The following is a 53,591-nucleotide window of genomic DNA, read 5'->3' as shown; positions in this document are numbered from 1 at the left end:
GTGACGGGGACAGTTCGAATGAGGCGGATCAGCGAGGACGCGTCCGACGGGGAGGAGGTCGCCAGCGGGGTGTACCTCGCGGACCTCGCGTCGGGCGAGCGTGCGGCGATGAAACACTGGCGAGTCGACCCGGGAGCACGGCTCCCCGTCCACCGGCACGACAACGAGCAGATCGGCTACATGATTCGGGGGACTCTCACGGCGATCACCGACGACGGGGAGGTCACGCTCCGACCGGGCGACTCGTACCTGTTCACCAGCGACGAACTCCACGGCGCCGAGAACCGCGGCGACGAACCCGCCGTCGGCATCGGCGTCCTCTCGCCGCCTCGTTCGGAACCCGACTGGAAGCAGTCCTGAACCGGCCGCGACCTCTGCCGTATCACTTCGGTCGTCACGGCCGATCCGGACGGCGTCACGGCGACCGTCGGGGAAAACCTATATCGGCACTCCGTCGTCAGTAGTGCCATGGACGCCGTCGACCACATCAACATCGACGTGGACGACCTCGACGCCGCACACGAGTTCTACAGGGACGTCCTCGGCCTCAACCTGTTGCGCCCGCCGGAGGACTTCCAGGGCGCACACGTGATGTTCGAGACGGGGGCGGGAACCGTCGTCACGCTCATGGAGACGGGACGCGCCGAGAAGTGGGACGAACGGGGGCTCGACCACCCGCTCGACAAGGCCCACGTCGCCTTCGAGACGGATCGCGAGACCTACGAGTCGCTGATGGACGCCCTCGACGACCAGTTCCCGAAGCAGGGACCGTACGACTGGGGCGAGTTCGAGGGGTTCTACTTCGTCGATCCGTCCGGCAACCTGCTGGAGGTCGTCACCTACGACCCCGCACCCGCGGACCGGGAGCGGCGACTGCTGGACCACGACGACGTGGAGTGAGTGGAAGCGAACGCCGTCGGACGACGCGGAGCGTCAGTCGTCCTCGATTCGCGCCTCGACGCCCGCCATGTCCTCGACGACCTGCATCACGCCGGAGTTGTCGTCCTTCCCCCGTCCCGTGGCGACCATGGACTTGTACATCTCGTGGACGAGTTCCGTCTGGGGCATCGGCGCCTCGTACGCCTCGCCGGCGTCGGTCGCGATGCGCAGGTCCTTGTACTGGTAGTCGGCGAAGAAGCCGGGTTCGAAGTCGCCCCGGATCATGCTGGGGGCGCGGTTGTCGAGCGTCCAACAGCCGGCGGCACCGCCGCTGATGGCGTCGACGACGGCCTCCAAGTCCGCGTCGGCCTTGTAGGCGAACACCAGCGCCTCGCTGACGGCCTCCATCGTCCCGGCGACGACGATCTGGTTGCAGGCCTTGGTGACCTGCCCGGCGCCGTTGTCGCCGCAGTACGTGATCGTCTCGCCCATCGCCTCGAGGATCGGCCGACACCGCTCGAGAACGTCCTCGTCGCCGCCGACCATGATCGACAGCGTCCCCGCGATGGCACCCTCCTCGCCGCCGCTGATCGGCGCGTCGAGCATCTGGGCGCCGCGCTCGCGGACCTCCTCGGCGAGGTCCTCGGTCACCATCGGCGAGATGGTGGAGTTGTCGATCACCACGTCCCCCTCGCTCAGACCGGCGAGGACGCCGTCCTCGCTGCGCATGATCTCGCTGACCACGTCCGAGTTGGGCAGACACATGATGGTCACGTCGGCCCGTTCGGCCGCCTCCTTCGGCGTCTCGGCGGACTCGCCGCCGGCCTCGACGTGTTCGTCCACCGGCTCCTGTGACCGGTTGTGGCCGATCACGGTGTAGCCCGCGTCCAGCAGGTTCTTCGCCATCGGTCCACCCATGATTCCGAGTCCGACGAACGCGATTGTCTCGTCTGCCATGTCACGTTCACTCACCTCGTCCGACATAAAGGAGAGGGATGCGGATACCGCGTCCGCCACCCGTTTGATAGGCGTCGGCGTGCAACGGGGCCGTATGACCGACGCCGTCGCACCGACCGAGGGCGAACCCGCCGAAGACGCCGCCGAACGCCGCCTCGGTCGCCGCCTCCGTGACCGGGACGAGACCGTCGCCGTCGCCGAATCCCTCACCGGCGGCCTCGTCGGCTCCCGCCTGACCGACGTGCCCGGATCGAGCGACTACTTCGACCGCGGCGTGGTCGCGTACTCCAACGACGCCAAACTCGACGCGCTGGGCGTCTCCCGGGAGTCCCTCGACGCCCACGGCGCCGTCTCCGCGCCCGTCGCCCGCGAGATGGCACGGGGCGTCCGCGACATCGCCGGGACGGACTGGGGCGTCTCCACCACCGGCATCGCCGGCCCCGCCGGCGGCACCGAGGAGAAGCCGGTCGGGCTCGTCTTCGTCGGCGTCGCCCACGCCGCCCCCTGGGGGAGCGGCGACTCCTTCGTCCGAGCCGAACGCCACGTCTTCGACGGCGACCGCTGGGCCGTGAAACGGGAGAGCACGCGGGCCGCGCTGGACGCACTCCTCGACGCGCTGGATTAGTTCGTCGTCACGAGTTCGACCACGTCGCGGTCGTCGAGTTCGTGGCCACCGCCGATCTGTCTCGACGACCGGCAATCGATGCCGTGGAGCAACCCGTCGCCCAGATCCGAGTGGATGTGGGAGGCGAAGTCGGCCGTCGTCGACCCGTCGGGCAGGAGGAAACAGTCGCGGAAGACCCCCTGATCGCTCGTCGACCCGTCGTCGCTCCCCGGGAACACCGCGATGAGGTCGAGGGCGTCGAATAGCGCCGCCTCCAGCGACGCCTGGACGCCCGTCCCGCCGTACTCCGCCAGCAGACCCCCGATCCGCTCCAATCCGGCCGCCTGCTCCTCGCTCGGGTCGCCGACGACGTCGAAGTCGTCGTCACCCGGGCGGTAATCGACCGTCCCCGCCTCGTCGGCGACCTTCAGCGCCTTCTCCGCGTGGGCGCTCACGGGCACGAAGGTCAGGTGGTCGTACTCCGGATCGGCCGAAATCTCCGCGAAGTTCGCCGCCGCCGCGGGGTCGTCGATCTTGTTCGCCGCGATCACCATCGGCTTCGTGCGCTTGCGAATCTCCCGGGCCAGCGACTCGCGATCCGCGTCGTCCCACGCCGCCGGATCGAAACCGAGACCCAGCGAGAGGATCACCTGCGTGATCTCGTCTTCGGTGATCCGGAAGGCGCTCATCTGCTCGGCCAGGTCGGCCTCGATGGCCGCGTCCGCGCCGTGGTACTTGCTCTCGAAGCGCTCGATGCCCTTCTCCAGAACTCCCAGATACCACATGTCGAGTTCGTCCTCGAGGAAGTCGATGTCGTCGCGGGGGTCGTGGCCCTCGGTCGCCTCGCCCTCGCTGTCGGTCTTGCCCGAGAAATCGACGACGTGGATCAGCACGTCCGTCTCGTTGAGGTCGCTCAGGAACTGGTTTCCGAGGCCCTTCCCCTCGTGTGCCCCGGGGATGAGGCCCGCGACGTCGACGAGCTGGACGGGGACGAAACGTGCGCCGTCGTCACAGTAGCCCACGCTCGGGGTGCAAGTCTCCCCGAACTCCGGGGCCGCACACTCGACGCGGACGTACGCCTCCCCGACGCTGGGATCGATGGTCGTGAACGGATAGGCGCCCTCCGGCACGTCGTTCATCGTCGCGGCGTTGAAGAACGTCGACTTGCCCACCGAGGGCTTGCCGACGAGTCCGACGGCGTAGCTCATGACGGCAGTCCGCGTCGGCGGCTGAAAAGCGCCGCCATCGCGGCGTCGTCTGGCTGTCAGTCACTCTCACATCGACCGGCTTATGCCTCCGGCGGGCCGAACGCGCCCATGAGCGACGACCCCGACGCACCCCCCGCGGACACCTTCGGCGTCAGCATCGGCGTCGACGACGACGCCCTCCGGTTCCTCGTCCACGTCCCCTCGACCCTCACGGCGTCGTGGGACGACCGGGACGCCTTCCAGCGACTCGTCGAACGGGCCGTCTGGGACCGTCTCGACCGCGAGCGCACCCTCCGGGCGGTCGACCGGGTCGCCGACGCCGGCGAACGCGTCGAACTCGGCACGGTGACGCTGGCGCCCGACGGCACCGTCGTCGGCCACGCCCTCTCCCCGCCGGACGAATGAGCCTCGACGACGTCCGGGCGGCCGCCATCGACCGCGCCCTGGTCGGCGACGACCCCGAAACAGCACTCGCCCTCGCGGGCGTCGTCGACGTCGCGGGCACCGCCGGCGCCGAGTCGGTCGACGAGTCGTTCGCCGCCACGCTGCTGGCCGTCCGCGCACTCGCCACCGGTCCCGACCGAGCACTCGACGAGGATGCCTGGGAGCCGGGCACCGATCCCGAACCGTTCGTCGTCGCCGGCGCCGCGGCGGCGGTCCGGTCGCGGGACCTCCCCCTCGATCGGGCCGCCGACCTCGCGAACTGCTCGGCGACGACGCTCGACGCCGCCCTCGACCGGCGAAAGAAGGAGTGAGCGCGTCAGCTATCGGCCGTTGCCGTTGCCGCCCGCGTTGCCGTTGCCGCCACTGTTACCGCCCGCGTTGCCGTTTCCGCCCGCGTTGCCGTTTCCGCCGTCGTCCGAGTCGCTGGAGTCGTCCGAGTCGCTGGAGTCGTCCGAGTCGCTGGAGTCGTCCGAGTCGCTGGAGTCGTCCGAGTCGTCGCTATCGTCCGAGCCGTCGCTATCGTCCGACTCCGCCTCGTCGGACTGGTCGTCCTCACCGGACTGCCCCGGCGCCGACCCCGAGTTGCCCGGCGCGTCCGAGTCGTCCGAATCGTCATCGCTCTCGTCGGACTGGCCCGGCGCCGACCCCGAGCTGCCCGGGCCGTCGTCATCGTCGCCGGACTGCCCCGGCGCCGACCCCGAGTTGCCCGGCGCGTCCGAGTCGTCCGACTCGTCATCGCTCTCGTCGGACTGGCCCGGCGCCGATCCCGAGTTGCCCGGGTTCTCGACCGGTGGGCCGGCCGGAACGACCCGGGACCCGTTGCCGTCCGCCTCGGTTTCGTTTCCGTCGTCGTCGGGCGCGTGCTCCGGCGGTCCGCGCTCGCTAGCGTTGGCGTTCGACGGGTTGTTGTTCGTCACGAACTCCGACACCTGCTGACCGAGCGGGCCGCTGAAGCCCGACCCCTTCAGCGCGTCGACGAACCCCGAGACGATCCGGCCGAACGGTCCGACCGGGTCCGGCGCCGTCAGTTCCGTCGTGGTCGTCGCCATCTCGTCGTCGTCCGTCGCCGTCACGGTCACCGTGACGTTCTCCGACGGTGCGGGGAGCACGACCGTTCCGCCCTCACTCGTTTCGTACTCGCCCGATCCCGCGTAGCTCTCGTTCCCGTCGGCCGTCACCTCGACCGTCGCGTTCGCCACGGGTTCGCCGAGACGACCGACCGAGACCGTCACCGTGCCGTCGTCAGCCTGTTCGACGCCCACCGCGAGCGTCTGGACGTGCTGAACGATCACCGAGGTGGTCGCCTCGTCACCGTCGTCGGCGGTCGTGATGGTCAGTTCGGCCGTCTCGTCGGGGTTGGCAAGCGTGACCGTTCCGTTCTCGTCGGTCTCGTACTCGCCCTCGTCGGCGTAGGTCGTGTTCGCCGTCACGGTCACCGTCGCGTTCTCCACGGTCGCGTTCCCACGCGTCACCGTCACGACGACCGATCCGTCGTCGGCACCCTCGACGGCGACGTCGAGGCCCGGATCGAGATCGGCTGTCGTCGTCACCGAGTCACCCTCGTACGTGGCCTCGACCGTCACCGTCACCGACTCGTTCGGCACCGGCAGCGACACCGTCCCGTTCGCGTCGGTCACGTACTCGCCCGTTCCCGTGTACGTCTCGTTCTCACCGACGGTCACGGTCACCGTCGCGTTCTCCACGGTCGCGTTCCCACGCGTCACCGTCACCGTCGCCGACCCGTCGTCGGCCTCCGCGAGGGTCGCGCCGAGCGCCGGATCGAGAGTGGCCGTCGTCGACGCGTTCGCGCCATCGTACGTCGCCTCGACGGTCACCGTCACCGACTCGTTCGGTTCCGGCAGCGACACGACGCCGTTGGCATCGGTTTCGTACGTGCCCGTCCCCGCGTACGTCTCGTTCTCGCCGACGGTCACGGCCACCGTCGCGTTCTCCACCGCCGTCCCGTTGCTCGCGACGGAAACCGTCGCGATGCCCGTCTCGTCGGCCTGTGTGAGATCGACCGACAGCGATTCCGTCTGCGCTGCCACCATCGCTGGCGCCACCGCCGACACCAGCAACACGACCGCCATCAGTACCGCACCGGTTCGTTTCGTGTTCATTCCGTTCGGTCCCCGGACGCTCACCCCATTAAATCGGGACAGCGCTGAACCCGGGTTCGGCCGGGTTTACGCCGATTAAACCGGGTTTAATTCGACAGACTGCGCCGGGTCGATCCGACTGATCCGCTGACCGCGTTCCGACCGACGAACGCGGTCGCTGACTGGTGCGGTCGCTGTCGGAGTCGAACGGCGGCGACGGGGAGCCCCGTCGCTCGTGGGTACGAAAACTGCAGTATGAGTGGTGAGGCGGCGAACCGAGACTCCCAGAGGGTCGCCCACTCCAGTACTGCTCGATACGCAGGCGGGCTTAACGTCCGTGTTCGGGATGGGTACGGGTGTGTCCCCGCCGCTCTGGCCGCCTTCATGCCGACCGACGGAATCGAACCGTCGTCACACCAGGGTCGGTCCGTCCGAAACCGTATATACGTGCGATCCAGTTAGCGCCTGGACCCGACAGTCAAATCGGATCACAGTGCGAATTCCAATGAATGTGGCTCGAACTGTTAGTGCTCGCGGGCTGAACGTCTCGTTGCCTCGACGCGTACACCCCGAGTCTATCTAACTCGTCTTCTACGAGTGTCCTCGGTGGTACCTCTTTTCCAGGTGGGTTTCGAGCTTAGATGCGTTCAGCTCTTACCCCGTGGTGCGTGGCTGCCCGGCAACTGCCCTTTCGGACAACCGGTACACCAGTGGCACCCAGGCGGAGTTCCTCTCGTACTATACGCCTGTTCCCGTCAGGTACCGTCACACCCCCAATAGATAGCAGCCGACCTGTCTCACGACGGTCTAAACCCAGCTCACGACCTCCTTTAATAGGCGAACAACCTCACCCTTGCCCGCTTCTGCACGGGCAGGATGGAGGGAACCGACATCGAGGTAGCAAGCCACTCGGTCGATATGTGCTCTTGCGAGTGACGACTCTGTTATCCCTAAGGTAGCTTTTCTGTCATCCACGGGCCCCATGAATGAGCCTCGTGGGTTCGCTAGACCACGCTTTCGCGTCAGCGTTCCTCGTTGGGAAGAACACTGTCAGGCCTCCTTGTGCTCTTGCGCTCTCTTCCGGGTTTCCGACCCGGATGAGGAGACCATCGGGCGCGCTCGATATCTTTTCGAGCGCGTACCGCCCCAGTCAAACTGCCCGGCTACCGGTGTCCTCCGCCAGGAGTGAGAGTCGCAGTCACTACCGGGTAGTATTTCAATGCTGGCTCGGTGGCCCGCTAGCGCGGGTACCTGTGTACCGCCTCCTACCTATGCTGCACAGTAGCGACCACGTCTCAGCGACAGCCTGCAGTAAAGCTCTATAGGGTCTTCGCTTCCCCTTGGGGGTCTCCAGACTCCGCACTGGAACGTACAGTTCACCGGGCCCAGCGTTGGGACAGTGGCGCTCTCGTTGATCCATTCATGCAAGCCGCTACTGAAGCGGCAAGGTACTACGCTACCTTAAGAGGGTCATAGTTACCCCCGCCGTTGACGGGTCCTTCGTCCTCTTGTACGAGGTGTTCAGATACCCGCACTGGGCAGGATTCAGTGACCGTACGAGTCCTTGCGGATTTGCGGTCACCTATGTTGTTACTAGACAGTCGGAGCGCCCGAGTCACTGCGACCTGCTCTTGCACAGAGCAGGCATCCCTTATTGCGAACGTACGGGACTAACTTGCCGAATTCCCTAACGCCGGTTGCTCCCGACGGGCCTTGCCTTTCGCCGGCAGAGCACCTGTGTCGGATCTCGGTACGATCACCACACTCGTCTTTTCACGGGCTCTAGGTACGACCGACTTACGCTATCTCAGGGTTCGGCCGCTTCCTGCCGTTACGGCTTCCACGGCGGTACCTGATTCGACCGGGCGAGAACCCGGCTCGGTTGTCCCCAAAGCGTCGACTTTCAGCGTGTGGTGGCACTGGAATGTTAACCAGTTTCCCCGTTGTCCCGGTCGAGTTACGGCGGGACTTAGGATCGGCTAACCCTCGGCTGATTAGCAGTGCCGAGGAACCCTTGCTCGTAAGGCCGTCGGGTGTCACACCCGACTATCGCTGCTACTGTGACCAGGATTATCGTCACCACTCGGTCCACACGAACTCTCGCCCGCGCTTCCGTCCGAGCGGCGTGCCAGCCTACGCGATGTCCCTGTGATAGGACCGGATAGGTCTCGGTGGTGGATTTGAGCCCCGATCATTTTGGGCGCCCCGAACCTCGGCCGGTAAGCTGTTACGCTTTTCTTAGAGGGTAGCTGCTTCTAAGCTCACCTCCCGGCTGTCTAGGGCTCGGGACCACCTTCGATCGCACTTAATCCACACTTGGGGACCTTAACCTACCGCTGGGTTGTCTCCCTTACGGTGCACAGGCTTACCCCGCACACCGGACTCCCACCGTCTGCGGCGTCCGCAAGTTCGGAGTTCGACAGGATGGCCGACTCCTCTCGGAGGCGGGTCATCCAATCGGTGGCTCTACCTCGCGGACTACCTCAGGTGAGGTCATGCTTCGACATGTTTCGGCTGGAACCAGCTGTTGCCGGGTTCGATGGGCCTTTCACCCCTACGCATAGGTCACGGGAGGGTATTGTAGGACACCACCCCTAACGGGCCTCCACGTGCCTTTCGGCACGCTTCACCCTGCCCACGCGTAGATCACCCGGTTTCGGGTCGCACCCGCTCGACTCCCCGCGCTTGAACACGGTGAGCCTGGCAATGCTGCGCTCGTATCGGTTTCCCTGCGCCTTCCCCGATGGTCGGGTTAGGCTCGCCGAGCAAGTGCACTCCCTGGTTCGTTTTTCAAAACGCACGACGGAACACCGGCTTCCCTCGAGTCCTACTGAGAGGTCGCCCTCCGGTCGTTCGTCGAGGGACCTTTCGTGCCCCGTCGCTCGATCGCCAGCTGAGTTCAGGCTCTATTTCAGTTCCCTTCTCGGGATACTTTTCAGCGTTCGCTCACGCTACTTGTTCGCTATCGGTCTCGAGGAGTATTTAGCCTTCCCAGTTGATGCCTGGGACCTTCACGAGGAATATCCAATCCCCGCTACTCGTGGACTGACGCACGTCGTACTGCATCCCGATACGGGGCTGTCACCCTGTATCGCGCTCCGTTTCAGGAGACTTCTCGGGACGGGTCGGACGCTGAGAGTCAGCCGACACCACATGTCTCGTGAGAGATTCGGTTTGGGCTGGCCCGCGTTCACTCGCGGTTACTGACGGGATCGCGGTTTGCGTTCTCTTCCGGCTCCTACTGAGATGTTTCAATTCGGAGCGTTCCCCATTGCGCGAGGCAATTGCGAGGGGATTCCCATTCGGAGATCCTCAGTTCTTCCCTTCCATGCAGGTCCCTGAGGCTTATCGCAGCTTGGCACGTCCGTCGTCGGCTCTCGAGCCGAGCCATTCACCAGCTGGCACAGTAGCCAGATTGATGGTTGTCACACTAGTGACCCGGTTTGACTGTCGGGTCCAGTGGACGCCTGGATCGCACGTACATACGGTTTCATCACGCTCCCGTGGACGCGAGAGCGTTCGACCCTTCCCATCCGCGTTCGCACGGGATGGTGCATCGGTCTTGCGTAGCCCAACCGAGCGCCGTCACGCACTTAAGGCGTGCGATCCGGCGCGGCGGGCTGGCATGGACCCGCTGGGATTCGAACCCAGGGCGTCCTCCTTGCAAAGGAGGTGCTCTACCGCTGAGCTACGGGCCCGGTCCCCGAGAGGGGGGACACGGTGGTGTGGGTGAAGTGTGAGCCGTGGTGGTTCTAAGGTGCCCGGTCGATGCGGTGGTCGATCCGTGGACCGTGTGGTCGTGTGGTGGGCCTCCCGTGTGGGAGGTCCCGGTCAGTAGGAGGTGATCCAGCCGCAGATTCCCCTACGGCTACCTTGTTACGACTTAAGCCCCCTTGCGGAGCCCAGATTCGACCGTCGTGCGACGGCCTCATCCGGACCCCACTCGGGTGCTTTGACGGGCGGTGTGTGCAAGGAGCAGGGACGTATTCACCGCGCGCTGCTGACACGCGATTACTACCGAATCCAGCTTCATGAGGGCGGGTTTCAGCCCTCAATCCGAACTACGACCGAGTTTAGGAGATTACCGTCCTCTTTCGAGGTGGGAACCCATTGTCTCGGCCATTGTAGCCCGCGTGTAGCCCAGCACATTCGGGGCATACTGACCTACCGTTGCCCGTTCCTTCCTCCGTGTTGGCCACGGCAGTCCTCCTAATGTACCCACCCGGGCGAACCCGGTGCTGGCAATTAGGAGTGCGGGTCTCGCTCGTTGCCTGACTTAACAGGACGCCTCACGGTACGAGCTGACGGCGGCCATGCACCTCCTCTCAACGGCTCTGGAAAGGTCATCAACCTGACCGTCATTACCGTTGTCGATGCTGGTGAGATGTCCGGCGTTGAGTCCAATTAAACCGCAGGCTCCTCCGGTTGTAGTGCTCCCCCGCCAATTCCTTTAAGTTTCATCCTTGCGGACGTACTTCCCAGGCGGTCTGCTTAGCGGCTTCCCTGCGGCACAACACCCACTCGTAGTGGGAGTCACACCTAGCAGACATCGTTTACGGCCAGGACTACCCGGGTATCTAATCCGGTTCGAGACCCTGGCTTTCGTCCCTCACCGTCGGATCCGTCTTCCCGAAGTGCTTTCGCCATCGGCGGTCCGTCCAGGATTACGGGATTTCACTCCTACCCAAGACGTACCCTTCGGGTCTTCCGGTCCCAAGCCGGGCAGTTTCCACCGGACGCCCGCCAGTTGGGCTGGCGGATTTCCCGATGGACTTGCTCGGCCGGCTACGAACGCTTTAGGCCCAATAAGATCGGCCATCACTCGAGCTGCCGGTATTACCGCGGCGGCTGGCACCGGTCTTGCCCAGCTCTTATTCCAGTACCTCCCTACGGTACTGAAAAGCGAGGACTGTATGCCCTCGCACTCGGGGTCCCCTTATCGCACTTGCGTGCAGTGTAAAGGTTTCGCGCCTGCTGCGCCCCGTAGGGCCCGGAATCTTGTCTCAGATTCCGTCTCCGGGCTCTTGCTCTCACAACCCGTACCGATTATCGGCACGGTGGGCCGTTACCCCACCGTCTACCTAATCGGCCGCAGCCACGTCCTACAGCGCGTGAGCGTTTGCGCGTCTCGGTATTCCAACGTGAGACGGGTATGACCTATTAGCCTCAGTTTCCCGAGGTTATCGGCCTCTGTAGGGTGGTTTGGCCACGTGTTACGGAGCTATTTGCTACGAGTGTGAACTCGTACAACTAGCATGGCTAAATCGGACCCCGATAGCAATGGCCTCCGGCAGGATCAACCGGAATGGGCTCACTCTTGCGAGTGAGGGGTGGCGGGGAGACTCGTAGAGAGTCTCCGCGTCGTATAGACCACTGAGGTCCGTGGTTCGAGTCACCGCGTCGACCGGGTGACACCGAACCACCAAGGCTCACATCAGATTCCGGCTTACGGCGGACCGCAGGGGTGGAATCCTCATGTTTCGTCCGGACCTGAACCGACGAGGGCGATCCACATAAGCCCGTTGATCGGGCGCGGGATCGCCTCGGTCGATCTGACCGGTCCGGGTGAGGCCGAGGGCACCGTCGCCCTCGCCCTTCGCATTACACTCGGATGGGAGGTGAACACTTAACCGCTCCGATCTGGGACGAAATCGGCAGCCGTACTGATATTTGCGTGGTGACCTCTCTCGTGGGAGCGGCCCACACGAGCGGAGCCGGCGATCCGGCGGATCGCCGTGGTGGTTTATAAGGATGGGGATACCAATGACGCGCATACGATGAGTGACCCGGCAGATTCGATAGAGATTCAGAACGTGGTGGCGTCGACGGGTATCGGACAGGAACTCGACCTCGAAGCGCTGGCCGAGGACCTCCCCGGTGCCGACTTCAACCCGGACAACTTCCCGGGGCTGGTCTATCGGACACAGGAGCCGAAGGCGGCGGCCCTCATCTTCCGCTCCGGCAAGATCGTGTGTACGGGCGCGAAGAGCATCGACGACGTACACGAGGCACTCGGAATCATCTTCGGGAAACTCCGCGACCTCAGGATTCCGGTGGAGGAGGACCCGGAGATCACGGTCCAGAACATCGTCTCCAGCGCCGACCTCGGCCACACGCTCAACCTCAACGCCCTCGCCATCGGGCTGGGACTGGAGGACGTCGAGTACGAACCCGAGCAGTTCCCGGGACTGGTCTACCGGATGGACGATCCCGACGTGGTCATCCTGCTTTTCGGCAGCGGAAAGATCGTCATCACGGGCGGGAAGCGAACCGCCGACGCGGCCGAGGCGGTCGACGTGATCGTCGATCGGATCGACGACCTCGGCCTCCTGGGATAGCGCTCCGTCGGCGCCGCCCGGACGGCGAGGGGGGAACACCGACGGGTCACAACGCGTTTCTCCGTCGGGACCGTACGGCGGCCGATGACCGACGAACCGAGGGACGGTGACGACGGAGCCGTCACGCTGGAGTCGTTTCTCGACGCGCTACAGGACGAGGGGCGACCCGTCGCCACCGCCCAGCAGGTCGCACGCCGACTCGACTGTTCGCAGGCGACCGCGAGCGAGGCTCTCGACCGACTGGTCGCCGCCGGCGACGTCGAGCGCCTCGACGTGGAGTCCGACCCCGTGGTCTGGTACCCCTCGGAGTGGGGACGTCTCGCGGACCGCGAGCGCGTGATCCTCTTTCCGGAGCGCCGCGAACTCGTCGTCGACGAGCCGACGCAGTACACCCGCGCGCAGCTCTCCCGGTTCGCCCACCTGATCGACACCTCGGGGGCCAAAGGCTACCTCTACCGCGTGCGCCAGGAGGACGTGTGGGCCGCCCCGTTCGACGACCTCGACGACCTCCTGGGAACCGTCCGGTCGGTCCTCCCCCGCCGCTCCCCCCATCTGGAGGAGTGGATCGAGCGCCAGTGGACCCGCGCCAGACAGTTCACCCTCACCACCCACGAGGACGGCTACACGGTACTCGAGGCGGCGAGCGAGAGCCTGATGGGCAACGTCGCCAGACAGAAGCTCGACGAGGAGCACCTCCACGCGCCCATCTCCGACACGGAGAGCTGGGTGGTCGAGGGGAGCGAGGCGGCGATCAAGCGGATCCTCTACGAGGCGGGCTACCCCGTCGTCGACGAGCGCGACCTGGAGACGGGCGAGCCGCTCGACGTAGAACTCCGGACGAGCCTGCGTGACTACCAGCGCGACTGGGTGGATCGCTTCCTGGACCAGCGCGCGGGCGTGTTCGTCGGCCCCTCGGGGAGCGGGAAGACCGTCGCCGCCATCGGCGCGCTCGTCGCCGTCGGCGGCGAGACGCTGATCCTCGTCCCCAGCCGAGAGCTCGCCGGCCAGTGGCGGTCGGAACTCCTCGAACACACGACGCTCGGCCCGGAGCAGATTGGGGAGTACCACGGCGGCGAGAAGGACATCAGCCCCGTCACCGTCGCCACCTATCAGGTCGCGGGCATGGACCGGCACCGCGCGCTGTTCGACCGCCGCGAGTGGGGGCTGATCGTCTACGACGAGGTCCACCACATCCCGAGCGAAGTGTATCGTCGCAGCGCGGACCTCCAGAGCAAACACCGCCTCGGCCTCTCGGCGACCCCGGTTCGGGAGGACGACCGCGAGACGGAGATCTACACGCTCGTCGGGCCGCCCATCGGCACCGACTGGGACGCGCTGTTCGACGCCGGCTACGTGCAGGAACCCGAAGTCGAGATCCGGTACCTCCCGTGGGCGAACGACGAGGAACGGAACGCGTACGCGAGCGCGGAGCCGCGCGCGAAACACCGGATCGCCGCGGAGAACCCGGCGAAGGTCGACGAGGTGCGCCACCTCCTCGCGGAGCATCCGGCCGCGAAGGCGCTCGTGTTCGTCGACTGGCTGGATCACGGGCGGGAGATCGCGGCGGCCATCGACGCTCCGTTCGTGAGCGGCGAGACGCCACACCACGAACGGGATCGCCTGTTCGAGGAGTTCCGCGAGGGCGAGCGCCGGACGCTCGTGGTCTCCCGCGTCGGCGACGAAGGCATCGACCTGCCGAACGCGGAACTCGCCGTCGTCGCCTCGGGACTCGGCGGGTCGCGCCGTCAGGGCGCACAGCGTGCCGGGCGGACGATGCGGCCCGCGGGGAGCGCGACGGTGTACGTGCTGGCGACCCGCGGCACGAGCGAGGAGGAGTTCGCCCAGCGACGGATGCGCCACCTCGCGGAGAAGGGGATTCGGGTGACCGAGCGGGGCGTGGACTAGAGTGCGGTGCCGAGGGCGTCCATCGTCCGCGCCACCCGCTCGACGTCGGCGTTGTATCCCATGTGACCGACCCGGAGCACGTCGTTCGCGAGGCCGCCGAGCCCGGTCGAGAGGGTGACGTCGTGGTCGCTTTGCAGGCGCTCCTGCAACTCGGTCGCCCGGCCCGGCACCGAGAAGGCCGTGACCGTCGGCGAACTGCGCTCGGAATCCGGGTACGGCTCCAGACCGAGTTCGCGGCCCCGCTCCCGACAGACTCGGGCGGCCTCGCGGTGGCGGTCGTAGACGGCGTCGAGGCCCTCCTCCAGCAACAGGTCGAGCGCCGCATCCAGCGCGACCACCAGCGTCGACAGGTGGGTGTAGGGGTAGGGCTGCTCGGCGTCGTGCCACGGGAGCAGGTTGGTGTACAGCGAGTCGGGGTCGCGGGCCTCGATCCGCTCCCACGCGGCGTCGCTCACGGCACAGACTGCGAGGCCGGGCGGCGCGCTGAAACACTTCTGTGACGCGCCGAGTGCGACGTCGATTCGGTCGGTGGGGACGGGCACGCCGCCGAGCGACGAGACGGCGTCGACGACGGTGAGGACGTCGTGGGCATCGAACAGGTCGAGCGCGGCGTCGAGGTCGTTGAGCGTGCCCGTCGGCGTCTCGCAGTGGACCATCGTCGCGAGGTCGAACGACTCCTCGGCGAGCGTCGCCTCCAGGTCGTCGACGGGTAGCGGGCCGTCGTAGTCGGCGTCGACGAGGGTCGCCTCGCCGCCGTAGCTCTCGACGAAGTCCGCGAACCCGTCGCCGTACGGCCCGTTCGAGAGACAGAGGACGCGGTCACCGGGGGCGACGGTGGAGGCGATGGCCGCCTCCAGTCCGAGGATGCCCTCGCCGCCGAGGACGACCACCTCGTCGTCGGTGCCGAAGACCGTCGACAGCTTCCGTTCGAGCGCGTCGTACCGGTCCGCGAAGGCCGGATCGACGTCGGGGTTGAGCAGTTCCTCGCCGGCCGCCTCCCTGACCGACGGCGGGAGGGCCGTCGGACCGGGCGTCATGAGCATACGCCACCTAGCCCGCCGGGGGGCTTGTAGGGTGCGGTGTGGGGCCGATCCGTGACGATCCGACGGGTGCCGACGGGAAGGCACATGAGCGGGGCGGACCTATCGCGGCGCATGACCGGCAAACTCGATCCGGCGGTCCTGTCGGACCTCGTCCTCTCCCGGACGGGTGCCCCCAACCCGAACCTGCTCGCGGGGCCGGCGTTCGGTGAGGACGCCGCGGCGATCAGGGTCGAGGAGGGGACGCTGGTCGCCAGCACCGATCCCATCTCGCTGGCGGCCGAGCGTATCGGCCACCTGGCGGTGGCCGTCGCCTCGAACGACGTGGCGGCCGCCGGCGGACGGCCCGAGTATCTCCTGAACACCGTCCTGCTTCCCGACGCCGACCCCGAACTGCTGGATACCATCACCGGCCAACTCGACGCGGAGTCGGAGCGCCTCGGCCTGACCGTCGCCGGGGGGCACACCGAAGTCGTCGCCGGCCTCGACCGGCCGCTCTGCTCGCTCACCTGTCTCGGGATGGCCGACCGTTTCGTCCCGACCGGCGGCGCCGAACCGGGGAACCGGATCCTCCTCACCAAGGGCGCGGGCATCGAGGCGACGGGGGTGCTCGCGACGGACTTCCGCGACCGACTCGACCTCCCGGCGGACCTGCTCGACCGCGCGACGGCCGCGTTCGACGACCTCAGCGTGATGCCCGAGGCGGCCGTCCTCGCCCCCGTGGCGACGGCCATGCACGACCCCACCGAGGGCGGCGTCCTCGAGGGCCTGATCGAGATGGCGCTGACCGGCCAGGTCACCCTCCACGTCGACCGCGACGCCGTCCACGTCCGCGAGGAGACCCGCGCCGCCTGCGACGCAGTCGGCGTCGACCCGCTTCGCGTCCTCGGCTCCGGCGCGTTGCTGGCGACGGTCGACGCCGACGAGGCGGACGACGCCCTGGCGGCACTGGGCGAGGAGGGCATCGACGCCGTCGACGTCGGGCGGGTCGAACCCGGGGAACCGTCGGTCAGAATCGACGGGGAGCGGTACGCGGAGACGATCCGCGACGACATGTACGACCTCTGGGACTAGAAGTCCGGCTCGGTCCACCGATCGCCCGGATCGACCGCGGAGAGGGCGTGTTCGATCTGTTCGTCGGTGTAGTCGTACTCGTCGAGGGTCAGAAAGAGCCGCTTCCACCGGGCGCTCACGTCCGTCTCGCCCTCGGGACCGACGCGCGCGCCGTGGACCCGAAAGAAGGGGGAACTGCGCCCCAGTCGCTTCCCCTCGCCGGTGTGGCCGTCGAGGGCCACGTCGTACTCGCCGTCCGCCGACAGGTCGTCGGCCGTGACCGGGAACGTGTGGGTCGGCTCCTCGCCCCTGTCGTGGGCGTCGGCCCGCTCCGCCGCGACGGCGTGGAAGCCGTTCACCGCGTTGGCCCCCTCGCGGGCCGCCCGGGCACGCGCGACGACGAGCGCGGCCTGGACCGCCGCCATCTGCCCGCGCCGGGAGTCCATGTCCCACCGCTCGGCCAGGTCCTCGTACCGACCGACGAGCAGGGGGGCCTGCGTGTCGGCCTTCAGGTCCTCGACGACGAAGGTGTTGAGTCGGTCCCAGAGGTTCCACCCGAAGCCCGAGCGGGCGAGTTCCCAAGCACACCACGCCGCCACCTCCTCGTCGCCGCGTCGGATCGCCTTCTGGAGCAGGCTGACGACGGCGTAGCGGTTGAAGCCGCCGTCCGTCTCGTCGGCGCCCGTCTCCTCCCCGAAGTCGTTCGTCCCCGTCGCCTCCGGCGCCTCGGTCTCCAGTTCGCCGTCCGGCCCGAAGGTGGCCTGTCGCTCCTCGTCCATGCCGCGTGGATGGCGACCGGCCGACGAAAGGGTTCGGATCCGGCCGCCGGGCAAATGGGAATCCTTAAGTCCAGTCTGGCGATTACGTGTAGGTGCCCGCCCTTAGCTCAGACTGGTAGAGCAGCCGACTGTAGATCGGCTTGCCCCCCGTTCAAATCGGGGAGGGCGGATTCGCTGAGCAAATTCAACCGAGCCGATTTGAGCTCGGTAGTCGCAGCCCGCGCAGCGTAGCGAGCAGGAACGTCCCGACTCGTTCAACTCGGAGAGGGCGGATACGAAATTAGAACGCCGTCGTGCGCCCGTCGATCCGGACCCGAGAGGCCACCACGGGCAGTCGGCGGGTCACAACTCCTCGGAGACGTCTTGTAGGGCGTTCCGCAGGAGGATGATGTCCTCGTAGCGATCGGCCTTCTCCTTGGCCAGCGCCGTCAGGAGGACGTCGTCGAGGGCGGGCGGGACGTCCGCCACCTCGCTCGGCGGCGTCGGCCGAGCGGTTTTGATCTGCTCGATCACGGAGAACGGCTGCCCGTCGAAGGGCGGCTGGCCGGTGAACAGTTCGTAAAACACCGCCCCGAGCTGGTAGACGTCGGTGAGGTCGTCGGTCGCCGCTCCCCCGTCCTCGAACTGCTCCGGCGCGGCGTAGTGGACCGACAGCCCGTCGACGCTCTCGGAGTGGTCGAGCAGGTGCTTCGAGAGCCCCCAGTCGGCCACCTTGGGGACGTCCCACGCGCCGTCGACCGTACGGAACAGCACGTTCTCGGGCTTGAGGTCGAGATGCGCGACGCCGCGCCGGTGAGCGTGTCGGACCCCCTTCGTGACTGCGATCGCGGTCCAGAGCGCCTGCGGGAGCGGCATCTCGCCGCTTCGCGCACCGAGATGGCCGCCGTCCATGTACTCCATCGCGATCCAGGGAAGCGGCTGGTCCCCGTAATCGACGACGCCGACGATGTGGTCGTGGTCGTCCAGCCGGTCCCACGTTTCGGCCTCGTCGAGTATGCGGGCGACGGCGTCGGTGTGGAGGGTCCCGGCCATCCGCGGCCGTTTGATAGCCAGCGTAACGTTCCCGGTCGGCGTCGGGAGCGTCGCCTTGCTCACGTCGGCGTTGCCGCCGCCGCCGATGGGTTCTTCGTCGGTCAGCGCCCCGTAGTCGACGGACACGTCGGGTGCGCGTGGAATCTCGTCGGGGACGGATGACGACTCCAGTCGGGCGGTGACGTGCTGCAGGCGGTCCGCTCGCCGTCGTTCGAGGGACTCGATCTCCTCGTGGAGACCGCCGAAGCCACGTTCGGCGGCCCGCTCCTCGGCCGACGCGAGGCGTGATTCGAGGGCCACGAGTCGCTGGCGGGCGTCCTCCAGGTCACCCTCGTCGGCGAGCGTCCCGGCACGGTCGAGGTCGGCGCGGAGCGACGCCACGTCGTCCCGGAGGCGTCGGCGGTGGCTTCCGGGGTCCTCGTCGTCCGGGGTCCCGGCGTTCGGGGCCTCGGCGTTCGGGGTCCCGGCGTTCGGGGCCTCGGCGTTCGGCGTCGACGGGGACGCATCGGAGCCAGTCGGTGCCCGCCCCTGCGGATCGGCAGCGGCCGACCTTTCTCCGTCGGCAGCGGCCGACCTCTCTCCGTCGGCAGCGGCCGACCCCCCTCCGCCGGCGGTGGAGGGCGGCGCCGATCGCTCACTACTCGCCGGTGAAGCGTCACTGCTGGTGCGACGCGGCAGCCAGGAGCGGTCGCCGACTCCCGTGAGAGACAGTCCGAGACCCATCAGCCCCGCGTAAATCACGATCCGAGTCGGACTGAGCGGAACGCTCGGGAGCAGTTCGACTAGCACGAACAGCAGCAAATTGGCGGCCAGGAACGCTCGAACGGCGCGAACCGCGGTCCCAGACGGTCGAACGTAGAGTAACGTCCCCGTCCCCACGTACGCCAGCGCGTAGGTGACCGCCTGAACGTCGTTGAAGACACAAGACGTGGTTACGTTGGTGCAGAAGAACCGCCACAGGTCGACGCCCGCGAATTCGCTCAGCAGTATGGCGGGCGTGACGATCACGGGGGAGGCGACGAACGGAGTGCCGATGTCGGAGGTCAGAACCACCTCCGGCGCGACGATCTTACTCGACTGCAGAACGCCGAGGACGATCAGGAACGCTGCGAGATACGTGTTCCCGCTCCGGTCGCCGGCTTCGTGAAATCGTGCGTCCATTATCTAGTTCTCGATTGGTAGCTCGGGGATCGTCGGTCGGAACCGCCGCCGAGTTGCCCGCGATAGCGTTAGTTATCGTGAGCTATTGCAGGGACTAAAAGAATTGTGTCGAGGACGCCCTCTCACGGGTCCGGAGGGGTCGGGAGAGGTGGCCCGTCGGGGGAGTGGTCACGGCGGACGCCACCGGCAAGGGATTTTTCCGTCGGAAGCGACGCGCCCCATCCGTCATGTCTCGACCGGAGCCAGTACAGTGTCCGGACTGTGGATGGACGGGACGGGTTTCGGAGCCGGGGACGGACGTCTCGTGTCCCGTCTGTGATCGAGATCTCGACGTCGCGGAGTAGCGACGCCACGGAACGGATGAAGGTCACGTGTCAGGAGTGCGACCGGGAGGTGTCGTATCGTGAAATCGACGCGGACACCCGGTTGAAAGACGAGGAGTTCGTCACCCACTACCGGTGTCCGTACTGCGAGGCCGAACTGGACGGCATCGAGGTGGACTGACGGCCGCCGCGGGACGACAGGCGGGGAGTCGGCCCGGGCCGACCGTCTCGGGCACAAAAAACGGGGAGGGGTTTCGGCCGAGCGAGGCTCGGATTGTCAGAGGCACCCTTTCCCCGGAGGAGAGGTCGAGCTAGAAATATAAAAATGGGGAGATTAACCGAAGACGCAACGACAGTCGTGTGGCGTTCGAGGTGAAGAGGAGGGGAACGGTACTCCCACGGCCGGTGACCGCGAACGGTCCGTCGGGGGCCGGACCGCGCGCTATTCGACGTAGGGCAGTTCGCGTTCCGGGTTGGTCGGGAGGGTGCTGAAGATCTCCGCCATCTCGCCGTCCTCGAGGACGATCTCGTCGAGGTCGCCGTCGCTCTGGTGGAGCGAGTAGACGAAGTTGATCATCGTCGCCTGGAAGTGCGGACTCGGCTGGTCGCTCTCGCGGATGTGCTTGATGACCTTCGCCGCGGTCTCGTCGTCGAGGATGTCGCTCATGGGGGAGGGAGGACGGGGACGGCAATCAGGGTGTCGGATGCCGGTCGGGGGGCCGACGGTCAGTCGCCGCCGACCGCGAACGCCGTCGCGTCCTCGTCGACCGCCTGCGAGGAGACGAGTGAGACGCCGACGGTGAGGGCACCCCCGAGCAGCATGAAGGCGAGGGCGACGTCCCACCCGGCGTAGGATCGCGCGAGGAGCGCCACCGTCGTCCCGCCCACCTCGACGGGCGTGGACGGGACGAGGACGTGCGCGAGATAGAGCGCCTGCGGGACGCCGACGCCGACGAGCATCCCGTCGCGGGTGGTCGCCTCCCAGTAGAGCGCGACGATGACCGGCGGGGCGAGCAGGGCGAACCCGGAGAAGGCGGTGTCCCCTACCTGGATGAGCGTGCCGGGCCGAGAGAGGCTGGCGACGAAGGCGAGCGTGGCGAAGATGGCGACGCCGACCCGGGCGATCCACGCCTCGCGGCGGTCGCTCGCCTCGGGGCTGACGAAGGGGCGATAGAGGTCGCGGGTGAAGTACGACGACCCCGAGAGGAGCATCGAGTCCGAAGAGGACATCATCGCCGCCATCGCGCCGGCGACGACGAGTGCGGCGAACCAGCCCGGCGTGTACTCCGCCAGCAGCACCGACAGCACGTTCGCCCCCTCGGGCACCTCGATGGGGAGGCCGGCGGCCCACGCCCCGAGCATGAACGCGGGGACGAACAGGAGGAGGACGAGCACGGGCCACAGCGCGAACGAGCGTTTCAGCACCGTCGCCGACTTCGCGACGAAGAAGCGCTGGTTGATCTGTGGGAACATGGTGACGCCGAAGGCGATGGTGACCGCCGAGGAGATGATGAACTGCGGCGAGTAGAGGCCGCCGCCGAGGGCGGCGAAGTCGGGATTGGCCGCGACCATCCCCCGGGTGGCCGCGCCGACGCCGCCGAGGTCGCCGACGATCCAGACCACCGCGATCCAGAGGACCGAGAGCATGAACAGGCCCTGGAGCGTGTCGGTCCAGGCGACGCCGCGCAGGCCGGCGAGCATCACGTAGACGATCATGAAGACGGTGATGAGCGCGGCGCCACCCCAGTAGGGCACGGCGCCGGCGGTCAGGCCCCTGATGGCCTCGCCGGCCCCCATCTGCTGGAGCATGACGTACGGGAACAGCCACAGGAGGCTGACCCCGGCGACCAGGCCGCGGAGCGCCGGCGAGGCGAAGCGGTCGCCGAGCATCTCGCCCAGCGTGACGTACTCGCGTGCGCGACCGATGAGCCACTGGCGGTAGCCGATGACGTACCAGAGGAGGGCAAAGAGCACGCCGTCCATCACGCCCATGACGAGGATCCACTCGGGACCGGCCGCGTACGCGAGGTTCGGCCCCCCGAAGAAGGTGAACGCGGACAGCAGGGTCGCGAAGGTGGTAAAGAGGAGGACGAGCGTGCCCAGCGTCCGACTCGCGAGGTAGAAGTCCTCGGCGTCGTTCCCTCCGACGCGGTAGGCCAGCAGGCCGACGCCGAGCGCGAGCAGGAGGTACGCGAGGACGATGCCGAGCGGGCCGAGGCTCACGGCTCACCACCCCGCGTCCCCCCGGCGCCGAGGCCGGCCTCGCCCTCGACGCCCATCAGTCGATCCCACCCGTACCGGGTGAACAGCGCGAAGGTGACCGCCGCGAGGCCCATCCACCCGAGGTGCCACCAGAGCCAGACCGGCAGTCCGGCGACCACCGTCGAGGTCCCCCAGAGGAACCAGGGGATCGAGAACGTGACGAGTATGACGAACGCCGCTATCCATAGCCAATCGCGTATCGAACGCATGGTTGGACCATGCTCATATCTCCAACTACGTAAATGATGCCAAAACATCCTCCACTCCGAGCTTCGAAGAAAAATTGTCTTCGGAAAGACGTAGAATCGGCGTTCGTCTTTCGGATAGCGTCGACACCGGTAAGCCGCGGCACCCCGAGCGACGTCGTGTGTCCGCGACAGACGATGGAGTCGTCGCCCCGCCGCTCGTCGCCCTCGGCGTCGCGGTGCTCGCGATCAGCACGAGCGCGATACTGGTCCGCTGGAGCGACGCTCCGAACGTGGTCAAGGCGCTGTATCGGGTGACGTTCACCGTCGTGGCGCTCGCCCCCCTCGTCGACGGCGGCGACAGGGCGTCGTTGCGTCGGGTCGGGCGGCGGGACGGACTGGTCGCCGTCGCCGCTGGCGTCGCCCTCGCGGTCCACTTCGTGGTCTGGTTCGAGAGCCTCGATCACACGACGGTCGCCGCGAGCGTCACCATCGTCCAGGCCCAGCCGGTGTTCGTCGCCGCCGGGGCGTGGGTCCTCCTCGGGGAGCGAGTGAGTCGGCGAGGGGCCGTCGGCATCGGCATCGCCCTCCTCGGAATGGTCGCGCTGTCGTTCGGCCCGACCCTCCTCGCGGCGGTCGATCCGACCGCCACGCCGGACGCCCCCGTGGCTGGGGCGCAGTACGGCAACGCGCTCGCACTCCTCGGCGCGGTGGCGGTGGCGGCCTACTACCTCGCCGGCCGGTCGTTACGGCGACGGCTCGGGGTGTTGCCGTACGTGACGGTCGTGTACACGGCCTGTGCGCTGGTCCTGCTCGCCGTCGCCGTCGCCCGGGGGCACGAACTGCTGTCGTACCCGCCCCACGAGTGGGCGCTGTTCGCCGCGATGGCCCTCGGGCCGGGCGTCCTCGGCCACACCGTCGTGAACTGGGCGCTCGGCCACCTCGAATCCCACGTCGTCAGCGTCTCGCTGCTCGGCGAACCCGTGGGGAGTACGCTGCTCGCGGTCGTCCTCCTGTCCGAGGTGCCGACGGCCGGGACGCTCCTCGGCGGTACGGTCGTCCTCGCCGGCATCTACGTCACCGCCTCGGCACGGCCTCAGTGAAGTTTGAGTTCGATCCGGCGGCCGTCGGGGTCGCGGACGTACGCCGCCCAGTCGCGGCCGTACGCGCCGTAGCGTTCGTGGGGCTCCCCCGCCTCCACCTCGACGCCCGCCGCCCGGAGGTCGTCGAGGAGGGCGTCGAGTTCCGCCCGGGTACCCGTCCCCTCCGAACGGACGAGCAGACAGACGTGTTCGCCGTCCACGTCGAACGCCCCGTCGGTGGGCACGAGGTGGAGGTGCCGGCCGCCGGCGACGACGGCCACGTACGGCACCTCGCCGTCCTCGAACCGCTCGCGGTCGCGGATCTCCATCCCCAGCAGGTCGTGGTAGAACTCCAGCGCCCGGTCGAGGTCGCTCACGCGGATGGCGACGTGGTCCATGTCGACGACGTCCATACCCGGTGGTTGGACCGCCGCCCTCAAAACCGTACGGTCACTCGAGGAGCGCGCGCGTCCGCCGGTGACGGTACCGGAACATGGGTTCGAACCCGACGCGGGCGAGCGGCGCGACGGCCTCGCCGAGGGGACCGAAGGGGAGGGCGTACTCCACCCGGTCGTCGACGACCGTCTTCGCCCCGTCGGCGAAGAAACGGTGGGTGTGTTCCCACCGGCGGAACGGGCCGTCGACCATCTCGTCTCTGAAGTACGCGCTGGCACCGTCGCGCACCCGGTCGGTGATGACGGAGGTCCAGCGCTGTCGCGGGCCGACGCCGAACGGCCGGATCGAGGCGTCGATCCGCGACCCCGTCTCCAGAATCCCGGGGTCGGGTTCGCCGTCCGGTCCCCGGACCGCCTCGATCCGGAGGTTCAGCCAGTCGGGGGTCAGCGCCTCCAGGCCGCTCACCCGGGAGTGGAAGTCCCACACCGAATCCAGCGGCGCGTCGACGCGCGTCCGGCGTCGGTAGGTCGCCATACCGAGGGCTAGGGTCGAGACGCGGATAAGCGCGCGGGCGACGGCGCGGAAGCGAGGGGTTAATTCGCGTCACTCCCGTCGGACTACCCATGTCGTTGCCACTGGATCCGGACGACTCGGTGGTCGTCCTCGCCCACGAACAGTTCCCCGACCGGGCGAAGACGGCCGTCGGCGTCCTCCGATACGCGGAGTACGACGTGACGGCGGTGCTCGACCGGGACCGCGCCGGCGAGTCGGTCGGCGACCACGTCCCCGACGTGCCCGACGCCCCGATCGTCGAGAGCATGGACGCCGCCCTCGGCGTCGCGGACCCCGACGCGCTGGTGATCGGCATCGCTCCCATCGGCGGCGGGTTCGACGAGTCCTGGCGCCCGGACGTGCGGGCCGCCATCGAGGCCGGCTGTGACGTGATCGCCGGGCTGCACTACTTCCTCGAAGACGACGCGGAGTTCGCGGCGCTGGCCGCCGATCACGGCGTGGATCTGATCGACGTGCGCCGCCCGCCGGACGACCTCACCGTGAGCGAGGGCCGCGCCCGCGAGGCCGACGCCGACGTGGTGTTGACCGTGGGTACCGACTGCTCGACGGGGAAGATGACGACGACGCTCGAACTCGTCGCCGCGGCGAGGGCGCGGGGCGTCGACGCCGGGTTCGTCCCCACGGGCCAGACGGGCATCATGATCGCCGGCTGGGGGGTCCCGATCGACCGGACGATTTCCGACTTCGCCGCCGGCGCCGTCGAGCGGATGATCCTCGACGCCGCCCCCGATCACGACGTGCTGTTCGTCGAGGGCCAGGGATCGATCCTCCACCCCGCCTACTCCGGGGTCACCTGTAGCCTGCTCCACGGCGCCATGCCCGACGCGCTGGTCGTGACCCACAGCGCCGGCCGGGAGGCCATCCACGGCTACGAGTCGTTCCCGATCCCGCCGGTCGAGACCCACGCCGACCTCTACACCGACCTCGCGGAACCGGTCGCGCCGACGACGGTGGCCGCCGGCGCGCTCGACACCCGGACGTTCGAGGACGACGCGGCGGCACGCGAGGCGGTCGACGCCTACGCCGACGCGCTCGACGCCCCGGCGACCGACCCCGTCCGCTTCGACGCGGACGAACTGCTCGACGCCCTGCTATGAACGCGGAGTACGAGCGACTGACCCTGCCGGTCGACGGCGAGTTCACCATCTCGCGGGGGGTACAGACCGACGTGGAGGCGGTCGTCGTCCGCGTGCACGACGACGAGGGGCGAACCGGCGTCGGCGCCGCCGCCCCCTCCGCCCACTACGGCGAGACGGCCGACACCGTGGCCGCGGTCCTCCCCGCCCTCCTCGACGCCGTCGAGGGGGTCGACGATCCGCTCGCACTGGACCGGATCGAGCGCCGCCTCCGGGGGACGGTCCGGGACAACCCCGCCGCCCGAGCCGCCGTGAGCGTCGCCTGTCACGACCTGGCGACGCGGCGACTCGACGTCCCGCTCTACCGGTTCCTGGGCCTGGACGCCGGCCGAGCGCCGCCCACCTCCTACACCGTCGCCATCGACGACCCCGACGCGATGGGCGAGACGGCCGCAGCGGCCGCCGACGAGGGCTACGCCATCCTCAAGGTGAAACTGGGCACCGACCGGGACCGCGAGCGCGTCGAGGCGGTGTGCGCGGCGGCGCCCGAGGCGACGGTTCGCGTCGACGCCAACGAGGCGTGGACGCCCCACGAGGCGATCACGAAAAGCGAGTGGCTGGCCGACCTCGGCGTCGAGTTCGTCGAACAGCCCGTGCCGGCCGAGAACCCCGAGGGTCTGCGCCGCGTCCACGAGCGAAGCGCCCTCCCCGTCGCCGCCGACGAGTCCTGTCGAACGCTCCCCGACGTGGCCGCGGTGGCCGACCGCGCCGCCATCGTCAACCTGAAGCTGATGAAATGCGGGGGCGTCCGCGAGGCGGTCAGGATGGTTCACGCCGCCCGCGCGCACGGTCTGGAGGTGATGCTCGGCTGCATGGTCGAGTCGACGGCCTCCATCGCCGCCGCCTGTCACCTCGCCCCCCTCGTCGACTACGTCGACTTGGACGGCGCGCTCCTCCTCGCGGCCGACGACTTCGAGGGGCCGACCTACGAGGGCGGGACGGTCTCCTTCCCGGACCGGGCCGGGACGGGCGTGCGACCGATCTGATCACCAGTCGACGAAGGCCGTCTCCCCGCCCGCTCGCTCGACGTACGCGCGCTGCATCTCCGAGATGGCCTCGGACAGGGTCGCGCCGTCGGCCACGGACTCCCGGACGCGCGCTTTCTTCCACGCGCTGGGGACGGTCCCGTCCCGCCGGCGCTCCACCGGGTCGAGGTAGCCGTCGATGGCGTCGGCCGCGAGGCCGGCGTCCCGGAGGCCGCGGCGGGCGTACTCGAACACCTCGTCGTAGACGACGTCGGGGTCGTCGGTCCGGTCGCCGGCCGCCGTCACCCAGACCAGGTCGGCGTCCGGCCCCGCGTCGACGGCGTCGTAGAAGCAGTCGCGCGCCGCCTCCCACGGCAGGTCGGTCAGGGGGTGGTCCGCGGCGACCAACCCCCGGAGCAGGCCGACGACGAGCACCTGCAGCGCGACGGTGTCCCGCACCGTCGGCTGGGTGGGGAGCGGGCGGTACTCGATGCGGAGCGACGCGCCGTCGCGCTCGCTCCCCACCGGTTGCCCGCCGACGACCCCCCGAACCCACCGCCAGTGGACGCCGCGCTTGTGGTCGTACTCCGGGAGCGTCGCGCGGTAGGGGCTGGCGTCCGGGTCGGCCTCGCCGTCCGCGAGCACCGGCGCGTACGTCTCGTCGGCGACGACGCGGTCGACCACATCGGTCGCCCGCTGCAGGTCCGCCGGGAACCGGACCTTCCCCTCGCCACGCGGCGCGCCGGCGTTGATGCTCCGCTCGAAGACCGGGACGCGGAGTTCGTGGGGCGTGGCCTCGACCACGCCGGGGTCGTCGTCGTAACAGTCCGCGGGGAGGAACGGGGAGTTGCTCGACAGCGACAACACCGGCCCCATCGTCCGCAGGGCGGCGTTGAAGTAGCGGGGAAAGGAGTCGGCGTCGGGGACCTGGAGGTGCGGTTGGATGGACGTGGCGAGCGACTCCATCAGGATCGTCCGGTGTTCGAGGGTGGCGCCGGGCACGTCGAGGGTGATCGTCCCGCCGCTTCGCTCCAGAATCTCGTTGTCGAGGGCGACGTATCGGGGGTGGTGGCGCATGTTCGCCGCGACGACGACGCCGTTTCGCTCCTCGACCGTCCCGAGATAGGCGTCGGTCCCCTCGGCCGGCGGCACCGTCCACATGGCGTCGAGGACGGGCGCGAGGTCGGCCGCCCGGAGCGCCTCGGTCGCCGCGTCGACGCTCTCCCGGATCCGGTCGGCCTGTTCGGCGACCCCGGCGGCGTCGAAGGGCGTCGCCGCCGAGTTCACCTCGAAGTCGTGGACGCCGAGTTCCTTCCCACAGCCCGCACGGTCGAAGACGGCCTCGGGGATGCGGGCGAGGCGACACGCGTCGTCGACGGCGTAGGCCTCCAGTTCCAGCCCCACGGCGAACTCGCCGGTGTCGAGCCGTCCGGATCGGATGTCCGCGCGGATGCGCTCGGCCTGGTCGCGCACCCGCCGGTCGAACGCCGCCCGCACCTCGGGGTCGGTCGACCGCTGCACGGCGGCGACGAGGTCGGCGTCCGCGTCCATCAGGCCGACTCCTCGGTGTCCTCGTCGTTCTCGCTCTCGCGCAGTTCGTCGAGTTCGGCCTCGACGTCGGCGTCGACGTCGACCTCGCCCTCGCCCCCACTCCGGTCGCTCGACCCCTCCGACGTCCCCAGTTCGCTCTTGAGCGTCTCCAGTTCCGCCTCCACCTCGCTCTCGGTCCGCCCGGCCTCGAGTTGACGGTCGATTTCGTCCTCGTCGGAGAGGGCGTCCTCGAAGGCGCCGGATTCCTGGAGTTCGTCCATCGCGGCCGCGCGGGCCTCCATCTCGTCGGTCCGCTCCTCGGCGCGCTCCAGCGCCCGCCCCACGTCGCTCATCTCGTCGCCGACGCCGCTCATCGCCTCCGAGACGCGGGTCGAGGCCTCCGCCGCCTCGTATCGCGCCTTCATCGTCTCCTTTTTCGTGCGGAACTCCTCGATCCGGCTCTGCAACTCGTTTTTCTTCTCGACCAGATCGTCCTGCGTCGACTGGAGGTCCGCGATCTGTCCCTCCAGGTCCTCGATCTGGTTCATCTTCTCCTTTTTCTTCTCCAGCGCCCGCCGTGCCAGGTCGTCGCGGTCCTGCCGCACCGCCTCTCGCGCCTGCTCGTTGTGTTTCTCGACGTTCTCCTCCAGCCGTCGTTTCTGTATCTCCAGGCGCTTCTTCTGGGTCGTCAGGTCCGCGATGCCCTGTTTGACCTCCTGTAACTCGTCGCGCATCCGCTCGTAGGAGTAATCGAGCGTCTCCGTCGGGTCCTCGGCCCGATTCAGGAGGGCGTTGAGCTTCGACCGGACGACGTACGAGGCCCGCGAGAGTATTCCCATACCCCCCGTTCGGGACGCGAACCTTAAAATCTCACCCGCCGACCCGGAGTATTGAGGAGCCAGCAGCCCGAACGCTCCCCCGTGCCAACCGAACGCGTCCACCTCCCGTGCGGTCGCGACGTGCGAGCGAGCCTCGACACCGACGCCGACGCCGACGCCCTCGTCGTCGCCTGCCCGCCCCACCCCCAGCACGACGGCCACCGCCACGACGCCCGCCTCGGCGCCGTGAGCGACGCCCTCCCCGACCGGATCGACTGCCTGCGCTTCGACTACGGCCCCTGGGACGGGGGCCGCGGCGAACGGGCCGACGCCCGAACCGCCCGGGAGTGGGCCGCCGACCGCTACGGCGCGGTCGGCCTGTTCGGCTACAGTTTCGGCGGCGGCGTCGCCCTCCTGACCGCCGCCGAGGTGGCGACGCCGGTCGCCGCCCTCTCGCCCGTGGCCCGCCTCGACGACGGATCGGACGTCGCGGCCGCCGTCCCGCGGATCGACGCCCCGCTGTGGGTGGGGTACGGCACCCGCGACGACACGGTCGACTCGGCCGGCGTCGCCGACGCCGCCCGCGACTGCGGGGGGACGGTGGAGACGTTCCCGGCCGATCACTTCTTCGTCGGACAGGAGCGGAGAGTGGGCGAACGGGTGGCGGCGTTCTTCGACGCCGCGCTGTGAACGCGGGTCGGCCGTCGGACCCGTGTGTGAGCGCGTGCCACGCTACCGGCGCCGACGATCCGTCGGGCGGGACCGGCCCCGACCTCGGCCTCCGCGAGGCGAACGCCGTCGCCCGGGCCGGCGGGAGTCCGCCCACGGTCCGAGTCCACGCGGTCGAGACAGGTCAGTAGATCGACCACCCGCCGTCGACGTAGACGATCTCGCCGGTCATGTAGTCGGCCGCGTCGCTCGCGACGTAGAGGGCGGTGGGGGCGATGTCCTCGGGGTAGGCCGGCCCCCCGAGTGGGATCGGCTTCACCAGGTCACCGGACTCAGCCATCTCCTCGGCTTCCCGGGTGGTGTCGCTGAGCCCCGTAATCGTGCGGCCCGGAGCGATACCGTTCACTCGGATGTCGTGGTCCGCGAGTTCGAGCGCGGTGCTTCGGGTCACCATCCGGACACCGCCCTTGGTCGCGTTGTACATGATCTGGTTGTCGAGCGCGACGCGCGCCCGGACGGAGACGGTGTTGACGATACACCCCTCGGTGCCGCGTTCGATCATGTCCTCGGCGGCCTTCTGGGTCCCGAAGATCACCCCGCCGAGGTTCACGCCCGAGACCGAATCGAAGTCGTCGGGCGTGACCTCCAGGACCGACTTCCGGATGTTGGCGCCGGCGTTGTTGACCATCACGTCGACGCCCCCGTACTCGCCGGCGCGGTCGATCAGGTCGTCGAGAGCCTCGGGGTCCGAGACGTCGGTATCGACGTATTCGCCGGTGCCCCCCGCCTCCTCGATCGCGTCGTGGGTCGCGGTCTCGACGTGGTCGGGACGGGCCTCGATGTCGGCGTTCAGCACCGTCGCTCCGGCCTCGGCGAACATGAGTGCGATCTCCCGACCGATGCCGCTCGACGCGCCAGTGACGACGACCGTGTCGCCGTCGAAATCGTAGTCGACGTTCTCCATGGTACCTTGACGCCTCCGGCGACATTGCATAAAGCTATGTGGGAAAGAGGGCCGTGTTTGGGGGACTCGTTCCACGACGCCGCTGGGGCGACCCCGCCCACGAGCCCGATCCACGAATCGGTAGTAGCATCGGCTGGAACGCCCGATTCCCCGCGAATCACCTGCGGAGGTGGTGTGCGTTCAGTTATACTCTCGCCACCGGTACCCACACTCCTTGCACTTGAAAAAGCGCGTCGGCGGTTCGTCCGCGGCGCCGGTCTGTTTGATCGTGTACCACGCCTCGCCCGCCCCACACTCCTCGCAGGTCACGTCGGTGGCGGTCGGTTTCCCCTCGAAGTTCGCCCCCTCCTCGGTTTCGATCAGTTCGTCGTCGCTCTGGGACTCCGTGGAGACGAACTCGGCGGCGCGCTCCTCGTCGCGTCGACTGGTGGCGCCACAGGAGGTACAGACCATCTCGCCGTCGTCGGCGACCATCATCGAGCCGCAGTCGTCGCAGAACTGCATACCGGCGGTAGCGGGTCGCCCCACAAAGCTTCCCCGACTCACTCGACGTCCGGGGAGGCGCGCTCCTCCGCGACGATGGGGCAGTTCCGCACGCGGAACCGGTCGGCGTCGACCACCTCGACGATGGTCGTCCCCTCGTGCGTGCAGGCCGTCTCCGGCGGGTCGGCGAAGTGTGGACACCGCGAGCAGAACTCCGCCTTCGGGACGACCGTCTCGTCGGGGTCCGCCGTCGTCTCGGGGTCGGCACCGACTCCGACCTGCGCCTCCGGCCCGGTCTCACCCTCGGCGAGCGCCTCCCAGACCGCGTCCTCGTCCACCTCGTCCACCTCGACGGACTCGAAGGGGTCGGTCTCGGGGTCGAGGCCCGCTGTCTCGCCCTCCTCGCGGGCCGCCCGCTTGGCGCGCACCTCGCGGACGAGTTCGGCGAGGGGCGCGTCGTCGATGCCGGGGTCCTCGTCGGTGACCGAGTCGTCGGTGACCGAGTCGTCGGCTGCATCCGCCCCGTCAGCGTCGCCCTCACCCATCGTCCGTCCCCTCCTCGCCGCCGTCGACCCGCGTCTCGGCGTCGAGCAGGTCCGCGGCGCCGCCGGGGAGGTCGGTCGCGTCGGTGCCGTCGGTCAGCGCGGGGCGGTCGCCGGTGGTCAGCGTGGCGCTCCCGAAAAAGCCCGTGGCCGGTTCGAAGTCGACGTAGGTGGCCTCGCAGTGGGGGCACTGGGGCCGGGAGAGCAGGCCGAGGTCGACGGTCGCGCCGCAGTCGCCACACGCCGCCGTCCGCTCGCCGTGGCGGTTCGCCGCCGTCCGCAGGTCGTCGACCGCCTCCCGGTCGTGTTCCGCCGCGGCGACGCGCCCGAGTTCCGACCGGACGTCGACGACGGCGCCGGCCAACTGGTCGACCTGCCGGTCGAGGTCGTCGGTCGTCTCGGTCAGATACTCCAGGATCTCCTCGTAGTTCTCGAAGCCGCTGTCGAGTCGGTCGTCGAGGTCGTCGATCCGGTCGTCGACGTCCTCGGCGGCGCGACGGGCGGCCTCGACGCGGTCGGCGAGCTCCGGGTGGTCGTGGTCGGCCGGCGCCTTGGCGTCCGCCTCGCGTTTGACCTGGATCACGCGCTCGCGAACGTCCTCGATCTTCGCGTCGAGGTCGTCCTCGACGGCGCCGACCCGGTCATCCAGTTCGGCGACCTGGTCGGGGTCGAAGTCGAAGGCGTCGTCGGCCGTCTCGGCGTCGAGCGCCCGGTAGACCATCACGGCCCGCGCGAGGACCGTCTCGGGCGACGCGTCGCGCTCGGCCGCCTTCCGTTCGATCCAGTCCCGGAGTTCGTCCGGAAAGGCCTCCGACTGCTCCCCTGCCATTCTGTTCTGGCCTAGTTACGCCCCGGCTTAAGTATTGGTCGGCCTAGCGGATCTTCCGGACGCCGCTCACGTCGAAGCCGCCCTCGTGGACCTCCGTCTCGAAGCGGATGATGTTCTCCTCCTCGAGTCTGGAGAGGACACCCCGGAACTCCTTGACGAACATCGTCCGGGCGCGCTTCGATCCGCCGCTCTCCCACTCGAACTGCAGGGTTCCGGAGGCGGCGTCCATCAGGTGGCCGAGTTCCGTCGGTTCGAGGGTCTCGCCCTGAACGAGCATGAGGATGAGCCCGCCCCAGTCGTACGCCGCCTTCTGGACTCCCTTCATCAGGAGGGCGATGTCGCTCCAAGTCATGTCGTCGCTGACGGCCGCCACGAGGTCGGTGAGGGAGTCGATGACGACGAGGTTGCCGGCGGCGTGCTCGCCGAGGTAGTCCCCGAGCGCGCTCAGGGCGCTCTCCAGTCGCTCGCGGGTCGCCAGGTCGCTCACCGACTGGGCCTCGCCGGCGTACCACTCCCGGGGGATCGGGCTCAACTGGAAGTACTCCGGCGAGAGGTCGCGAAACTGGATGTGGTCGACGGCGCCGCGGACGAGGTCCTCGTCCATCGTGTAGGAGAGTTCCCGTTCGAGCTGGTCGCGGCCGGCGGTAAGGGAGACGTAGTGAATCTCCGGCGGGGGTTCGGCGGCCGGGTCCACGTCGCCGTAGTGGAGTTCGAACGCCTCGCGGTCCCCGTGGTACAGGCCGTTCATCGCGGCGCTTGTGTGGAGGAACTCGCGGGCGCCGGCGCCGGCCTCCCCGGTCAGGAGGACGACGCTCCCCGGCGGCGCACCCCCGCCGACGATCGAGTCGAGCCGAGAGATACCGAAGGGAATGCGAGCCATGGCCGCCCTACGGCCGTTCGTGGGTTAGTCGTTGCGGCGCTCGGCACCGCGGTTTCGCCCCTCGACGACGACGACGCGCCCGTCGACCCCGGCGGCGTCGAGGGCCGCCCGACCCGCCGCCCGCGCCGCGTCCACCCGGTCGGCGTCGGTCACGCCGTACACCGCCGGCCCCCACGAGGACTGTCCCGCGCCGTAGACCGCGGGGTCGTCGTCGAGGGCCGCGACGAGTTCGCCCGCCGGCGGGCGGTACACGCCACCCTGTTCGTCCGCGTACCAGGTGCCGTTGAGGCGCCCCACCTCCGCGACGGCGGCGCCGAATCGCTCGGCGGATCCCTCCGTCACGGCCGGGAGGACGCGCCGGAGGATCACGCCGGCGAGGCGGTCGCCCGGCGAGGGGGCCGCCGCCTCCACCGCCGATCGCATGCTCCGGTCCTCGTCGTCGCCGCTCGGTCCCGCGGGGGCGTCGGGGACGACGACGAGGAACCGCCAGCCGTCGGGAATCCGATGCCGGGCCGCGACCGGCGGCACCGACCACGCCCCGACGTCGGGCCGGTCGGTGGTGAAACGCGCCGTCGGGTGGCCGGCGTCGAGGACGAACCCGCCGTCCTCGAAGGTGGCGACGCCGATCCCCGACCGGCCGCCCCGGCCGAGGTCCGGGGCGCGTTCCCGCACGTCGACCGTCCGGTCGTGAGCGCGGGCGACGGCGGCGAGCGTCGCGAGCGCGAACTGCGTCCCGCTTCCCAGCCCCACGTGTCGGGGAAAGGCCCCCTCGACGGTCACGTCGGCGCCGTCGACGCCGAGCAGGTCGACCGCCCGCGCCGCGTACTCGCGGACCGTCGGGTGTCCACACCGGACCTCGCCGTCCGGCGCCGCGGCGACGGTCACGGAGGGACGTTCGAGGCCGACGCCGAGGCTGCCGTAGAGGCGCTCGTGGGCGAGACTCAGGTTGCAGAACCCGAAGTGGAGCCGGGCGTGGGCGGTGACGCTGACGCGTGTCATTGCTGGGTCACCGGGCGGACCGCGGCCTCATCCGGATCCGGGCATCGGACAGAGGCTGGCGGTGAAGACCGCCACCTCCCCCGTGTCGTTCCGGGCGCCGTGGACGACGCCGCGGTCGTGGTGGACGACGCCGGGCGCCGGGATCGGCTCCTCGGTCTCTCCCTGAATCACCGTCACGGTCCCCCGGAGCACGTGGAAGACGTTCGTGCTGTCGCCGTGTTCGTGAGGATCCAGTTCCGCGTCGGGACCGAGCGCGAAGGCCTTCACCAGCACGTCGTCGCTGACGACCAGTTCCGCCGTCAGCACCTCCTCGGGGTCGGGGTCGAGCGACTCCAGTCGGTCGAGGGTCATGGACGGAAGGTCGGCGGCGGTCGTCTTAACGGTGGGGCTTCGTCGACGGCCGACCGGCGGCGTCGCTCACGCCGGGACCAGAGCGCCGAAGTCCCCGGAGAGGACGGCGCCGATCAGGGTCCGGACCGCGGCGGGCGGGCCCCGTTCGTCGGCGTCGGCGTCCTCGGGCGGACCGGCGTCCTCGGGCGGACCGCGACGTTCCTCGTCGTCGGCTTCCTCGCTATCTTCCTCGGCTTCCTCGCTATCTTCCTCGGCTTCCTCGCGTTCCTCTTCGTCTTCCTCGCTATCTTCCTCGTCTTCCTCGCGTTCCTCTTCGTCTTCCTCGCTATCTTCCTCATCTTCCTCGCGTTCCTCCTCGTCGCTCTCGAACTCGCTTTCCTGCAGGACGAGCGAGCCGTCGGCGACGCCGTACTCGGCGGTCAGTTCGGCGCCGTCGACCACGACGGTCACCTCGAATTCGTCGCCGGGCCGGTCGAACGTCACGGTGTCGTTCCCGTCGACGGTCCCGACGGAGTCCCCGTCCACGCGGACGGTCGCGTCCGACGCGTTCCCCGTGACGGTCACGGCGACCGTCCCGTCGTCGAGCGTTGCGTCGAGTCCGTACTCGTTCGAACCGGTGTCGTACGTGCTCCCGACTGCCGCGCCGACGCCGGTGGCGGCCACCAGCACGGCGAGCAGAATCGCGAGCGGTTTCGTGGCGGACATCGCACCCGTCACCTGTGGGGCCACCCACATCAACCGTCCAGACGCTAAACCCGATTTTCGACGATTCGGAGGATTTTAACCCGATTTAATCCGGATTAAGCTCCACCTCAGGCCAGTTCCTCGGCGACCATGTCGACGCCGAACAGCGCCGGATCCATCGCGAGGTCGGCCTGTCCGCGGGCGAACTCGGGGAGGGTGTCGTGGCAGTACACCACGACCCGCACGTCGGGGTTTCGGTCCTTGGCGACGGAGATGGCCGTCGCCTCGTCGAGGTCCGTGAGGACGAACAGGTCGGCGTCGGCCAGGCCGGCGTCGTCGAGGACCGATCCGGTGAGGACGCCCTCGACGCGGGTCACCTCGATGCCTTCCGCCTCCAGGGCGGTGCCGAGACCGGCGTCGTCCGGACCCGCGAGGATGGCTCGGGTCACTCGTACTCGATGGTCGCGGGGGGTTTGTGCGTCACGTCGTAGACGACCCGCGCGACGTTCTCGTTCTCGCCGGTGATGCGGCTCTGGATGCGCTGGAGCGTCTCCCAGGGGAGGTCCTGTGCGCGGGCGGTCATGCCGTCTCGGCTCTCGACCGAGCGGACGGCGACCACCCAGCCGTGGACGCGGTTGTCGCCTTTCACGCCCGTCGCCTTGCCGATGACGGCCGCGAAGGCCTGCCACGGGTCGTGTTCCGCCACCTCCTCCTCGACGACGTGACACGCCTCGCGCGCGACGTCGAGTTTCTCCTCGGTCACCTCGCCGAGGATGCGGACGGCCAGTCCCGGCCCGGGGAACGGCATCCGCTCCGAGACCACCTCCTCCAGGTCCAGCGCGCGGGCCACCTCGCGAACCTCGTCCTTGTAGAGGTCGCGGACGGGTTCGACGATGCCCTCGAAGTCGATGACGTCGGGCAGGCCGCCGACGTTGTGGTGGGACTTGATGTTGCCCTCGCTCTCGATGCGGTCGGGGTAGATGGTCCCCTGGACGAGGTAGTCGGCGTCGGCCTCCCGAGCCTCGCGTTCGAACTCCCGGATGAACGACTCGCCGATGACGTGGCGCTTCTCCTCGGGATCGGTCACTCCCGAGAGGGCGTCGAGGAAGCGGTCCTGGGCCTCGACGATCCGCAGGCTGTCCATGAACGCGAACGTCTCCCGGATCCCCTCGGTCTCCCCTTTCCGCATCAGTCCGGTGTCGACGTAGACGGGCGTGAGGCGGTCGCCGATGGCGCGGTAGGCCAGCGCGGCCGCGACCGAGGAGTCGACCCCGCCCGAGAGCGCGATGATGGCGTTCTCGTCGCCGACCTCGTCGGCGATTTCCTCGGTGGCCTCCTCGATGAACTCGTCGACGTCGACCATCAGACCTCCACCTCCCGTTCCTCGACGGTGCGGTCGAGGACGGTCTCGACGAGGCCGACGAAGGGCGGACTCGCGCGGTCGGGGCGCGAGCGGAACTCGGGGTGGAACTGCGTCCCCAGGAAGTACGGGTGGTCGTCGAGTTCGACGATCTCCATGCGGTTGCCAGCGCGCCCCGAGAAGGTAAGCTCGCCGGCTTCGAGGTCGTCGATGTACTCGGGATTGACCTCGTAGCGGTGGCGGTGGCGCTCGGTGCAGGAGGCGGCGCCGTACACCTCGTGGGCGAGGGTGTCCTCGACGATGTCGGTCGTGTGGGCCCCGAGCCGCATCGTCCCGCCGAGGTCTTCGAGGTCGTACTGCTCGGGAAGGAGGTCGATCACGGGGTAGGGCGTCCCCTCGTCGATCTCCGCGGAGTGGGCTCCCTCCAGACCGAGGACGTTCCGCGCGTACTCGACGACCGCCATCTGGAAGCCGAGACAGAGCCCGAGGAAGGGGACGTCGTTCTCGCGGGCGTACCGGATCGCCTCGATCTTCCCCTCGGCGCCCCGGGAGCCGAAGCCGCCGGGGACGACCACCGCGTCCGCCTCGCGGAGGCGTTCGGTGTGGTGGTCGCGCATCTCGTCGGCGTCGACCCAGAGGACGTCCACCTCGACCTGTTTCTGGATGCCCGCGTGCTTCAGCGCCTCGTGGATGGAGATGTACGCGTCTTCGAGGGCGTACTTGCCGACCAGCGCCACCTCGATCTCGCCGGTGCGCTCCCGCGTGACGAGTTCGCGCCACCGACTGTCGCGGTCCTCCTTCGGGAGCGCCTCGTCCGCGATGTCCAGTTGCTCCATCACGTACTCGTCCAGTCCCTCCTCCTCGACCATCAGGGGGACGTGGTAGATGTCCTCGACGTCGGGGTTCGAGAACACGGCGTCGGTGGGCACGTCACAGAACAGCGCGATCTTCTCTTTGGTCTCGGGGTCGAGGCGGTCCTCGCACCGGCCGACCAGCACGTCCGGCTGGAGGCCGATCGAGCGCAGTTCCTTCACGCTGTGCTGGGTCGGCTTGGTCTTCTGCTCGCCGTTCTTGGAGTAGGGAACGAGCGTCACGTGGGTGAACAGCACGTCCTCGTCGTCCTCCTCGTGGGAGAACTGGCGGAGCGCTTCGAGGTAGGGCATCCCCTCGATGTCGCCTACGGTCCCCCCGACCTCGACGAGACACACGTCGGTCCCCTCGGCGGCCTCGCGGATGCGCCGCTTGATGTCGTCGGTGATGTGGGGGATGATCTGCACCGTGTTGCCCAGGTAGTCGCCCGACCGCTCCTTCTCGATGACGTGTTTGTACGTCTTCCCCGTCGTGACGTTGTGGTCGAACGTCATGTCGGTCCCGAGGAACCGCTCGTAGTTCCCCAGGTCCAGGTCGACCTCCCCGCCGTCTTTCAGCACGTACACCTCCCCGTGCTGGTAGGGATTCATCGTCCCCGCGTCGACGTTCAGGTACGGGTCGATCTTTACGGCGGTCACGTCGAAGCCCGCGTTCGACAGGAGACGGCCGGTGCTGGCGGCCGTGATCCCCTTGCCGAGCCCGGACATGACACCCCCCGTTACGAAAACGAACTTCCGACCCAGTTCCGGGTCGTACCCTGTCTCGGGTTCCGTCGGCATAACGACCCTGCGCGAGCGCGCATGAAAATCGTTTCGCCTGGCCCGTCGGCGTGGGGCCGACTGCCACGCGTCGCCGCCGGGCCGGCACCGCAGGATTCGAGACGCTCGCGGCCGTCCCTCCGGTATGGACCTGCCGCGACTCGGCTTCGGGACCTACCGGCTGACCGATCCGGACCGCTGTCGCACCGCCGTCGAGACGGCCCTGGAGACGGGCTATCGTCACGTCGACACCGCCGAGTACTACGGCAACGAGGAAGCGGTCGGCGGGGGCATCGTGGAGAGCGACGTACCCCGCGAGGACGTGACCGTCGCCTCGAAGGTGTGGCGCGACCGGCTGGCTCGCGAGGACTTCCTCGCCAGCGCGCGCGAACGGGTCGACCTGCTCGGCGTCGACTCGCTCGACCTGCTGTACGTCCACTGGCCGCTGGACACCTACGACCCCGACGAGACGCTTCCGGCGCTGGTCGAGGCCCGGGATCGGGGGCTGACCCGGGAGGTCGGCCTCAGTAACTTCACGCCCGACCTGCTCGACGAGGCCATCGACCGCCTCGGCGAACCGCCGGCCGCCCACCAGGTGGAACTCCACCCGCTCTGCCAGCAGGCGGCCCTCCGAGCGCACGCCCGCCGCCACGACTACTGGCTCGTCGCGTACGCGCCCCTCGCGCGCAACGCCGTCGCGGACGTGCCGGAGATCAGGGCGGTCGCCGAGAAACACGACGCCACGCCGGCGCAGGTGTCGCTCGCGTGGGCGCTCTCGAAGGAGCGAGTCGCCGTCGTCCCGAAGTCGGGGACGCCGGCGCACGTCCGCGAGAACTTCGCGGCGCGGGACCTCGACCTCGACGACGAGGACGTGGCGCGGATCGACGGCATCGAGGAGGAACGGCGGGTCGTCGACTTTCCGAACGCCCCGTGGAACTGAGCGCGGCGCCCGCGGTTTTTCGGTGGACGGCGGCCGTGGCCCGGCACTTCGTCATGCTTTTCACGTCCCGCTCCAAGGGTCGGACATGAGCGCGGACGACAAGTATCCCGAAGAGAGCGGCCGGCGACGGTTCGTGAAAGGGGTCGTCGGCGGCTCGGCGCTCGCCGGGGTCGGCGCCCTCGGGACGGTCACCGTCAACAGCGCGACCGCCTCGCCGGGGGCCGGTGGTGGGAGCACTCAGGCGTGGGCCATCGAGAACACCGGCGGGCCGGCGCCGCGTGGCATGCCCCAGATCCCCATCGAGATCGACTCCGAGGGGTACATCAAGGGCATCTGGCCCGACGTCGAGACCGTCACGCAGGGTGGACGACAGATCCGGATCGCCGAGATGGACCTCGGCGGGTCGACGTACTCCTCCGAGTGGTTCCAGTACTGCGGCGTCGAGGGGTACGCGGGCATCCAGCCGGGCTACGAGAGCGAGAACTACTTCCGATCGGGGTCGAACCCCGCCTACGACTGGCAGTCCTCGGCCAAGGAGGAGGGCGACCGCTTCCACGTCGACGACTTCAGCGACTACGAATCCTGGGGCAACGGCATCGGCGACCCGGGCACCGGGAAGCCCGCGAGCGGCCGGTGGCGCTCCGAGGACGCCCAGGACGTGATCCCCATTCAGCTCCTCCGGAGCCCTCGGATCGAGGAGGCCGCCCAGGACGACGAGTGGCTACAGGCGAGCACCTCCGAGGGATTCATCGCGTGGCTCAACAAGTGTACCCACTTCTGCTGTGTGCCCGGCTACAAGCAGTCGGCCGACGCCGCCCGGTTCGGCAACCCCAACAACGTCTACTGTCAGTGCCACCAGTCGATGTACGACCCGTTCAACATCGTCCAGACGCTGTTCATCGCGCGGCCGCGCCCCGACTAACGCATCCCGCCGCTCACCGGCGGGAACAGCGCCAGTTCGTCACCTTCCGAGAGCGTCGTGTCGAGGCCGTCGGCCGCGTGGACGCTCTCGCCGTTGCGGAGGACGTTGATGTGGTCGGCGACCGCCCCGGAGTCGTCGAGGACGCGCTCACGGAGCGCCGGTCGCGTCTCGAACAGTGCGTCGAGCGCGTCGCCGACCGTCGCGCCCGGTCCGACGTCGACGCGAACCTCCCGATCACCGGCCACCTCCGCGAGGTCCGCGAACAACTTCCACTGCATGGACGTGTGTCACACCCCGCCGGGCAAGAGGATTACGTCTCGCCCGGGCTGCTCCGGGCCTCCAACCGGCGGAAGGTCTCCGATCGGCTCACGAGATACACCTCGTCGCCGGCGGCGAGGGTTCGGTCGCGGGCGAGCGTGTCGATCCCGCCGTCGGTATCCCTGACCGCGACGACCGTGACGTCGAGTTCGTCGACGGGCGTCCCATCGAGGTCGCTGCCCGCGTCGACGGTGACGACGTACATCGTCTCCTCGGCCGCCCGCAGGAGCGAGGCGAACTCGCGTTCGGCCTGCGGTTCGGACGGTAGCGTCACCAGCCGGTAGGTCGTCGCGGCGTCGAGTCGGGTCGCGTCCTCCTCGTCGACGGCGAGGGTGGCCACGTCGTCGACGTGGGCCCGAAGCTCGGCGGTCAGCACGCGTCTCGGGTCGGGGTCGGTCCGCCACACCTGCACGCGGTCGCCGGGGCTGGCGGCGTTGGCGGGGTCGGCCCGGACGGCGACGGCGACGGTTCCCGGTGCGAGCGTCGGGCCGAGGCCGGTCGCCCGACTCCCGAGCGCGAGGTACTCGACGGTCCCGTCGGCGGACAGTTCCACGTCGACGTGGCCGACGTCGTAGTCGTCCTGCAGGCGGGTGACGAGGCGCGCCTCCAGGTCGGCGACGGTCAGCCGTCGGGGGAAGATGAGCGTCTTGCCCGCGAGCGTCTCCTTCGTGGCGGGGGAGACGGGGTCGTATCCCTCCATGTCCCCGATGTCGTCGGGGTCCTCGGGCAGCGTCACGTCGGTGATCCGTCCGACCGAGCGGACGATTCGGCTCACCTCGACGTCGAGTTCCTTCACGCCCGCGAACGCGAACACGTCGGTGGCGATCCGGTCGCCGACCAGGCGGCCGGCCGGCGCGGCGACGGCGCCAGTGCCCAGCGCCAGCAGGTTGAACACCACGGCGGCGACCGAGAAGATGCCCGTCTCGCCGCTCAACAGGTCGGTGAAGACCCCGACGGTGTTGAGCGTCAGCGCGACGACCGAGAGGCCGAGGAGCATCGACAGGGGAAGCGGGAGTCGGAGCTTGGTGTACCACCGGTAGAGCAGCGCGGCGACGCCGCTGACGAGGGCCGCACCGACCCCGAGCGCGATCAGGCGGGTGACCGTCCGGAGGAGGGCCGGCTCGACGGCCGGGACCGACACCTGGAGGAGCCCGGTCACGCGACCGCCTCCCGGAACGCCACGACGGCGTCGAGTTTCCCGACCACGAACAGGTCGTCGCCGGCCGCGAGCGCCTGGGAGCCGCGGGGGGCGAACTGCCAGCGCCCCTCGTGGCGCACCGCGAGGACCGTCACGCCGTAGGTGTCCCGCAGCGCCGCGTCGCCGATGGTCGTCCCCGCGACGGGGGATCCCTCCCGGAGCGTGACCTTCCGGATCCGGTCGCCCGCCTGCCGGAGCAGGCTGAGGAGTTCGTACTCGCGGCGCGTCCCGCGCGACCGGATCACGAGGCGGTCGACGGTCGCCCCGAGCAGCGACTCCGCCGCGCCCGCGTCGACGGCGACGGTCACCCGGCCGTCGCCGCCGTCCGCGACGGGGAGCGTCGGCGAGGGGGGTGGCGCCGCGGCGGCGTCGTCGGTGGCCGGGGGCGGAGCGGCCGCCGCGGCCGCCGCGGCGTCGCGCGAGCGGTCGCTTCGCAGGCTCACGACGCCCCCGTCGTAGGTCCGGTCGGGAGTCACGAGCGACACCTCGTCGCCGCGGGCGGTGCCGGTCGGCAGGAGGGCACGGACGGAGACGCCGCGCTTGCCGGCGGGGACGCGCTTCGAGAGGCCGCCGAGGGGCGGGGCGGCGCTCACCGTCGCCCGGCCGCGTTCGTCGAGCGTGACGGCGACGTCCGCGAGGTCGAACTCCGTTCGGAGGCGGTCGGCCACGCGCGTCTCCAGTTCGGCCACGGGCACGTCGGCGGCGAAGGAGCCGGTCCACTCGCGGATCTCGCGCCGGAGGTCCGCGGGGACGGGCGGGTAGCCCTCCATGTCGCCCACGTCGCCAGCGACGTTCACGCGGACCTGTCCCCGTCCCCCGACGAGTTCGATGGCGTCCGTCGAGAGGGTGCGCTCGGTGAGCTTTCGCAGGGAGAGTTTCCGCGGGAACTCCGCGCCCATCCGGTCGCCGGCGTTGTGCGCGTACAGCGAGATCATCAGGACGACGACGACGGCGACGGTCAGGCGGACCTGATTCGACGACTGGGTGAAGGTGGGGTCGTTCAGCGCCAGCAACCCGCCGTTGATCCCGGCGATGGCCACCGCGAGGACCATGACACCGAATCCGGGGATGGTGACGCCGGTGATGTACTTGAACGCGAACCCGAGCCCCCACGCGACGAGCGCCGGGACGATGCCGGTCAGAATCCCGAGATAGATGCCGAAGAGGACTTCGACGGGGAGGGATGCCATACGTCGCGTCTCGCCATCGACGCGTAAATCGCTAACGGGCGGGGAGACCGGACGGGCCCTTTATCAGTCCCGTCCGCGAGGGTGGAGGTATGGCTGTGAGTCGTGGTGGGCGACTCGTCGGCGTGCGGGCGGCGGTGGGGCTGACGCTCCTCGCGGGCGCGCTCTCGATGGTGACCGGCATCGTACACATGAGTTCGCCCGTCGGCCGACCGCTCGTCCCCTTCGTCCCGCCGGTCGCGCGAACGACGGCGGGGTTCACCGGCACGCTCACCGGATTTCTCCTCCTCGCGAGCGCGCTCGGCCTGCGTCGCGGCCTGCGCGCCGCGTGGTACGCCACGCTCTGCTTGCTCGTGGTGTCGGCGGGACAGGGGCTCGTCCAGGCGAGCGAAACGTCGATTCCGCTCGTCGTGCTGTCGCTGCTCGCCCTCCCGGCCGTCGCGCTCAACCGCCGCCGCTTCGACCGGTCGGTCGACTTCACGGCGACGCAGCTGGCCGCCCTGCTGGCGCTCGGCGGGTCACAGGTGTACATCACCGCGGGCGCGTACGCGCTCCGGGAGGAGTTCGGCGGCATCGACACCCTCGTCGACGCCGTCTACTTCGCCGTCGTCACCTCCAGCACCGTCGGCTACGGCGACATCACGCCGCAAACCGCGGTGGCGCGACTGTTCGGCATCTCGGCGCTCGTCGTCGGCACCGCGAGTTTCGCCATCGCCCTCGGGGTCCTGCTGACGCCCGCCATCGAAGCCCGACTCGTCAAGGCACTCGGAAAGATGACACAATCAGAACTCGACCTGCTCGACGACCACGTGCTCGTCCTCGGTCACGGCGACCTGACCGAGGCGATCATTCAGGAACTGCGCGACAAAGCGACCTTCCTCGTCGTCGTCCCGGACGGCGAGACGGCCCGGACGCTCGGGGAGCGGGGCATCGACACCCTCACCGGCGACACCAGCGACGAGGCGACGCTCCGGCGCGCCCACATCGAGGAGGCGCGGGCCGTCGTCGCCGCGACGAACGACGACGCGGCGGACGCGCTGGCGATACTGACGGCGCGACACCTCGCCCCGGAGGTCCACATCGTCGCCGCGGCGACCCACCGCGAGAACGTCGACAAACTCCGGCGGGCGGGGGCGGATACGGTCATCAGCCCCGCGAGCATCGGCGGCCACCTGCTCGTCGAGTCGGCACTCGGGGGGCGGGACGTGGACACCGAGGCCGTCGCGGATCGCTTGCTCGACGAACTGTAGCCCCGCGGCCTACGGCTGTCCCCGGTCGACGACCGCCACGTCGCAGTCCACCTCGTGCAGTCGCTCGAAGGTGGGCGGCGAGAGAAACCGGGAGGCACGGGAGCGGTCGCCCGAGGACCCGACGATCAGCAGGTCGTACGCGCCGGCGTTGGCGCCGATGAACTCCGTGACGCGGCTCCGGGCCACCCGCGTCTCCACGTCGGCGTCGACCGTCTCCGCCAGGTCGGCCAGTCGCGACTCGGCGCGCCGGCGCTCCACCTCCGCGTCGATGCAGGTACAGACGCTCAGACTCCCGCTCGGCCCGGCCAGCCGCGCCGCGAAATCGAGCATCGCGTGGGCGGTGTCGCCCGGACGAGCGACGGTCACGAGTACGCGGTCCCACCGGCGCGTGCCCGTCGTCGACCGGAAGGCGACGGCGTCGAACCGGCTCTCGAACACGCCGCGAACGTACGGCGAGAGCAGCCCCCGGTCCTCCTCGTAGGGCGCGACCACCAGGTCGCAGTTGGTGTTCGCCGCCGTCTCCACCGTCGTCCGGACGGGCGACCCGCGCGCGACGACCACCTCGCAGGGGACGCCGGCCCGCGTTCGAACCGTCCGGGCCGTCGCCTCCAGTCGCTCGGCGGCGTCCCGCGTCGCCGCGGGGTCGGGGTCGTCCGCGGACGGGGAGCCCACCTCGGCCTCGGCCCCCCCGTCGGCCCCGGATTCGGGGTCGAGAACCGCCAACAACACCACCTTGCCGGCGTCGTGGGCGGCGGCGAGGGTGGCGCCGAACAGGGCCGTCGTCTCGGCGGCCGCGGGATCGCCGCGCATCGGGACGAGGACGTGGTCGTCGCCCTGTGCAGTGTCGTAGAGGTACTGGGCGCGGCGCTCGTAGAACCGCGACCGCCAGAGGGAGAAGACGCCGGCGACGAGGGCGCCGAAGGCGGCGACGCTCGTCACGTAGGCCTCGGGCGAGGCGTCGTCGGTGACGAGGACGAGCAGCGCCGTCGAGAAGGCCGCGGGCTCCTCCACGTCGAGGAGCCACGTCACGGCGCCCGTCAGGAAGATGGAGAGGGCGGCGCTGGCCGGCGAGACGGTCGCCGACCCGATGGGGAGCGGCGCCGAGAGGCGCAGCGCCGCCCACCCGCAACACGCACCGACGACGAGGCCGACGGTGAACTTCCACGGCGAGGCGTAGCGGCCCTCGGGGTCGGAAAAGAGCGTGTACGCGCCGGAGGCGAGCGGCGGGAAGAGGAGGAAGGAGAGTTCCGCCAGCGCGTTCGAGATGAGCGTCACGAGAGCGATGAGCAGGGGGACCGCCACCAGCACGGTCAGGTGGAGGAGGTTGCCGGTGTGCTGGATCCAGCGGCCGAAGGCCCCGAGTTCGCGCCGTTCCAGCCGCCGAATTCGGCGAACGGCGGCGACGGCGCGGGCGAGGACCCCCGAGAGCATCGTCAGGCGAGCGTCGCGGCGGCGTCGAGCGCCAGGTCGATCATCCGCTCGACGTTGTTCCGGGCCTTCGGCGGGAGTTCGTCCTCGGTGACGTCGCCGGTGCCCTTCTGGGTGCCCCTGACGAGGTTGCCGTCGACGGTACAGACCGCGCCGGCACGCAGCCCCTTCCGGCGCGCCAGCGCGAACAGGGCGGCCGCCTCCATCTCCACTGCGAGGAGGCCGGCGGCCTCCCAGTCCTCGACGTAGTCGTCCGTCTCGGCGTAGAAGGCGTCGTCGGTGACGATGGGGCCGACGTGGACGTCCTCGTCGGCCGCCTCGGCGGCGTCGGTCAGCGCACGAACCACCTCGAAGTCGGGGACTGCGGGGTATTCGACCCGCTCGTAGCGCTTGGTCGTCCCCTCCTCCTTGGCGGCGCCGGTGGCGACCACCATGTCGCCGATTTCGACGCCGGCCTGGAGCGCGCCGGTCGTCCCCGGTCGGATCACCGTCCCGACGCCGACGGCCGCGAGTTCCTCCAGCGCGATGGCCGCCGAGGGCGACCCCACGCCGGTCGAACAGATCGTCAGGGGTTCGCCCGCGTATTCGGCGTTGAGGAGCCGGTACTCGCGGTTGTGGGCGAGTTCCTCGACGGCGTCGCAGTGGTCGGCGATCCGCTCGACGCGTCCCGGGTCGCCGGGCAGGAGCGCCACGTCGTGGACGTCGCCCTCGTCGACCCGCAGGTGAGGCTGGATGGCCATACCGAGTCCAGCCGCGCCGAGGGCAAAACAGTCCCGGGTCGAAATTCGGTGAGTGTTCGGTCCCCTCTCGGCCGCCGTTCGGGGACATCTCGGAAAATCGTCATATGTGGGTCGGTCCTCCATACGGACGCATGACGGAACCGGATTCCAGTCAGTCGACGGGACGCATCGAATCGATACTCGCCACCCTCCGCGGCGAATCCGCGGCGTCGCGACGGTCGTTCCTGCGGCGGTCGGCGGCGGCCGGTGCGGGGGCACTCGCCCTCTCGGTCGCGGGGTCGAACGCGGCGCTGGCCCACGACGTCGCGGACGACGACACCAGCGACGTCGACGTGTTGAACTTCGCGCTCACGCTCGAACACCTCGAACACGCGTTCTACCGTGACGGCCTGGAGCGGTTCGACGAGCGGGCGTTCAGAGGGGCCGAGACGCTCCAGGGTCTGGCCTACCGGATGCGCCAGGACATCCGGCCGAACTTCGAGACGATCCGCGACCACGAGAAGACCCACGTCGACACGCTGACCGCGGTCGTCGAGGATCTCGGCGGGGAGCCGGTGGCCGAGGCGTGTTACGACTTCGGCCTGGAGGACGTCGACGACTTCATCGCCGTGGCGGGCGTGCTGGAGAACACCGGGGTGTCGGCGTACGACGGCGCCATCGCGACCATCCAGCGCGCGGACCTGCTGACCGCGGGCGCGACCATCGCCACCGTCGAGGCGCGACACGCCTCGTATCTGAACACCCTCAACGATCGGGATCCGTTCCCGGCGGCGTTCGACGAGGCGTCGAGCGAGAGCGACGTGTTGGACGCGGCGGGCGGGTTCATCGTCGACTGTTGACCGCCGGACCGCGTCCCCACCTGCCGGTGGGCTTACGGTGCCGGTCTCCGAGTGTGATACGATGGAGGCTCGGCTCTGGTACGTGTTGACCGGAACGCGGGGCGGGGTCAACCGTATCAGGCTGCTTCGACTGCTCGACGAGCGGCCGCGGAACGCCAACCAGCTGGCCGACGAACTCGACCTCCACTACGAGACCGTCCAGCACCACCTCGGCGTGCTGGTCGACAACGACGTGCTTCGGAGTAGCGGCGACGACTACGGGGCGGTGTACCTGCCGACGCCGCAGGCCGAGGCTCACTGGGACCTGATCGAGGAGATCATCGAACAGGTGGACTGAACATGACGACACCAACAACGGCGGACGGATCGCTTTCGACGGACGGTGGCCGCGGATGAGCGTCTGGATCGACGTCGCGCGACTCGCGACGGTCGTGAACGTCCTGTTGCTCGCCTCGCTCGGCTACGTCTGGGGGCGGAACTACCTCGCGGTGCGCTCGAAGCACACGCTCGGCCTGCTGCTGTTCTCGACGTTCCTCCTCGCGGAGAACGCGCTCACCCTCTACTACTACGTCGTCGACCCCGACCTCTCGTTCTGGTACAGCACGCAGATGCCGACGGTCGTCTGGCGGGTCACCATGCTCCTGCACGTCCTGCAGGCCGTGGGCCTCGGCTTCCTCGCCTGGGTCACCTGGGACTGAGACGGAGTAGGGTACTGACTTCCGAGACACCGTACGAGTCGGTCAACCGGCGCTTTGACCTATCGCCACACGCTTCCCGTTCGGTTCCGAACGGGTCCCCATGGACCGACGACGCTTCCTCGCGGCGGGGGCCGCGGCCGGCCTCGCGGGGCTGTCGGGCTGTCTCGACGGCCTCGGCAGCCAGGGGGGAGTCGGCGGCGCGAACCGGGCCCTCCAGCTCGTCCTGTCGAGCGAGGCGACGCCGCTCCGGTCGGGGTACGTGGTCGACCTGTCGGAGACCGAGCGACCGGACGACGAGCGCGCCTTCGCCGCCACGCTCGACGGGGAGACGGTCACGACCCAGCACCGCCGGCCGTTCGGCTCGCGCCCCGACGACCCGGTGTACACCCGCCACGAGGGGACCTACTACCGCCTCGGCGCCGTCGTCGTCGACGAGGCGACGGTCACGCACCCGGTGCTCCGCCTGTCGGCGGTCGGCGAGGCCGGCGGGTCGGACGTCCCGGAGGCCACGCCCGCCGACGACCTGAACCGGGTCGACCGGAAGGTGGTCCACGTCGCCCACATGGCCGCCAGGGCGCGGGGCAACGAGGGCGGGGTGCCGTGGGGGCTGGTCCAGCGCGGCGGGTACGTCTACCGCGACGCCGAGACCGTCGAGACGAGTCGACTGCTCGACGAGGACGCCCCCAGCCACGTCACCTACCGGGAGACCGTCTACGCCGTCGAGGTGAGCCACGAGACGTTCCACGAACCGGTCTACCGGGCGACGGTCGCCCCGGTCGCGGAGACGCCCGAGCGCATGGAGGCCATCCTCCGGGCGAAATTCGTCGACGCGCGCCTCTCCGGGGCCGACCTCTCGACGGCGGCGCGCTCCATCTTGCGGGACGCGCGCGAGGGGTACGAGGAGACCCACCCGTACTCCGAGGCCTACCGCACGGTGCTGTCGGGGCTGCACGCCCGCGCCTACCTCGACGGCAACATCGAGAAGGACGCGTACGTCGAGGACCCCGGGATCGGGGTGGTCCTGTACGACGGGACGTACTACCGCTATCGGCTTCGGTTTCTGGACCGGGAGTAGTCAGGCCACCGCGAACAGCAGGACGTTGTGGACGCCCGGGCCCAGTCCGACGGCGGCGACGAATCCGAGCAGGAGTCGGCCCTCGGTCGGCGCCTCGCGGACCGTCTCGGTCAGCAACGCGACCACCGCGCCGGCGACGCCGAGTTTCACGAGGACGAACAGCCACCCGCTGCCGAGCAGGGGGGCGGTCGGCAGCGACGCCGCGAACTCGAGGACGAGCGCGGAGAGCGGGGTGCGCTCCCCGAAGCCGAGGAGGTCGACCCCCACGGCGGTCGAGACGCCGTCGAGGGCGTGCCCGGCGACGGCGAGGGCGCCGACCCGGCCCGTAACCGCCACCCCCGGGCGGAGACGGCGGAGCAGCGCCCAGGCGCCCGCGGCGACGAGCGCCGAGGCGGCGAGGATGCCGACGGAGGGGGCGAGACGGAGCGAGCCACGGTCGAGGCCCGCGGCGAGGACGGCACCGACGACGGGCAGGAAGACGGCGGCGCCGGCGGCGGCCACGAGCGAGGGGGTGTCGCGGGTCGTCGACGCGGCGGCGAGCCACGTCGCCCCCGCGAGGACGGCGACGGTGAGGTAGACCGCCGGGGTGCCGGCGAGGGGGCGAACCGCCGCGGGGAGGGTCCCGAGGACGTAGAGGACGTGGAGCGCGGAGCCGAGGACCATCCACGGCGTCGCGGCGAGGACCAGTCGGCCGGTCACGGGCGGGCGGCGACGGGAGAGCAGGCCGGAGACGGCGGCGAGGGCGAGGAGGAGCGCGAGGAGGTAGGGGAGCGGCGGGAGGGCGAACCCGTCGGGGAGGAGCGCCATGGAGGGTAGGCGGGGAGTCGCCGGGAAAGCCTTACGCTCCGCGGGCGCGAGACGGGGGGTATGGACCGTGCCGACTTCGCCGCGCGCATCGATCACACCGTCCTCGGCCCGGAGACGACGCTCGCCGACGCCGAGCGGGTCGTCGCGTCGGCGACCGAGTACGGCACGAACGCCTGCGTACCCCCGTGTTACGTGGCGGAGGTGCGCGAGGGCGCGCCGGACGTGACGCTCGCGACGGTGATCGGCTTCCCGCACGGTCAGAACGACCCCGCGGTGAAACGCGAGGAGGCGGTCGAGGCGTGGGAGGACGGCGCGGACGAACTCGACGTGGTGTTGAACGTCGGGCGCCTGACGGCCGGGGACGACGCCGCCGTGATCGACGAACTGGCGGAACTCGTGGCGGCGGTGCCGACGCCGGTGAAGGTCATCGTCGAGGCGCCGCTGCTGACGGACGCCGAGAAGCGGCGAGCGGCGGAGGCGGCCGTCGAGGCCGACGCCGACTACCTCAAGACGGGGACCGGGTTCGCGGGGCCGGCGACGACGGCGGACGTGGAACTGCTCGCGGAGTACCTCCCGGTGAAGGCGAGCGGCGGGATCGACACGACCGAGGAGGCGCTCGCGATGCTCTCGGCGGGTGCAGCGCGCATCGGCGCGTCGGCGGGCGTCGCGCTGGTCGAGGGGTTCGAGTAGGGGAGGACCGTCGCGCTTTTCTCCGCGCGCACGCAAGCCCGGATAGCGAATGGCCCGCTACCACATCGAGACGTACGGGTGTACGGCCAACCGGGGCGAGAGCCGAACCATCGAGCGACGGCTCCGCGACGGCGGCCACCACCCCGCCGACGGCCCGGAGGACGCCGACGTGGCCATCCTCAACACCTGTACGGTCGTCGAGAAGACGGAGCGCAACATGCTCCGCCGGGCCGCGGAACTGGAGTCGGAGACGGGGGACCTGGTCGTCACGGGCTGTATGGCCCTGGCGCAGGGCGAGGCGTTCGACGAGGCGGGCGTCGACGCGCAGGTCGTCCACTGGGACGAGGTGCCCGAGGCGGCGATGAACGGCGAGTGCCCCACCACCACCCCGGACGCCGAACCCGTCCTCGATGGCGTCGTCGGCATCCTCCCCATCGCCCGCGGCTGCATGAGCGACTGCTCGTACTGCATCACCAAGCGGGCGACGGGGCGGATCGACTCGCCGCCGGTCGAGGAGAACGTCGAGAAGGCGCGAGCGCTCGTCCACGCGGGCGCGACGGAACTCCGGATCACCGGCCAGGACACCGGCGTCTACGGCTGGGACCGCAACCAGGGCGAGAGCCTCCTGCCCGAACTGCTCGACCGCATCTGCGACGTCGACGGCGACTTCCGGGTGCGCGTGGGGATGGCGAACCCGAAGGGCGTCCACGGGGTCCGCGAGGAACTCGCGGACACCTTCGCCGAGAACGAGGAGCTCTACAACTTCCTGCACGCTCCGGTCCAGTCGGGATCGAACGACGTGCTGGGGGACATGCGCCGCCAGCACCGTGTCGAGGAGTTCCTGGAGGTGGTCGAGACGTTCGACGACCGCCTCGACCGCTGGACGCTCTCGACGGACTTCATCGTCGGCTTCCCCACCGAGACGGACGCGGACCACGAGGCGAGCATGGACCTCCTGCGCCGGACCCGCCCGGAGAAGATCAACGTCACCCGCTTCTCGAAGCGGCCGGGGACCGACGCCGCCGACATGAAGGGGCTCGGCGGGACGGTGAAAAAGGAGCGCTCCAAGGCGATGTCGGAACTGAAACGCGAGGTGGTGGGCGAGGTTCACGAGTCGATGGTGGGCGAGCGACGCGAGGTGCTCGCGGTGCGGCCGGGCACCGGCGACTCGGTGAAGTGTCGCGACGACGCCTACCGGCAGGTGATCGTCCGAAACGCCGACGAGTACGGGATCGAACCCGGCGACGTCGTCGAGGTGGAGATCACCGCCCACGAGACGATGTACGTCTTCGGTGACCCGGTATGAAGTGGCTCCGGAGCGGCCTCCGGCGGGACGTCTGCGTCGTCGTCGCGAGCGAGGGATCGCCGACTGCCCAGGAGTGCAAGGCGGCGCTCGAAGCCCGCTACGACGACCGGATCGACCCCGGAACCTTCTACGGCGCGCTCGGAACCCTGGTCGAGAAGGGCCACCTGATCGAGACGCAAGACGGCATCCACGACCGCTACGAACTCACCGAGGCGGGCGAGCGGACGCTTCGCGATCACTACGACTGGGTGGAGACGGCGCTGGACTAGCGGGCGGTCGTCGACGCCGAGGAGCGGTCGGAGGCGTCCTTCCACTCCCCGAGGCCGGCGGGGTCCAGGTGGACGTGCACGTCGGAGACGGGTTCGATTTCGCGGACCCGCTCCCGGAGTTCCGTCTCGAGGTCGTGGGCCTCGGCCAGCGAGAGGCCGTCGTCGACCTCGGCGTGGAACTCCACCTCGATGACGTGGCCGGAGTAGTAGGCGACGAAGTCGTGGACGCCCCGGACCTCGGGATGCGAGCGGATGGCCGCCTCGATCCGGTCGCGCTCCTCGGCGGGCGGGGCGCCGTCGGAGAGATACCGGATGTTCTCCCGGGAGATCTCGACCCCCTGGTAGATGACCAGGAGGCTGACGACGCCGCCGGCGATGGGGTCGAAGATGGGGTAGCCGAGCGCCATGCCCCCGACGCCGACGACGGCGGCGAGCGTGGTGTACACGTCGTTCTTGCTGTCGGCGGCGAGGGCGCGAAGGCTCGGCGACCCCACGTCCCGGTTGACGAGGCGAGTGTACCAGTAACAGGCGTAGCGGTCGACGAGCGCGAAGAGGAGACCGGCAACCAGGATGGCGCTGTACTCGGCGCCGGAGCCGGTGAGGAGGGCGTTCCCGGAGTCGTAGAGGAGTTTCAGGCCGAGGAGGACGAGCACGCCGCCGACGAACAGGGCCGAGAGGGGTTCGAACCGCTCGTGACCGTGTGGGTGGGAGGCGTCGGGGTCGTCGTAGACGAACCGGCCCCAGACGAGGACGACGGCGCTCGCGAGGAGGTCGGCGACCGAGTGGGCGGCGTCGGCCATGAGTGCGAGGCTCCCCGAGAGGACGCCCAGCGTCCCTTCGACGCCGATCTTGAGGACGTTCGAGGCGACGTTGACCCACGACGCCTTGAGGAAGGCGGTTCGGTCCTCGGGCATGTACCACCACCGAGGAGCTATATCCACATAAGCGGTGTCATTAGGGGCGTAGAAGCGAGGTTTCGACTCGGTCTAATCTAGAAGTGAGAGGGAGACCGCCCGGTCCTCGCCGGAGACCGCCGCGTCGGGCTGGTCGGCGAAGGCCCCGTGGAGGTGGTCGTAGGTGTCGTCGATGGCCTCGACGACGACCTTGGTGTCCGCGACGACGGGCATGAAGTTGGTGTCGCCGTCCCACCGCGGCACGACGTGGGTGTGGAGGTGGTCGTCGATGGAGCCACCGGCCGGGCCGCCGCCGAGGTTGAGACCCACGTTGAGGGCGTCGGGATCGAGTGCCGCCTCCATGGCGTCGATCGTCCGTTGCTTGAGTCGGGCGTGATCCAGCAGTTCGTCGCCGTCGAGCGCGCGGTAGTCCCCGTCGTGTCGGTCGGGGATCACCATGGCGTGGCCGGGGTTGTAGGGGGCGTTGTTGAGGATGACGAAGGTGTGATCGCTCCGGGCGACGATGCGGTCGGCCCGGTCGTCGTCCCGGTCGGGGAGGACACAGAACGGACAGCCGTCGACCTCGTCGGTGTCGTCGCGGGTCACCCACTCGATGCGCCACGGGGCGAACAGTCGGTCCATGTGAGGGCGGGGGGCGCCCAGCCGTTTATACCGCCCGCCACGCGGTCGTCGCGCGCGGCGAGACGAACGGGGCGACCCGAACCGGCACCGACGTGTGACACCCGTCTGACGGCGGGAGCGTTCTCACCGCTGAAAATCCGATTGAGCCCGGATTAACCGGATTTAATCCGGGTTAACCGACTGCGGGGCTTATGCGAACGGCACGGAAAGGGGCTGGCGATGAAGGCGAAA

The 53,591-nt window shown here is 69.3% G+C and carries 57 protein-coding genes, 2 tRNA genes and 3 rRNA genes (1 of these 62 cut by a window edge); 26 read left to right on the top strand and 36 right to left on the bottom strand.

Annotated elements, in window-relative coordinates:
* The first annotated feature begins 18 nt into the window (after positions 1-18).
* Entirely contained in the window at positions 19-360 is a 342-nt protein-coding gene (locus NBT67_RS14695) for a cupin domain-containing protein (protein ID WP_251342511.1), read from the top strand.
* A 108-nt stretch (positions 361-468) separates the two neighbouring features.
* Positions 469-900, top strand: coding sequence for a VOC family protein (locus NBT67_RS14690; RefSeq protein ID WP_251342510.1), 432 nt, complete (start codon positions 469-471; stop codon positions 898-900).
* 33 nt (positions 901-933) lie between these two features.
* On the opposite strand, the gene NBT67_RS14685 is transcribed toward NBT67_RS14690, so the two are convergent.
* Positions 934-1,863 carry an NAD(P)-dependent oxidoreductase gene (locus NBT67_RS14685; protein ID WP_256474714.1) on the bottom strand — a complete coding sequence of 310 codons (930 nt, stop codon included), beginning with the start codon at positions 1,861-1,863 and terminating at the stop codon, positions 934-936.
* 67 nt (positions 1,864-1,930) lie between these two features.
* Here NBT67_RS14685 and NBT67_RS14680 point away from each other — a divergent pair, with 67 nt between their 5' ends.
* Positions 1,931-2,461, top strand: coding sequence for a CinA family protein (locus NBT67_RS14680; protein ID WP_251342508.1), 531 nt, complete (start codon positions 1,931-1,933; stop codon positions 2,459-2,461).
* Here the strand turns inward: NBT67_RS14680 and NBT67_RS14675 are convergent.
* A complete protein-coding gene (locus tag NBT67_RS14675; protein ID WP_251342507.1) occupies positions 2,458-3,648 on the bottom strand; it encodes a redox-regulated ATPase YchF in 1,191 nt (396 codons plus the stop codon). The genes NBT67_RS14680 and NBT67_RS14675 overlap by 4 nt on opposite strands.
* A 108-nt stretch (positions 3,649-3,756) precedes the next feature.
* On the opposite strand from NBT67_RS14675, the gene NBT67_RS14670 reads away from it, so the two are divergent.
* Positions 3,757-4,053, top strand: a complete 297-nt coding sequence (locus NBT67_RS14670; protein WP_251342506.1) for a DUF8124 family protein — start codon at positions 3,757-3,759, stop codon at positions 4,051-4,053.
* Entirely contained in the window at positions 4,050-4,403 is a 354-nt protein-coding gene (locus tag NBT67_RS14665) for a hypothetical protein (protein ID WP_251342505.1), read from the top strand. The genes NBT67_RS14670 and NBT67_RS14665 overlap by 4 nt, the downstream gene beginning before the upstream one ends.
* Before the next feature lie 9 nt (positions 4,404-4,412).
* Here the strand turns inward: NBT67_RS14665 and NBT67_RS14660 are convergent, their stop codons facing one another.
* The 5 genes from NBT67_RS14660 to NBT67_RS14640 form a co-directional block, all read right to left on the bottom strand.
* Entirely contained in the window at positions 4,413-6,212 is a 1,800-nt protein-coding gene (locus tag NBT67_RS14660) for a hypothetical protein (protein WP_251342504.1), read from the bottom strand.
* 241 nt (positions 6,213-6,453) lie between these two features.
* Positions 6,454-6,575 (bottom strand): 5S ribosomal RNA (rrf, locus tag NBT67_RS14655).
* A gap of 122 nt (positions 6,576-6,697) precedes the next feature.
* Positions 6,698-9,610 (bottom strand): 23S ribosomal RNA (locus NBT67_RS14650).
* 207 nt (positions 9,611-9,817) lie between these two features.
* Positions 9,818-9,889: transfer RNA gene (locus NBT67_RS14645), tRNA-Ala, on the bottom strand.
* Between the two features lie 138 nt (positions 9,890-10,027).
* Positions 10,028-11,498, bottom strand: a 16S ribosomal RNA gene (locus tag NBT67_RS14640).
* Together the 16S, 23S and 5S rRNA genes with 1 tRNA gene alongside form the textbook arrangement of a ribosomal RNA operon.
* A gap of 470 nt (positions 11,499-11,968) precedes the next feature.
* On the opposite strand from NBT67_RS14640, the gene NBT67_RS14635 reads away from it, so the two are divergent.
* Both NBT67_RS14635 and NBT67_RS14630 read left to right on the top strand, forming a co-directional pair.
* Entirely contained in the window at positions 11,969-12,529 is a 561-nt protein-coding gene (locus NBT67_RS14635) for a TATA-box-binding protein (protein ID WP_251342503.1), read from the top strand.
* An 84-nt stretch (positions 12,530-12,613) separates the two neighbouring features.
* Positions 12,614-14,434, top strand: coding sequence for a DEAD/DEAH box helicase (locus NBT67_RS14630; protein ID WP_251342502.1), 1,821 nt, complete (start codon positions 12,614-12,616; stop codon positions 14,432-14,434).
* Here NBT67_RS14630 and NBT67_RS14625 read toward each other — a convergent pair.
* Positions 14,431-15,477, bottom strand: a complete 1,047-nt coding sequence (locus NBT67_RS14625; protein WP_251342501.1) for a pyridoxal-phosphate-dependent aminotransferase family protein — start codon at positions 15,475-15,477, stop codon at positions 14,431-14,433. The genes NBT67_RS14630 and NBT67_RS14625 overlap by 4 nt on opposite strands.
* A 111-nt stretch (positions 15,478-15,588) precedes the next feature.
* Between NBT67_RS14625 and NBT67_RS14620 the strand changes: the two genes are divergently transcribed.
* Positions 15,589-16,548, top strand: coding sequence for an AIR synthase family protein (locus NBT67_RS14620; protein ID WP_251342500.1), 960 nt, complete (start codon positions 15,589-15,591; stop codon positions 16,546-16,548).
* Here the strand turns inward: NBT67_RS14620 and NBT67_RS14615 are convergent.
* Positions 16,545-17,306 (bottom strand): hypothetical protein, encoded by a 762-nt coding sequence (locus NBT67_RS14615; RefSeq protein WP_251342499.1) that lies wholly within the window; start codon positions 17,304-17,306, stop codon positions 16,545-16,547. The two genes, NBT67_RS14620 and NBT67_RS14615, sit on opposite strands and share 4 nt — an antisense overlap.
* 96 nt (positions 17,307-17,402) lie before the next feature.
* Here NBT67_RS14615 and NBT67_RS14610 point away from each other — a divergent pair.
* A tRNA-Tyr gene (locus tag NBT67_RS14610) sits at positions 17,403-17,476 on the top strand.
* Between the two features lie 172 nt (positions 17,477-17,648).
* Here the strand turns inward: NBT67_RS14610 and NBT67_RS14605 are convergent.
* Positions 17,649-19,499, bottom strand: coding sequence for a protein kinase domain-containing protein (locus NBT67_RS14605; protein WP_251342498.1), 1,851 nt, complete (start codon positions 19,497-19,499; stop codon positions 17,649-17,651).
* 360 nt (positions 19,500-19,859) lie between these two features.
* Between NBT67_RS14605 and NBT67_RS14600 the strand changes: the two genes are divergently transcribed.
* Complete coding sequence (locus NBT67_RS14600) at positions 19,860-20,003, top strand: hypothetical protein (RefSeq protein WP_251342497.1); 144 nt, start codon at positions 19,860-19,862, stop codon at positions 20,001-20,003.
* Between the two features lie 261 nt (positions 20,004-20,264).
* Here NBT67_RS14600 and NBT67_RS14595 read toward each other — a convergent pair whose 3' ends face one another.
* From NBT67_RS14595 to NBT67_RS14585, 3 genes are read right to left on the bottom strand one after another with little or no spacing between them, the layout of a single operon-like run.
* On the bottom strand, positions 20,265-20,489 hold the full coding sequence (locus NBT67_RS14595) for a hypothetical protein (protein WP_251342496.1): 225 nt from the start codon (positions 20,487-20,489) through the stop codon (positions 20,265-20,267).
* 59 nt (positions 20,490-20,548) lie between these two features.
* Entirely contained in the window at positions 20,549-22,045 is a 1,497-nt protein-coding gene (locus NBT67_RS14590; protein ID WP_251342495.1) for a sodium:solute symporter family protein, read from the bottom strand.
* Complete coding sequence (locus NBT67_RS14585) at positions 22,042-22,293, bottom strand: DUF3311 domain-containing protein (protein WP_251342494.1); 252 nt, start codon at positions 22,291-22,293, stop codon at positions 22,042-22,044. The genes NBT67_RS14590 and NBT67_RS14585 overlap by 4 nt, the downstream gene beginning before the upstream one ends.
* Positions 22,294-22,451: 158 nt before the next feature.
* Between NBT67_RS14585 and NBT67_RS14580 the strand changes: the two genes are divergently transcribed.
* Entirely contained in the window at positions 22,452-23,372 is a 921-nt protein-coding gene (locus NBT67_RS14580) for a DMT family transporter (protein WP_251342493.1), read from the top strand.
* Here the strand turns inward: NBT67_RS14580 and NBT67_RS14575 are convergent.
* Both NBT67_RS14575 and NBT67_RS14570 read right to left on the bottom strand, forming a co-directional pair.
* On the bottom strand, positions 23,366-23,764 hold the full coding sequence (locus NBT67_RS14575) for a VOC family protein (RefSeq protein WP_251342492.1): 399 nt from the start codon (positions 23,762-23,764) through the stop codon (positions 23,366-23,368). The genes NBT67_RS14580 and NBT67_RS14575 overlap by 7 nt on opposite strands.
* A gap of 37 nt (positions 23,765-23,801) precedes the next feature.
* Positions 23,802-24,281 carry an SRPBCC family protein gene (locus NBT67_RS14570; RefSeq protein WP_251342491.1) on the bottom strand — a complete coding sequence of 160 codons (480 nt, stop codon included), beginning with the start codon at positions 24,279-24,281 and terminating at the stop codon, positions 23,802-23,804.
* Positions 24,282-24,370: 89 nt separating this feature from the next.
* Between NBT67_RS14570 and NBT67_RS14565 the strand changes: the two genes are divergently transcribed.
* Both NBT67_RS14565 and NBT67_RS14560 read left to right on the top strand, forming a co-directional pair.
* Complete coding sequence (locus tag NBT67_RS14565) at positions 24,371-25,417, top strand: N-acetyltransferase DgcN family protein (RefSeq protein ID WP_251342490.1); 1,047 nt, start codon at positions 24,371-24,373, stop codon at positions 25,415-25,417.
* Positions 25,414-26,442 carry a dipeptide epimerase gene (locus NBT67_RS14560; protein WP_251342489.1) on the top strand — a complete coding sequence of 343 codons (1,029 nt, stop codon included), beginning with the start codon at positions 25,414-25,416 and terminating at the stop codon, positions 26,440-26,442. Before NBT67_RS14565 ends, NBT67_RS14560 begins: the two co-directional genes overlap by 4 nt.
* Here NBT67_RS14560 and NBT67_RS14555 read toward each other — a convergent pair whose 3' ends face one another.
* Positions 26,443-27,972, bottom strand: a complete 1,530-nt coding sequence (locus NBT67_RS14555; RefSeq protein WP_251342488.1) for a glutamate-cysteine ligase family protein — start codon at positions 27,970-27,972, stop codon at positions 26,443-26,445.
* On the bottom strand, positions 27,972-28,790 hold the full coding sequence (locus tag NBT67_RS14550) for a PspA/IM30 family protein (RefSeq protein WP_251342487.1): 819 nt from the start codon (positions 28,788-28,790) through the stop codon (positions 27,972-27,974). Before NBT67_RS14550 ends, NBT67_RS14555 begins: the two co-directional genes overlap by 1 nt.
* A gap of 81 nt (positions 28,791-28,871) precedes the next feature.
* Here NBT67_RS14550 and NBT67_RS14545 point away from each other — a divergent pair, with 81 nt between their 5' ends.
* Together NBT67_RS14545 and NBT67_RS14540 are read left to right on the top strand one after the other, a co-directional pair.
* Entirely contained in the window at positions 28,872-29,459 is a 588-nt protein-coding gene (locus tag NBT67_RS14545; RefSeq protein WP_251342486.1) for an alpha/beta hydrolase, read from the top strand.
* 26 nt (positions 29,460-29,485) lie between these two features.
* Positions 29,486-29,629, top strand: a complete 144-nt coding sequence (locus NBT67_RS14540) for a hypothetical protein (protein ID WP_251342485.1) — start codon at positions 29,486-29,488, stop codon at positions 29,627-29,629.
* Here the strand turns inward: NBT67_RS14540 and NBT67_RS14535 are convergent.
* From NBT67_RS14535 to pyrG, 11 genes are all read right to left on the bottom strand, one after another.
* Positions 29,623-30,402 (bottom strand): SDR family NAD(P)-dependent oxidoreductase, encoded by a 780-nt coding sequence (locus NBT67_RS14535; protein ID WP_251342484.1) that lies wholly within the window; start codon positions 30,400-30,402, stop codon positions 29,623-29,625. The genes NBT67_RS14540 and NBT67_RS14535 overlap by 7 nt on opposite strands.
* A 180-nt stretch (positions 30,403-30,582) precedes the next feature.
* Positions 30,583-30,906 (bottom strand): transcription factor S, encoded by a 324-nt coding sequence (locus NBT67_RS14530; RefSeq protein ID WP_251342483.1) that lies wholly within the window; start codon positions 30,904-30,906, stop codon positions 30,583-30,585.
* A 38-nt stretch (positions 30,907-30,944) separates the two neighbouring features.
* Positions 30,945-31,430 carry a DUF8135 domain-containing protein gene (locus tag NBT67_RS14525; protein WP_251342482.1) on the bottom strand — a complete coding sequence of 162 codons (486 nt, stop codon included), beginning with the start codon at positions 31,428-31,430 and terminating at the stop codon, positions 30,945-30,947.
* Positions 31,423-32,256 (bottom strand): CopG family transcriptional regulator, encoded by an 834-nt coding sequence (locus NBT67_RS14520; RefSeq protein WP_251342481.1) that lies wholly within the window; start codon positions 32,254-32,256, stop codon positions 31,423-31,425. The genes NBT67_RS14525 and NBT67_RS14520 overlap by 8 nt, the downstream gene beginning before the upstream one ends.
* Positions 32,257-32,299: 43 nt before the next feature.
* Positions 32,300-33,136: an RAD55 family ATPase gene (locus tag NBT67_RS14515; protein WP_251342480.1), complete on the bottom strand. Its 837-nt coding sequence runs from the start codon at positions 33,134-33,136 to the stop codon at positions 32,300-32,302.
* Between the two features lie 24 nt (positions 33,137-33,160).
* Positions 33,161-34,135, bottom strand: coding sequence for a beta-ribofuranosylaminobenzene 5'-phosphate synthase family protein (locus NBT67_RS14510; protein WP_251342479.1), 975 nt, complete (start codon positions 34,133-34,135; stop codon positions 33,161-33,163).
* Positions 34,136-34,162: 27 nt separating this feature from the next.
* Complete coding sequence (locus NBT67_RS14505; RefSeq protein WP_251342478.1) at positions 34,163-34,486, bottom strand: cupin domain-containing protein; 324 nt, start codon at positions 34,484-34,486, stop codon at positions 34,163-34,165.
* A gap of 66 nt (positions 34,487-34,552) precedes the next feature.
* Positions 34,553-35,191 carry a hypothetical protein gene (locus NBT67_RS14500; protein WP_251342477.1) on the bottom strand — a complete coding sequence of 213 codons (639 nt, stop codon included), beginning with the start codon at positions 35,189-35,191 and terminating at the stop codon, positions 34,553-34,555.
* Positions 35,192-35,298: 107 nt separating this feature from the next.
* Positions 35,299-35,619 (bottom strand): DUF7126 family protein, encoded by a 321-nt coding sequence (locus tag NBT67_RS14495; protein ID WP_251342476.1) that lies wholly within the window; start codon positions 35,617-35,619, stop codon positions 35,299-35,301.
* Complete coding sequence (gene guaA / locus NBT67_RS14490) at positions 35,616-36,533, bottom strand: glutamine-hydrolyzing GMP synthase (RefSeq protein ID WP_251342475.1); 918 nt, start codon at positions 36,531-36,533, stop codon at positions 35,616-35,618. Before guaA ends, NBT67_RS14495 begins: the two co-directional genes overlap by 4 nt.
* Complete coding sequence (gene pyrG, locus NBT67_RS14485; protein ID WP_251342474.1) at positions 36,533-38,179, bottom strand: glutamine hydrolyzing CTP synthase; 1,647 nt, start codon at positions 38,177-38,179, stop codon at positions 36,533-36,535. Before pyrG ends, guaA begins: the two co-directional genes overlap by 1 nt.
* A 124-nt stretch (positions 38,180-38,303) precedes the next feature.
* On the opposite strand from pyrG, the gene NBT67_RS14480 reads away from it, so the two are divergent.
* Both NBT67_RS14480 and NBT67_RS14475 read left to right on the top strand, forming a co-directional pair.
* The gene (locus NBT67_RS14480) at positions 38,304-39,098 is read left to right on the top strand and encodes an aldo/keto reductase (protein WP_251342473.1); all 795 of its coding nucleotides are present in this window, start codon (positions 38,304-38,306) and stop codon (positions 39,096-39,098) included.
* A gap of 85 nt (positions 39,099-39,183) precedes the next feature.
* A complete protein-coding gene (locus NBT67_RS14475) occupies positions 39,184-40,020 on the top strand; it encodes a Rieske (2Fe-2S) protein (protein WP_251342472.1) in 837 nt (278 codons plus the stop codon).
* Here the strand turns inward: NBT67_RS14475 and NBT67_RS14470 are convergent.
* The 3 genes from NBT67_RS14470 to NBT67_RS14460 are packed head-to-tail and all read right to left on the bottom strand — an operon-like array spanning position 40,017 to position 42,726.
* Complete coding sequence (locus tag NBT67_RS14470) at positions 40,017-40,298, bottom strand: ubiquitin-like small modifier protein 1 (RefSeq protein ID WP_251342471.1); 282 nt, start codon at positions 40,296-40,298, stop codon at positions 40,017-40,019. The two genes, NBT67_RS14475 and NBT67_RS14470, sit on opposite strands and share 4 nt — an antisense overlap.
* Positions 40,299-40,330: 32 nt before the next feature.
* Positions 40,331-41,497 (bottom strand): DUF8167 domain-containing protein, encoded by a 1,167-nt coding sequence (locus NBT67_RS14465; RefSeq protein WP_251342470.1) that lies wholly within the window; start codon positions 41,495-41,497, stop codon positions 40,331-40,333.
* The gene (locus tag NBT67_RS14460) at positions 41,494-42,726 is read right to left on the bottom strand and encodes a potassium channel family protein (RefSeq protein ID WP_251342469.1); all 1,233 of its coding nucleotides are present in this window, start codon (positions 42,724-42,726) and stop codon (positions 41,494-41,496) included. Before NBT67_RS14460 ends, NBT67_RS14465 begins: the two co-directional genes overlap by 4 nt.
* An 89-nt stretch (positions 42,727-42,815) precedes the next feature.
* Here NBT67_RS14460 and NBT67_RS14455 point away from each other — a divergent pair, with 89 nt between their 5' ends.
* Positions 42,816-43,973: an NAD-binding protein gene (locus NBT67_RS14455; protein ID WP_251342468.1), complete on the top strand. Its 1,158-nt coding sequence runs from the start codon at positions 42,816-42,818 to the stop codon at positions 43,971-43,973.
* Between the two features lie 9 nt (positions 43,974-43,982).
* On the opposite strand, the gene NBT67_RS14450 is transcribed toward NBT67_RS14455, so the two are convergent.
* Entirely contained in the window at positions 43,983-45,404 is a 1,422-nt protein-coding gene (locus NBT67_RS14450; protein WP_251342467.1) for a universal stress protein, read from the bottom strand.
* A gap of 2 nt (positions 45,405-45,406) precedes the next feature.
* Positions 45,407-46,141: a nucleoside phosphorylase gene (locus tag NBT67_RS14445; protein WP_251342466.1), complete on the bottom strand. Its 735-nt coding sequence runs from the start codon at positions 46,139-46,141 to the stop codon at positions 45,407-45,409.
* A gap of 131 nt (positions 46,142-46,272) precedes the next feature.
* On the opposite strand from NBT67_RS14445, the gene NBT67_RS14440 reads away from it, so the two are divergent.
* From NBT67_RS14440 to NBT67_RS14425, 4 genes are all read left to right on the top strand, one after another.
* Positions 46,273-46,980: a ferritin-like domain-containing protein gene (locus NBT67_RS14440; RefSeq protein WP_251342465.1), complete on the top strand. Its 708-nt coding sequence runs from the start codon at positions 46,273-46,275 to the stop codon at positions 46,978-46,980.
* Positions 46,981-47,041: 61 nt separating this feature from the next.
* Positions 47,042-47,317, top strand: a complete 276-nt coding sequence (locus tag NBT67_RS14435; RefSeq protein ID WP_251342464.1) for an ArsR/SmtB family transcription factor — start codon at positions 47,042-47,044, stop codon at positions 47,315-47,317.
* A 55-nt stretch (positions 47,318-47,372) separates the two neighbouring features.
* Entirely contained in the window at positions 47,373-47,678 is a 306-nt protein-coding gene (locus NBT67_RS14430) for a DUF8036 family membrane protein (RefSeq protein WP_251342463.1), read from the top strand.
* 100 nt (positions 47,679-47,778) lie between these two features.
* Positions 47,779-48,753: a hypothetical protein gene (locus NBT67_RS14425; RefSeq protein WP_251342462.1), complete on the top strand. Its 975-nt coding sequence runs from the start codon at positions 47,779-47,781 to the stop codon at positions 48,751-48,753.
* Here the strand turns inward: NBT67_RS14425 and NBT67_RS14420 are convergent, their stop codons facing one another.
* A complete protein-coding gene (locus tag NBT67_RS14420; RefSeq protein ID WP_251342461.1) occupies positions 48,754-49,560 on the bottom strand; it encodes a DUF63 family protein in 807 nt (268 codons plus the stop codon).
* Between the two features lie 60 nt (positions 49,561-49,620).
* Here NBT67_RS14420 and deoC point away from each other — a divergent pair, with 60 nt between their 5' ends.
* Genes deoC through NBT67_RS14405 form a run of 3 tightly spaced genes read left to right on the top strand, consistent with a single transcriptional unit; the run spans position 49,621 to position 51,825 of the window.
* Positions 49,621-50,250 (top strand): deoxyribose-phosphate aldolase, encoded by a 630-nt coding sequence (gene deoC / locus NBT67_RS14415; protein WP_251342460.1) that lies wholly within the window; start codon positions 49,621-49,623, stop codon positions 50,248-50,250.
* A 49-nt stretch (positions 50,251-50,299) separates the two neighbouring features.
* Positions 50,300-51,556 carry a tRNA (N(6)-L-threonylcarbamoyladenosine(37)-C(2))-methylthiotransferase gene (locus NBT67_RS14410; RefSeq protein WP_251342459.1) on the top strand — a complete coding sequence of 419 codons (1,257 nt, stop codon included), beginning with the start codon at positions 50,300-50,302 and terminating at the stop codon, positions 51,554-51,556.
* Positions 51,553-51,825, top strand: coding sequence for a PadR family transcriptional regulator (locus tag NBT67_RS14405; protein ID WP_251342458.1), 273 nt, complete (start codon positions 51,553-51,555; stop codon positions 51,823-51,825). Before NBT67_RS14410 ends, NBT67_RS14405 begins: the two co-directional genes overlap by 4 nt.
* On the opposite strand, the gene NBT67_RS14400 is transcribed toward NBT67_RS14405, so the two are convergent.
* Together NBT67_RS14400 and NBT67_RS14395 are read right to left on the bottom strand one after the other, a co-directional pair.
* Complete coding sequence (locus NBT67_RS14400; RefSeq protein ID WP_251342457.1) at positions 51,822-52,739, bottom strand: cation diffusion facilitator family transporter; 918 nt, start codon at positions 52,737-52,739, stop codon at positions 51,822-51,824. The two genes, NBT67_RS14405 and NBT67_RS14400, sit on opposite strands and share 4 nt — an antisense overlap.
* Before the next feature lie 72 nt (positions 52,740-52,811).
* On the bottom strand, positions 52,812-53,360 hold the full coding sequence (locus tag NBT67_RS14395) for an HIT family protein (RefSeq protein ID WP_251342456.1): 549 nt from the start codon (positions 53,358-53,360) through the stop codon (positions 52,812-52,814).
* A 219-nt stretch (positions 53,361-53,579) separates the two neighbouring features.
* Between NBT67_RS14395 and NBT67_RS14390 the strand changes: the two genes are divergently transcribed.
* Positions 53,580-53,591, top strand: partial view of a DUF7835 family putative zinc beta-ribbon protein gene (locus tag NBT67_RS14390; protein ID WP_251342455.1) — the start only. 189 nt of this gene lie beyond the right edge of the window; the window shows 12 of its 201 coding nt (coding positions 1-12); its start codon is at positions 53,580-53,582; the stop codon falls past the right edge of the window.

The sequence above is a fragment of the Haloplanus sp. GDY1 genome, assembly GCF_023703775.1.
In the GTDB taxonomy this organism is placed as follows: domain Archaea; phylum Halobacteriota; class Halobacteria; order Halobacteriales; family Haloferacaceae; genus Haloplanus; species Haloplanus halophilus.
Note: the sequence above shows the minus strand (reverse complement) of the source record. Positions and strands in the feature narration are given on the sequence as shown.

Excerpts from the sequence above, each read along its gene's own strand:
- NBT67_RS14695 (WP_251342511.1), top strand. The coding sequence starts at position 19 with ATGAGGCGGATCAGCGAGGACGCGTCCGACGGGGAGGAGGTCGCCAGC.
- NBT67_RS14690 (WP_251342510.1), top strand. The coding sequence starts at position 469 with ATGGACGCCGTCGACCACATCAACATCGACGTGGACGACCTCGACGCC.
- NBT67_RS14685 (WP_256474714.1), bottom strand. The coding sequence starts at position 1,863 with ATGTCGGACGAGGTGAGTGAACGTGACATGGCAGACGAGACAATCGCG.
- NBT67_RS14680 (WP_251342508.1), top strand. The coding sequence starts at position 1,931 with ATGACCGACGCCGTCGCACCGACCGAGGGCGAACCCGCCGAAGACGCC.
- NBT67_RS14675 (WP_251342507.1), bottom strand. The coding sequence starts at position 3,648 with ATGAGCTACGCCGTCGGACTCGTCGGCAAGCCCTCGGTGGGCAAGTCG.
- NBT67_RS14670 (WP_251342506.1), top strand. The coding sequence starts at position 3,757 with ATGAGCGACGACCCCGACGCACCCCCCGCGGACACCTTCGGCGTCAGC.
- NBT67_RS14665 (WP_251342505.1), top strand. The coding sequence starts at position 4,050 with ATGAGCCTCGACGACGTCCGGGCGGCCGCCATCGACCGCGCCCTGGTC.
- NBT67_RS14660 (WP_251342504.1), bottom strand. The coding sequence starts at position 6,212 with ATGAACACGAAACGAACCGGTGCGGTACTGATGGCGGTCGTGTTGCTG.
- NBT67_RS14635 (WP_251342503.1), top strand. The coding sequence starts at position 11,969 with ATGAGTGACCCGGCAGATTCGATAGAGATTCAGAACGTGGTGGCGTCG.
- NBT67_RS14630 (WP_251342502.1), top strand. The coding sequence starts at position 12,614 with ATGACCGACGAACCGAGGGACGGTGACGACGGAGCCGTCACGCTGGAG.
- NBT67_RS14625 (WP_251342501.1), bottom strand. The coding sequence starts at position 15,477 with ATGCTCATGACGCCCGGTCCGACGGCCCTCCCGCCGTCGGTCAGGGAG.
- NBT67_RS14620 (WP_251342500.1), top strand. The coding sequence starts at position 15,589 with ATGACCGGCAAACTCGATCCGGCGGTCCTGTCGGACCTCGTCCTCTCC.
- NBT67_RS14615 (WP_251342499.1), bottom strand. The coding sequence starts at position 17,306 with ATGGACGAGGAGCGACAGGCCACCTTCGGGCCGGACGGCGAACTGGAG.
- NBT67_RS14605 (WP_251342498.1), bottom strand. The coding sequence starts at position 19,499 with ATGGACGCACGATTTCACGAAGCCGGCGACCGGAGCGGGAACACGTAT.
- NBT67_RS14600 (WP_251342497.1), top strand. The coding sequence starts at position 19,860 with ATGAAGGTCACGTGTCAGGAGTGCGACCGGGAGGTGTCGTATCGTGAA.
- NBT67_RS14595 (WP_251342496.1), bottom strand. The coding sequence starts at position 20,489 with ATGAGCGACATCCTCGACGACGAGACCGCGGCGAAGGTCATCAAGCAC.
- NBT67_RS14585 (WP_251342494.1), bottom strand. The coding sequence starts at position 22,293 with ATGCGTTCGATACGCGATTGGCTATGGATAGCGGCGTTCGTCATACTC.
- NBT67_RS14575 (WP_251342492.1), bottom strand. The coding sequence starts at position 23,764 with ATGGACGTCGTCGACATGGACCACGTCGCCATCCGCGTGAGCGACCTC.
- NBT67_RS14570 (WP_251342491.1), bottom strand. The coding sequence starts at position 24,281 with ATGGCGACCTACCGACGCCGGACGCGCGTCGACGCGCCGCTGGATTCG.
- NBT67_RS14565 (WP_251342490.1), top strand. The coding sequence starts at position 24,371 with ATGTCGTTGCCACTGGATCCGGACGACTCGGTGGTCGTCCTCGCCCAC.
- NBT67_RS14560 (WP_251342489.1), top strand. The coding sequence starts at position 25,414 with ATGAACGCGGAGTACGAGCGACTGACCCTGCCGGTCGACGGCGAGTTC.
- NBT67_RS14555 (WP_251342488.1), bottom strand. The coding sequence starts at position 27,972 with ATGGACGCGGACGCCGACCTCGTCGCCGCCGTGCAGCGGTCGACCGAC.
- NBT67_RS14550 (WP_251342487.1), bottom strand. The coding sequence starts at position 28,790 with ATGGGAATACTCTCGCGGGCCTCGTACGTCGTCCGGTCGAAGCTCAAC.
- NBT67_RS14535 (WP_251342484.1), bottom strand. The coding sequence starts at position 30,402 with ATGGAGAACGTCGACTACGATTTCGACGGCGACACGGTCGTCGTCACT.
- NBT67_RS14530 (WP_251342483.1), bottom strand. The coding sequence starts at position 30,906 with ATGCAGTTCTGCGACGACTGCGGCTCGATGATGGTCGCCGACGACGGC.
- NBT67_RS14525 (WP_251342482.1), bottom strand. The coding sequence starts at position 31,430 with ATGGGTGAGGGCGACGCTGACGGGGCGGATGCAGCCGACGACTCGGTC.
- NBT67_RS14520 (WP_251342481.1), bottom strand. The coding sequence starts at position 32,256 with ATGGCAGGGGAGCAGTCGGAGGCCTTTCCGGACGAACTCCGGGACTGG.
- NBT67_RS14515 (WP_251342480.1), bottom strand. The coding sequence starts at position 33,136 with ATGGCTCGCATTCCCTTCGGTATCTCTCGGCTCGACTCGATCGTCGGC.
- NBT67_RS14510 (WP_251342479.1), bottom strand. The coding sequence starts at position 34,135 with ATGACACGCGTCAGCGTCACCGCCCACGCCCGGCTCCACTTCGGGTTC.
- NBT67_RS14505 (WP_251342478.1), bottom strand. The coding sequence starts at position 34,486 with ATGACCCTCGACCGACTGGAGTCGCTCGACCCCGACCCCGAGGAGGTG.
- NBT67_RS14500 (WP_251342477.1), bottom strand. The coding sequence starts at position 35,191 with ATGTCCGCCACGAAACCGCTCGCGATTCTGCTCGCCGTGCTGGTGGCC.
- guaA (WP_251342475.1), bottom strand. The coding sequence starts at position 36,533 with ATGGTCGACGTCGACGAGTTCATCGAGGAGGCCACCGAGGAAATCGCC.
- pyrG (WP_251342474.1), bottom strand. The coding sequence starts at position 38,179 with ATGCCGACGGAACCCGAGACAGGGTACGACCCGGAACTGGGTCGGAAG.
- NBT67_RS14480 (WP_251342473.1), top strand. The coding sequence starts at position 38,304 with ATGGACCTGCCGCGACTCGGCTTCGGGACCTACCGGCTGACCGATCCG.
- NBT67_RS14475 (WP_251342472.1), top strand. The coding sequence starts at position 39,184 with ATGAGCGCGGACGACAAGTATCCCGAAGAGAGCGGCCGGCGACGGTTC.
- NBT67_RS14470 (WP_251342471.1), bottom strand. The coding sequence starts at position 40,298 with ATGCAGTGGAAGTTGTTCGCGGACCTCGCGGAGGTGGCCGGTGATCGG.
- NBT67_RS14460 (WP_251342469.1), bottom strand. The coding sequence starts at position 42,726 with ATGGCATCCCTCCCCGTCGAAGTCCTCTTCGGCATCTATCTCGGGATT.
- NBT67_RS14455 (WP_251342468.1), top strand. The coding sequence starts at position 42,816 with ATGGCTGTGAGTCGTGGTGGGCGACTCGTCGGCGTGCGGGCGGCGGTG.
- NBT67_RS14450 (WP_251342467.1), bottom strand. The coding sequence starts at position 45,404 with ATGCTCTCGGGGGTCCTCGCCCGCGCCGTCGCCGCCGTTCGCCGAATT.
- NBT67_RS14445 (WP_251342466.1), bottom strand. The coding sequence starts at position 46,141 with ATGGCCATCCAGCCTCACCTGCGGGTCGACGAGGGCGACGTCCACGAC.
- NBT67_RS14440 (WP_251342465.1), top strand. The coding sequence starts at position 46,273 with ATGACGGAACCGGATTCCAGTCAGTCGACGGGACGCATCGAATCGATA.
- NBT67_RS14435 (WP_251342464.1), top strand. The coding sequence starts at position 47,042 with ATGGAGGCTCGGCTCTGGTACGTGTTGACCGGAACGCGGGGCGGGGTC.
- NBT67_RS14430 (WP_251342463.1), top strand. The coding sequence starts at position 47,373 with ATGAGCGTCTGGATCGACGTCGCGCGACTCGCGACGGTCGTGAACGTC.
- NBT67_RS14425 (WP_251342462.1), top strand. The coding sequence starts at position 47,779 with ATGGACCGACGACGCTTCCTCGCGGCGGGGGCCGCGGCCGGCCTCGCG.
- NBT67_RS14420 (WP_251342461.1), bottom strand. The coding sequence starts at position 49,560 with ATGGCGCTCCTCCCCGACGGGTTCGCCCTCCCGCCGCTCCCCTACCTC.
- deoC (WP_251342460.1), top strand. The coding sequence starts at position 49,621 with ATGGACCGTGCCGACTTCGCCGCGCGCATCGATCACACCGTCCTCGGC.
- NBT67_RS14410 (WP_251342459.1), top strand. The coding sequence starts at position 50,300 with ATGGCCCGCTACCACATCGAGACGTACGGGTGTACGGCCAACCGGGGC.
- NBT67_RS14405 (WP_251342458.1), top strand. The coding sequence starts at position 51,553 with ATGAAGTGGCTCCGGAGCGGCCTCCGGCGGGACGTCTGCGTCGTCGTC.
- NBT67_RS14400 (WP_251342457.1), bottom strand. The coding sequence starts at position 52,739 with ATGCCCGAGGACCGAACCGCCTTCCTCAAGGCGTCGTGGGTCAACGTC.
- NBT67_RS14395 (WP_251342456.1), bottom strand. The coding sequence starts at position 53,360 with ATGGACCGACTGTTCGCCCCGTGGCGCATCGAGTGGGTGACCCGCGAC.